Origin of the sequence: Geothrix fuzhouensis (assembly GCF_024609325.1) — a bacterium.
Lineage (GTDB): Bacteria > Acidobacteriota > Holophagae > Holophagales > Holophagaceae > Geothrix > Geothrix fuzhouensis.
Genome location: NZ_JANHMQ010000001.1, coordinates 562,620 through 618,192, shown reverse-complemented (window position 1 = coordinate 618,192; position 55,573 = coordinate 562,620). Strand labels below are relative to the sequence as shown.

Annotated in this window: 53 protein-coding genes and 1 tRNA gene (2 of these 54 only partly in view); 29 read left to right on the top strand and 25 right to left on the bottom strand. The window is 66.0% G+C overall.

Annotated features, from left to right (window positions below; genetic code table 11):
• On the top strand, positions 1-985 hold the 3' portion of the coding sequence (locus tag NOV74_RS02855) for a response regulator (RefSeq protein WP_257309079.1). The gene continues 836 nt to the left of window position 1, outside the view; 985 of the gene's 1,821 nt are visible here — the last part of the coding sequence; its start codon lies beyond the left edge, outside the window; its stop codon occupies positions 983-985.
• On the opposite strand, the gene NOV74_RS02850 is transcribed toward NOV74_RS02855, so the two are convergent.
• Positions 966-1,676, bottom strand: a complete 711-nt coding sequence (locus NOV74_RS02850; RefSeq protein WP_257309078.1) for a CoA transferase subunit A — start codon at positions 1,674-1,676, stop codon at positions 966-968. The two genes, NOV74_RS02855 and NOV74_RS02850, sit on opposite strands and share 20 nt — an antisense overlap.
• Positions 1,677-1,757: 81 nt before the next feature.
• Between NOV74_RS02850 and NOV74_RS02845 the strand changes: the two genes are divergently transcribed.
• The 9 genes from NOV74_RS02845 to NOV74_RS02805 all read left to right on the top strand — a co-directional run bounded on the left by NOV74_RS02845 (position 1,758) and on the right by NOV74_RS02805 (position 10,724).
• The gene (locus NOV74_RS02845; protein ID WP_257309075.1) at positions 1,758-2,831 is read left to right on the top strand and encodes a TolB family protein; all 1,074 of its coding nucleotides are present in this window, start codon (positions 1,758-1,760) and stop codon (positions 2,829-2,831) included.
• Entirely contained in the window at positions 2,828-3,379 is a 552-nt protein-coding gene (locus tag NOV74_RS02840; protein ID WP_257309074.1) for a D-glycero-alpha-D-manno-heptose-1,7-bisphosphate 7-phosphatase, read from the top strand. The genes NOV74_RS02845 and NOV74_RS02840 overlap by 4 nt, the downstream gene beginning before the upstream one ends.
• A complete protein-coding gene (gene sfsA, locus NOV74_RS02835) occupies positions 3,376-4,116 on the top strand; it encodes a DNA/RNA nuclease SfsA (RefSeq protein WP_257309072.1) in 741 nt (246 codons plus the stop codon). The genes NOV74_RS02840 and sfsA overlap by 4 nt, the downstream gene beginning before the upstream one ends.
• A gap of 26 nt (positions 4,117-4,142) precedes the next feature.
• The gene (gene gcvT / locus NOV74_RS02830; protein ID WP_257309071.1) at positions 4,143-5,258 is read left to right on the top strand and encodes a glycine cleavage system aminomethyltransferase GcvT; all 1,116 of its coding nucleotides are present in this window, start codon (positions 4,143-4,145) and stop codon (positions 5,256-5,258) included.
• A gap of 47 nt (positions 5,259-5,305) precedes the next feature.
• Positions 5,306-5,692, top strand: a complete 387-nt coding sequence (gcvH, locus tag NOV74_RS02825) for a glycine cleavage system protein GcvH (RefSeq protein ID WP_257309069.1) — start codon at positions 5,306-5,308, stop codon at positions 5,690-5,692.
• A 4-nt stretch (positions 5,693-5,696) separates the two neighbouring features.
• Positions 5,697-7,679, top strand: coding sequence for a LysM peptidoglycan-binding domain-containing protein (locus NOV74_RS02820; RefSeq protein WP_257309067.1), 1,983 nt, complete (start codon positions 5,697-5,699; stop codon positions 7,677-7,679).
• 50 nt (positions 7,680-7,729) lie between these two features.
• Positions 7,730-7,805: transfer RNA gene (locus tag NOV74_RS02815), tRNA-Ala, on the top strand.
• Positions 7,806-7,899: 94 nt separating this feature from the next.
• Positions 7,900-9,873: an ABC-F family ATP-binding cassette domain-containing protein gene (locus NOV74_RS02810; RefSeq protein WP_257309065.1), complete on the top strand. Its 1,974-nt coding sequence runs from the start codon at positions 7,900-7,902 to the stop codon at positions 9,871-9,873.
• A 35-nt stretch (positions 9,874-9,908) separates the two neighbouring features.
• Positions 9,909-10,724 carry an SDR family oxidoreductase gene (locus tag NOV74_RS02805; protein ID WP_257309063.1) on the top strand — a complete coding sequence of 272 codons (816 nt, stop codon included), beginning with the start codon at positions 9,909-9,911 and terminating at the stop codon, positions 10,722-10,724.
• A gap of 72 nt (positions 10,725-10,796) precedes the next feature.
• On the opposite strand, the gene pal is transcribed toward NOV74_RS02805, so the two are convergent.
• From pal to NOV74_RS02775, 6 genes are all read right to left on the bottom strand, one after another.
• A complete protein-coding gene (gene pal, locus NOV74_RS02800; protein WP_257309062.1) occupies positions 10,797-11,348 on the bottom strand; it encodes a peptidoglycan-associated lipoprotein Pal in 552 nt (183 codons plus the stop codon).
• Positions 11,349-11,407: 59 nt separating this feature from the next.
• Positions 11,408-11,845, bottom strand: a complete 438-nt coding sequence (locus NOV74_RS02795; RefSeq protein ID WP_257309060.1) for a MarR family winged helix-turn-helix transcriptional regulator — start codon at positions 11,843-11,845, stop codon at positions 11,408-11,410.
• A 151-nt stretch (positions 11,846-11,996) separates the two neighbouring features.
• Positions 11,997-12,134, bottom strand: a complete 138-nt coding sequence (locus NOV74_RS02790) for a hypothetical protein (protein WP_257309058.1) — start codon at positions 12,132-12,134, stop codon at positions 11,997-11,999.
• A complete protein-coding gene (locus NOV74_RS02785; RefSeq protein ID WP_257309057.1) occupies positions 12,125-13,393 on the bottom strand; it encodes a chloride channel protein in 1,269 nt (422 codons plus the stop codon). Before NOV74_RS02785 ends, NOV74_RS02790 begins: the two co-directional genes overlap by 10 nt.
• 55 nt (positions 13,394-13,448) lie before the next feature.
• Positions 13,449-14,849 carry an aldehyde dehydrogenase family protein gene (locus tag NOV74_RS02780; RefSeq protein ID WP_257309056.1) on the bottom strand — a complete coding sequence of 467 codons (1,401 nt, stop codon included), beginning with the start codon at positions 14,847-14,849 and terminating at the stop codon, positions 13,449-13,451.
• A 163-nt stretch (positions 14,850-15,012) separates the two neighbouring features.
• Positions 15,013-16,383 (bottom strand): tryptophanase, encoded by a 1,371-nt coding sequence (locus tag NOV74_RS02775; RefSeq protein ID WP_257309054.1) that lies wholly within the window; start codon positions 16,381-16,383, stop codon positions 15,013-15,015.
• A gap of 108 nt (positions 16,384-16,491) precedes the next feature.
• On the opposite strand from NOV74_RS02775, the gene NOV74_RS02770 reads away from it, so the two are divergent.
• Entirely contained in the window at positions 16,492-17,286 is a 795-nt protein-coding gene (locus tag NOV74_RS02770) for a type III pantothenate kinase (RefSeq protein ID WP_257309052.1), read from the top strand.
• 1 nt (position 17,287) lies between these two features.
• Positions 17,288-17,959 carry a biotin--[acetyl-CoA-carboxylase] ligase gene (locus NOV74_RS02765; RefSeq protein WP_257309050.1) on the top strand — a complete coding sequence of 224 codons (672 nt, stop codon included), beginning with the start codon at positions 17,288-17,290 and terminating at the stop codon, positions 17,957-17,959.
• A 6-nt stretch (positions 17,960-17,965) separates the two neighbouring features.
• Here NOV74_RS02765 and NOV74_RS02760 read toward each other — a convergent pair whose 3' ends face one another.
• A complete protein-coding gene (locus NOV74_RS02760; RefSeq protein ID WP_257309049.1) occupies positions 17,966-19,165 on the bottom strand; it encodes a LeuA family protein in 1,200 nt (399 codons plus the stop codon).
• A 7-nt stretch (positions 19,166-19,172) separates the two neighbouring features.
• A complete protein-coding gene (locus NOV74_RS02755) occupies positions 19,173-20,669 on the bottom strand; it encodes a Ppx/GppA phosphatase family protein (RefSeq protein WP_257309047.1) in 1,497 nt (498 codons plus the stop codon).
• A 53-nt stretch (positions 20,670-20,722) separates the two neighbouring features.
• Here NOV74_RS02755 and NOV74_RS02750 point away from each other — a divergent pair, with 53 nt between their 5' ends.
• From NOV74_RS02750 to NOV74_RS02730, 5 genes are all read left to right on the top strand, one after another.
• Complete coding sequence (locus tag NOV74_RS02750) at positions 20,723-21,664, top strand: polysaccharide deacetylase family protein (protein ID WP_257309045.1); 942 nt, start codon at positions 20,723-20,725, stop codon at positions 21,662-21,664.
• Positions 21,665-21,723: 59 nt separating this feature from the next.
• Positions 21,724-22,887 carry a vWA domain-containing protein gene (locus NOV74_RS02745; protein ID WP_257309043.1) on the top strand — a complete coding sequence of 388 codons (1,164 nt, stop codon included), beginning with the start codon at positions 21,724-21,726 and terminating at the stop codon, positions 22,885-22,887.
• 75 nt (positions 22,888-22,962) lie between these two features.
• The gene (locus NOV74_RS02740; RefSeq protein ID WP_257309041.1) at positions 22,963-23,349 is read left to right on the top strand and encodes a BlaI/MecI/CopY family transcriptional regulator; all 387 of its coding nucleotides are present in this window, start codon (positions 22,963-22,965) and stop codon (positions 23,347-23,349) included.
• On the top strand, positions 23,346-24,662 hold the full coding sequence (locus tag NOV74_RS02735) for a TonB family protein (protein ID WP_257309039.1): 1,317 nt from the start codon (positions 23,346-23,348) through the stop codon (positions 24,660-24,662). The genes NOV74_RS02740 and NOV74_RS02735 overlap by 4 nt, the downstream gene beginning before the upstream one ends.
• 109 nt (positions 24,663-24,771) lie before the next feature.
• Positions 24,772-26,016 (top strand): SCP2 sterol-binding domain-containing protein, encoded by a 1,245-nt coding sequence (locus NOV74_RS02730; protein ID WP_257309038.1) that lies wholly within the window; start codon positions 24,772-24,774, stop codon positions 26,014-26,016.
• A 291-nt stretch (positions 26,017-26,307) separates the two neighbouring features.
• On the opposite strand, the gene NOV74_RS02725 is transcribed toward NOV74_RS02730, so the two are convergent.
• The 5 genes from NOV74_RS02725 to NOV74_RS02705 all read right to left on the bottom strand — a co-directional run bounded on the left by NOV74_RS02725 (position 26,308) and on the right by NOV74_RS02705 (position 30,082).
• Positions 26,308-27,063 (bottom strand): LytR/AlgR family response regulator transcription factor, encoded by a 756-nt coding sequence (locus NOV74_RS02725; protein WP_257309036.1) that lies wholly within the window; start codon positions 27,061-27,063, stop codon positions 26,308-26,310.
• A 13-nt stretch (positions 27,064-27,076) separates the two neighbouring features.
• Positions 27,077-28,141 carry a sensor histidine kinase gene (locus tag NOV74_RS02720; protein WP_257309034.1) on the bottom strand — a complete coding sequence of 355 codons (1,065 nt, stop codon included), beginning with the start codon at positions 28,139-28,141 and terminating at the stop codon, positions 27,077-27,079.
• Complete coding sequence (locus NOV74_RS02715; protein ID WP_257309032.1) at positions 28,141-28,851, bottom strand: LiaF transmembrane domain-containing protein; 711 nt, start codon at positions 28,849-28,851, stop codon at positions 28,141-28,143. Before NOV74_RS02715 ends, NOV74_RS02720 begins: the two co-directional genes overlap by 1 nt.
• Positions 28,848-29,273, bottom strand: coding sequence for a LiaI-LiaF-like domain-containing protein (locus NOV74_RS02710; protein ID WP_257309030.1), 426 nt, complete (start codon positions 29,271-29,273; stop codon positions 28,848-28,850). Before NOV74_RS02710 ends, NOV74_RS02715 begins: the two co-directional genes overlap by 4 nt.
• A 200-nt stretch (positions 29,274-29,473) precedes the next feature.
• A complete protein-coding gene (locus NOV74_RS02705; protein ID WP_257309029.1) occupies positions 29,474-30,082 on the bottom strand; it encodes a YigZ family protein in 609 nt (202 codons plus the stop codon).
• Positions 30,083-30,189: 107 nt separating this feature from the next.
• Between NOV74_RS02705 and NOV74_RS02700 the strand changes: the two genes are divergently transcribed.
• Positions 30,190-32,097, top strand: a complete 1,908-nt coding sequence (locus NOV74_RS02700; RefSeq protein ID WP_257309027.1) for a formate--tetrahydrofolate ligase — start codon at positions 30,190-30,192, stop codon at positions 32,095-32,097.
• 205 nt (positions 32,098-32,302) lie between these two features.
• Positions 32,303-32,722 (top strand): hypothetical protein, encoded by a 420-nt coding sequence (locus NOV74_RS02695; RefSeq protein WP_257309025.1) that lies wholly within the window; start codon positions 32,303-32,305, stop codon positions 32,720-32,722.
• 1 nt (position 32,723) lies between these two features.
• Here the strand turns inward: NOV74_RS02695 and NOV74_RS02690 are convergent, their stop codons facing one another.
• The 8 genes from NOV74_RS02690 to NOV74_RS02655 all read right to left on the bottom strand — a co-directional run bounded on the left by NOV74_RS02690 (position 32,724) and on the right by NOV74_RS02655 (position 43,265).
• Positions 32,724-33,665, bottom strand: a complete 942-nt coding sequence (locus NOV74_RS02690; protein ID WP_257309023.1) for a DUF4402 domain-containing protein — start codon at positions 33,663-33,665, stop codon at positions 32,724-32,726.
• Positions 33,662-36,370, bottom strand: coding sequence for an MSCRAMM family protein (locus NOV74_RS02685; protein ID WP_257309021.1), 2,709 nt, complete (start codon positions 36,368-36,370; stop codon positions 33,662-33,664). Before NOV74_RS02685 ends, NOV74_RS02690 begins: the two co-directional genes overlap by 4 nt.
• The gene (locus NOV74_RS02680) at positions 36,371-37,216 is read right to left on the bottom strand and encodes a fimbrial biogenesis chaperone (protein ID WP_257309019.1); all 846 of its coding nucleotides are present in this window, start codon (positions 37,214-37,216) and stop codon (positions 36,371-36,373) included.
• Between the two features lie 68 nt (positions 37,217-37,284).
• Positions 37,285-37,833: a DUF4402 domain-containing protein gene (locus NOV74_RS02675; RefSeq protein ID WP_257309017.1), complete on the bottom strand. Its 549-nt coding sequence runs from the start codon at positions 37,831-37,833 to the stop codon at positions 37,285-37,287.
• 389 nt (positions 37,834-38,222) lie between these two features.
• Positions 38,223-40,445: an NADP-dependent isocitrate dehydrogenase gene (locus NOV74_RS02670; protein ID WP_257309015.1), complete on the bottom strand. Its 2,223-nt coding sequence runs from the start codon at positions 40,443-40,445 to the stop codon at positions 38,223-38,225.
• 165 nt (positions 40,446-40,610) lie between these two features.
• The gene (locus NOV74_RS02665; protein WP_257309014.1) at positions 40,611-41,543 is read right to left on the bottom strand and encodes a bifunctional metallophosphatase/5'-nucleotidase; all 933 of its coding nucleotides are present in this window, start codon (positions 41,541-41,543) and stop codon (positions 40,611-40,613) included.
• 8 nt (positions 41,544-41,551) lie between these two features.
• Positions 41,552-42,352: a 5'-nucleotidase C-terminal domain-containing protein gene (locus NOV74_RS02660; protein WP_257309013.1), complete on the bottom strand. Its 801-nt coding sequence runs from the start codon at positions 42,350-42,352 to the stop codon at positions 41,552-41,554.
• On the bottom strand, positions 42,333-43,265 hold the full coding sequence (locus NOV74_RS02655; protein ID WP_257309010.1) for a hypothetical protein: 933 nt from the start codon (positions 43,263-43,265) through the stop codon (positions 42,333-42,335). The genes NOV74_RS02660 and NOV74_RS02655 overlap by 20 nt, the downstream gene beginning before the upstream one ends.
• Before the next feature lie 235 nt (positions 43,266-43,500).
• On the opposite strand from NOV74_RS02655, the gene NOV74_RS02650 reads away from it, so the two are divergent.
• From NOV74_RS02650 to NOV74_RS02615, 8 genes are all read left to right on the top strand, one after another.
• On the top strand, positions 43,501-44,901 hold the full coding sequence (locus NOV74_RS02650; protein ID WP_257309008.1) for an anthranilate synthase component I family protein: 1,401 nt from the start codon (positions 43,501-43,503) through the stop codon (positions 44,899-44,901).
• Between the two features lie 118 nt (positions 44,902-45,019).
• Positions 45,020-45,598 carry an anthranilate synthase component II gene (locus NOV74_RS02645; RefSeq protein WP_257309007.1) on the top strand — a complete coding sequence of 193 codons (579 nt, stop codon included), beginning with the start codon at positions 45,020-45,022 and terminating at the stop codon, positions 45,596-45,598.
• On the top strand, positions 45,595-46,629 hold the full coding sequence (gene trpD / locus NOV74_RS02640; protein WP_257309005.1) for an anthranilate phosphoribosyltransferase: 1,035 nt from the start codon (positions 45,595-45,597) through the stop codon (positions 46,627-46,629). Before NOV74_RS02645 ends, trpD begins: the two co-directional genes overlap by 4 nt.
• Positions 46,626-47,462, top strand: a complete 837-nt coding sequence (locus tag NOV74_RS02635; RefSeq protein WP_257309003.1) for an indole-3-glycerol-phosphate synthase — start codon at positions 46,626-46,628, stop codon at positions 47,460-47,462. Before trpD ends, NOV74_RS02635 begins: the two co-directional genes overlap by 4 nt.
• Positions 47,459-48,097 (top strand): beta/alpha barrel domain-containing protein, encoded by a 639-nt coding sequence (locus NOV74_RS02630; protein ID WP_257309001.1) that lies wholly within the window; start codon positions 47,459-47,461, stop codon positions 48,095-48,097. The genes NOV74_RS02635 and NOV74_RS02630 overlap by 4 nt, the downstream gene beginning before the upstream one ends.
• Positions 48,090-49,274, top strand: coding sequence for a tryptophan synthase subunit beta (trpB, locus tag NOV74_RS02625; protein WP_257308999.1), 1,185 nt, complete (start codon positions 48,090-48,092; stop codon positions 49,272-49,274). Before NOV74_RS02630 ends, trpB begins: the two co-directional genes overlap by 8 nt.
• Before the next feature lies 1 nt (position 49,275).
• Positions 49,276-50,022 (top strand): tryptophan synthase subunit alpha, encoded by a 747-nt coding sequence (trpA, locus tag NOV74_RS02620; protein ID WP_257308997.1) that lies wholly within the window; start codon positions 49,276-49,278, stop codon positions 50,020-50,022.
• Positions 50,023-50,175: 153 nt separating this feature from the next.
• Positions 50,176-51,675 (top strand): OmpP1/FadL family transporter, encoded by a 1,500-nt coding sequence (locus NOV74_RS02615; protein WP_257308995.1) that lies wholly within the window; start codon positions 50,176-50,178, stop codon positions 51,673-51,675.
• A gap of 70 nt (positions 51,676-51,745) precedes the next feature.
• On the opposite strand, the gene NOV74_RS02610 is transcribed toward NOV74_RS02615, so the two are convergent.
• The 3 genes from NOV74_RS02610 to NOV74_RS02600 form a co-directional block, all read right to left on the bottom strand.
• A complete protein-coding gene (locus NOV74_RS02610; protein WP_257308994.1) occupies positions 51,746-52,918 on the bottom strand; it encodes a thiolase family protein in 1,173 nt (390 codons plus the stop codon).
• A 67-nt stretch (positions 52,919-52,985) separates the two neighbouring features.
• Entirely contained in the window at positions 52,986-53,537 is a 552-nt protein-coding gene (locus tag NOV74_RS02605) for a DivIVA domain-containing protein (protein WP_257308993.1), read from the bottom strand.
• 11 nt (positions 53,538-53,548) lie between these two features.
• A complete protein-coding gene (locus tag NOV74_RS02600) occupies positions 53,549-53,806 on the bottom strand; it encodes a YggT family protein (RefSeq protein ID WP_257308992.1) in 258 nt (85 codons plus the stop codon).
• A gap of 50 nt (positions 53,807-53,856) precedes the next feature.
• On the opposite strand from NOV74_RS02600, the gene bshA reads away from it, so the two are divergent.
• Positions 53,857-54,966, top strand: a complete 1,110-nt coding sequence (bshA, locus tag NOV74_RS02595) for an N-acetyl-alpha-D-glucosaminyl L-malate synthase BshA (RefSeq protein WP_257308990.1) — start codon at positions 53,857-53,859, stop codon at positions 54,964-54,966.
• 63 nt (positions 54,967-55,029) lie between these two features.
• A protein-coding gene (locus tag NOV74_RS02590; RefSeq protein ID WP_257308988.1) for a ligand-binding sensor domain-containing protein crosses the window boundary here: on the top strand, positions 55,030-55,573 show its start. The gene runs 2,000 nt beyond the window's last position; the window shows 544 of its 2,544 coding nt (coding positions 1-544); the start codon lies at positions 55,030-55,032; its stop codon lies off the right edge, out of view.

Genomic DNA, 55,573 nt, shown 5'->3' with positions numbered 1-55,573 from the left:
GCTGTGGGACCCTAAATTCCAGGCGCTGCTCCTGCCCATGCGCAGCCGTTCGGGCGAGGATCGCCTTTGGGGGTTTCTCGCCGCGGACCGTGCCGGACAGGTCTTTCAGCCCTTCGAGATGGAGATGGCGGCGATGTACGCAGGGCTTCTGCAGGTGAGCCTGGAGAACGCTGAACTCATCGCGCATCTGGACGAGACCAGCCGTGCCCTCGGCACCAGTTACGAAGGGCTCGAATCTACCTATGTGGCCCTCAAAGACGCCCAGCGCGCCTTGAGTGCCCAGGACAGTAAGACAGCCCTGGGTGGTCTCTTCCTGCAGATGGCCCAGCGACTCCAGTTGCCGGTCCGGACCCTGAAAGAAGAGAGCCACACACTGTCTGTTTACATGGAACAGACCGACAACCCGCCAACGGGGGACCGGGAGGCTTGCCACCAGTCCATGGAGTCGATCCGGAACGCCATCGCCGAGGTGGACGATCTGGTGGGTGCCCTGCTCCGTCGGGCGGGTCAGGCCGGGGCCAGCGCCCCCGAGTGGATCCACCTGCACGATCTCCTCAAGCAGGAACTGGAGATCCTCCAGGCGGACGGGACCCTGGCTCCGGAGTTTCCGCTGGAGCTCAACCTGCAGGCCCCCCGGGATCTGATCTTCGGCGTCTATACGGACTTCACCGAGCTTCTGGGGCACCTCGTCTCCCACGCCCAGGGGGGGAGTCCTGGCCAGATCCTTCTCCGATCCTGGGGTGGGAAGCGCCACTTCCGCCTTGAGCTGGAGGATGTTGGTGGCCCCATTCTTCCTGAGCCCATCGAGCGGGCCTTCGAACCTTTCTCCGGGTTGCGGCCCGAAGAACCGGCTCCATTGCCGGGCCGACAACCCGGTGCCGGACTGCCCTCCTGCGCCCACCTCATGAGCGCTTACGGGGGCACCGTCCAGCTTCTGACCACCCAGCAGGGTTCCATCGTCCGGCTCAGCCTTCCAATGGATTGACCCGCGTCACCACCTTCTCGATGCGCTTCTCATAGGCGGTACCCAGGACCAGCCGATGGACGAAGATGCCGGGCGTGTGGATGGTGTCGGGATCCAGTTCACCCACTTCGACGATCTCCTCCACCTCCGCGATGCACACCTTTCCACAGGTGGCCGCCACGGGGTTGAAGTTCCGGGCCGTTTTCCGATAGACCAGATTCCCCAGTCGGTCGGCCTTCCAGGCCTTCACCAGGGCGAAGTCGGCGAAGATGCCCGCCTCGAGCACGCATTCCCGCCCGTGGAACCGCCGGGTCTCCTTGCCCTCGGCGACGTTCGTACCTGCGCCGGTGGGGGTGAAGAAGGCGGGGATGCCCGCGCCCCCGGCCCGCATGCGCTCGGCCAGCGTGCCTTGGGGCACCAGCTCGACCTCCAGCTCCCCACTGAGGAACTGCCGCGCGAACTCGGCGTTCTCGCCCACATAGCTGCTGACCATCTTATGGATCTGGTGATTCCCAAGGAGGATGCCCAGCCCGAAATCATCCACCCCGGCGTTGTTGGAGTAGCAGGTGAGCCCCTTCACACCGGTTCGGGCCAGGGCCGCAATGAGGTGCTCAGGGATGCCGCAGAGGCCAAAGCCCCCCACAGCCAGGTGGGCACCGTCGGGGATGTCCTTTACGGCTTCCAGGGCGGTGCTGATGCGCTTGTCGATCATGGGTGGACCTCAGAACGGCCCAACAGTGTGCCATCTCTGGCATCCTGCTCCAGTCCCTGTTTGCACTGGAAGAAGGCGACCATGAAACGAACGGTGCTTACCTGTCTCTATCCGCTGGCCCTTTGGGCCCTGCCAGCTCCCCCGACGGCGGAAGCCCGGCCGGGGCTCGGGGTTGAATGGAGGGATTCCCGGGAGATCCACCTGCGGAACGTGAAGAAGCTTACGGACACGGGTTCCAATGCTGAGGCCTACTGGTCCAACGATGGGCAGAAGATCGTCTTCCAGAGCACCCGGGACGGCTATCCCTGTGATCAGCTCTACACCATGAACGCTGATGGCATGGATCAGAAGCGGGTCAGCACGGGCAAGGGGCGCGTCACCTGCGGCTGGTTCCTGCCGGGCGACCGGAAGATCCTCTACGCCAGTACCCATGGGGCCGGGCCGGATTGCCCGCCAGCGCCGCCTTTCACGCCCGGCAAGTACCAGTGGCCTGTCTTCCAGGGTTTCGACCTTTATGCCATTCCCGTCGAGGGCGGCGAGCCGGAACCCTTCCTCCCATCACTTGGCTATGACGCCGAGGCCACAGTCGCGCCCAACGGAAGGTGGGTCGTCTTCACCAGCGAGCGGGGCGGTGACGTGGATATCTGGCGGGCGGATCTCGACGGAAACCACCTACTGCGCCTCACCGACGGGGTGGGTTATGACGGCGGAGCCGTGTTCAGCCCCGATTCGAAGCTCATCGCCTGGCGTACGAACTACCCCAAGGGTGAGGCCGCCACAGCCAAGTACCGGGAACTCCTCAAGCAGCACCTGGTCGAACCCATGGAGATGGACATCTGGCTGATGAACTCGGATGGCACCGGGAAACGCCAGGTCACGAGATTGCCAGGCGCGGCCTTCGCGCCCATTTTCACGCCGGACGGCAAGGGTCTTGTGTTCGCCACGAACCACCATGACCACGAGGGCAAGGGGCGGGAGTTCGACTTGTTCCGAGTCAATCTGGATGGGACCGGATTGGAGCGGATTACCTGGACTGGCCTCTTCAATTCCTTCCCCCACTTCAGCCCGGACGGGAAGCAGCTGCTCTGGGTGAGTGGCCGGAGTCCCCGCGGACCCCGCCAGTTCGACGTGTGCGTCGCAGAGTGGCTCCCATGAGGCCGGCCGTCTTCCTCGATCGTGACGGCACCCTCAACGAGGAGGTGGACTACCTCAGCGACCCCGACCGCCTGGTGATGATCCCCGGAGCAGCGGCGGCCGTGGCGAGGTTGAACGCCAAGGGCATCCCAGTGGTGGTGGTCACAAACCAGAGCGGCATCGGCCGGGGCAAGTACGATTGGCAGGATTTCGCTGCCGTCATGAGCCGCATGGGCACGCTGATGGCCCTCGAAAACGCCCATATCGACGCCATCTACGCCTCGCCGCACCACGAGAAGGGGCAGGGGGACTATGCCGTGGCGGACCACCCTGAGCGCAAACCGAACCCGGGGATGCTGCTGAGGGCGGCGGAGGAACATGATCTTGACCTCCCCCGTTCCTGGATGGTGGGTGATAAGGCCATCGATCTGGATGCCGGTCGCCGCGCGGGGTGCCGGGTGGCTCTGGTCCGCACGGGCTATGGGGCAGGGGTGGACGGATCCCTGGCCGACCTGGTGGCGGCGGACCTGGCCGAGGTCGTGGACCGCATCCTGGCCCAGTGGCCATGATTCTGATCGAGAAGACCGGTCTGGTGCCAGGCACCCTGATCCAGCGGTACAAGCGGTTCCTGGCGGACGTGCGGCTGGCGGATGGTTCTCTCGTCACCGCCCACACCACCAACACGGGCTCCATGAAGACCTGCTGGGAGCCTGGCGATCGGGTGCTGCTGGAGCCCGCCGCCAACCCGGAGCGCAAGCTGAAATTCACCTGGCTGGCCGTGGAACGCCCCGGTGGCTGGGTGGGGGTGGAGACGGGCATGCCGAATCGCGTGGTGGCCGAAGCTGCCAGGCGGGATGTTCTTCCGGGCCTGCCGGGTCTGCAGAGCGTTCGAACGGAAGTGAAATATGGTGCCGAGAACAGCCGTATCGATGTGCTGGCCTTGGATGGGGAAGGGCGCCAGGTCTTCATCGAGGTGAAGAACACCACCCTGAAGGACGGGCCCTGGGCCTTGTTCCCCGATGCGGTCACCGAGCGCGGCACCAAGCACCTGCGGGAACTCCAGGCCATGGTACGCGAAGGCCACCGGGCGGCCATCGCCCTGTTCGTCCATCGGACCGATGTGGATCGCTTCGATGCGGCCCGGGAGATTGATCCCGCCTATGCGGCGGAACTCGATCGTGCGGCGGAGACCGGCGTGACGGTCCTGCCCCTGGCTGTGCGTCTTATCCCAGGACAGGAACCGGGCGGTCTGTGGAGCCTGGGTTGGGAATTGCAGGGCCTTCTGCCTTGGGTTCCCCGGCGATAGACTGGGACTTCGCACTGGAGATTCCCATGTCCACTTCCGCCACCGAGCTGATGAAGACGCCGCTGAACGCCGCCCACCGCGCCCTGAGCGCCAAGATGGTGGATTTCGGCGGGTGGGACATGCCTGTGCAGTATCCGGCGGGCATCCTCGCCGAGCATGAGGCGGTGCGCACCAAGGCGGGCCTTTTCGACGTCAGCCACATGGGCGAGATCCGCGTGAAGGGACCCGGTGCCTTGGCCCTGGTGGAGCATATGACTCCCAACGCGGTTTCGAAACTGGCCATTGGGCAGGTCCACTACACGGCCTTCCTCTATGAGAACGGGACCTTCGTGGATGACCTGCTGGTCTACCGTGAGGGTGAGCAGGAGTTCCTGCTGGTGGTGAACGCCGGCAACTCCGACAAGGATTTCGCCTGGGTACAGCAGCAGGCCAAGGGCTACGACTGCACCGTGGTGAACGAAAGCCCCGCCACAGGCCAGATCGCCCTGCAGGGCCCACTGTCCGTGAGCATCCTCCAGCCCCTGACGAAGACCCCTCTGGAGCCCATCGGTTATTACTTCTTCACCCATGGTGAAGTGGCCGGGATCAAATGCCTCATCAGCCGCACGGGCTACACCGGTGAGGACGGCTTCGAGCTCTACTGCGCCGCGGGCGACACCGAGAAGCTGTGGAACGCAGTGCTGGCGGCCGGGAAGCCCATCGGCCTGATCCCAGCGGGCCTGGGTTGCCGCAACACCCTGCGCCTGGAGTGCAAGATGGCCCTCTACGGCCACGAGATCGACGACACCATCCATGCCCTGGAAGCCGGCCTCGGCTGGATCGTGAAGCTTGACAAGGGCGACTTCGTCGGCCGCGATGCCCTGCTGGCCGCCAAAGCCGCGCCTGCCCCCCGCAAGCTGGTGGGCTTCAAGACTCTGGAGAAGCGCGACATTGCCCGGGACCACATGCCCGTGGTCCAGGGGGGCAAGCAGATCGGTTTCGTCACCAGCGCCGCGCCCTCGCCCACCTGTGGCATCAACCTCGGCCTGGCCTATGTCCCTACAGACCTTGCCAAAATCGGCGGGCGCATCCAGATCGAGATCCGCGGCCGGGCCGTGGACGCGGAAATCATCCCCACACCGTTCTACAAGCGGACGAAATAGCCATCAGCTCTCAGCCATCCGTCAACAAAGACCCCACTGGAGGATCCATGTTCCCTGCCGACCTGAAGTACACCAAGGACCACGAATGGCTGAAGCCCGCGGGTGACGGTACCGCGTTGGTGGGGATCACCCACTACGCCCAGGACGCGCTGGGCGACGTGGTCTTCGTGGACCTGCCAGAAGCCGGCGCTGCCTTCGGCCAGGGCGAGGAATTCGGCACGGTGGAATCCGTGAAGACCGTCTCCGAGCTGAACATGCCTTCGGCCGGCGAAGTCCTTGAGGTGAACGCGACCTTGGCGGACCATCCGGAAGCTGTGAATGAGGATCCCTACGGCAAGGGCTGGATGGTCAAGATCAAGCTGACCGGTGCCTTGGCTGGCGATCTACTCGACGCCACCGCCTATCAAGCTCTGGTGAGTGCGGAAAGCCACTAGGCCCATGCCGCTGCCGCTTCTGACAACCCTGCTCTGGGGGATGGCGCCGGTCCTGGGACCGCCGCCGTCACCCCAGCCGCAGGTGGCACCCCAGGTGGCGGTTGCTCCACCCAGGGCACCGGAATCGGATGCGGCTCGCCTCGCCCGCCTGCGGTCCCTCGTGGGGTCGGCGGAAAAGGCCCTGGAAGCGGAGGACGAAGATTCGGCTCAGGCTCGCGCCGACGAAGCTGATGTCCTCACGGCGGATTGGTCGCCGGAACTGCTCCGGAGCCTCACGGTGCAGGATCTTCTCCAACGGTTGAAGGAGGTCCAGGACCAGATGTCTGCAGCGGAACCCGAGGCACCAGGGGAGGCGGAGCCGGGTCTCAAGGCCCCTGAGGAGGTGATCTCCATCAGTGGTGAGGAACTTCGGAATGAGCTGGAAAAGGTCCGGGCGGCCGAGCATGGCGCGACCTACGATTTCCCCATCGACCTGAATGACAAGGTACTCACCTGGGTGAGTCTCTTCACCACCACCAAGCGCGGCTTCATGGAAAATGCGCTGGGTCGTGCCTCGGTGTTCATGCCGATGATCCGCCAAGTCTTCGCTGAAGAAGGCGTGCCGCAGGATCTGGCCTACCTAGCCGTCATCGAATCCGGCTTCCGGAACGAAGCCAAGAGCCGGGCCAAGGCCGTGGGCATGTGGCAGTTCATCCGTTCCACGGGGCGCATCTACGGTCTGACCGCCAACGCCTGGATCGAAGAGCGTCGGGATCCAGTCAAATCCGCCCGGGCTGCCGCCCGCTACCTGAAGCGGCTCTATGAGATCTCCGGTGATTGGTATCTGGCGGCTTCGGGCTACAACGCAGGCCCTCTGACCCTGGAACGCGCCATCCAGAACATCGGCACCAGGAACTTCTGGGACCTGGCTCGTTCCCGCTGGCTGCGCACCGAGACCAAGAACTACGTGCCCGAGCTTTGCGCGGCGATCCTGGTCGGGCGCAACCCCGGGCAGTACGGGTTGAATATCGTGCCGCTGGCACCGTACGTCTACGAGACGGTGACCGTCTCTGCCATGACCAGCCTCGCCGTGCTGGCCCGCTGCGCCGGCACGGATTCCGCCACGCTGAAGGCGTTGAACCCCGAATTGCTGCGCGGTTCTACACCCCCCGGGAGCTACACGCTGCGCGTGCCCCCGGGCAAGGCCCTGGAGTGCATGCGCCAACTCGCCCGCATGCCGGCCGGCAAGCGACTCAATTTTCAGCACTACACCATCCGCAGAGGGGACACGCTCGCCAAGGTCGCCAAGCGCTTCAAGCTGGCGCCGGACGATTTGTTGGATGCGAACGACATCACAGTACGGCAGTTCAGACCCGGAAAGCGCCTGCTGGTTCCGCCCGCGCCCAGTCTCGCCTTGGATAGCCGTGATCTCGCACCCAAGATCGAGCGCGTGAAGCTGCTTGGGGATCGACCGTTGGAGCCTCTCCCCGTGGTTCCCGCTGATCCCGGCCCAGTTGGCCCTTCAACAACCGCAGCGGGCGCTGCCGGGACGGCCGTCGCCATGGACGCTCTTCCGCCCGCCGCTTCGAATGTCGGTTCCCCTTCACCTGTGACTCGCGAGCCTCTGCCCCAGGAGAAGGTGGATCCGCCTGTCCTCACGGCCGCCGGGTCCGATCCTGCACACGCAACGTACCGGGCGAAACCAGGCGATACCCTCGCCAAGATTGCCCGAGCACAGCGGATCCCTCTTGGCCAGCTGATGGGGCTGAATCCGGAGGCCGTGAAGGCACTGCACCCTGGCGACACGGTCCGGTTGCCTGGTTCTGCGCCTTCCAGTCCCTCGAAGCGCGCTGAGGCCGCACCGCGGATTCATGTGGTGCAGCGGGGCGAGACCCTTGCCAGCATCGGCAGGAAGTACGGTCTGGAGCCCAAGGAGCTCAAGGTCTGGAACAGGATGAAGGGTGACCACCTTCGGGCTGGCCAGCGCCTCCGCCTGGTTCCTCGATGATCTGTGCTTGCAGAAGCTGAAAAGGAGTGTGATACTGGGTCTTCCCGATTGGGGCCATAGCTCAGCTGGGAGAGCGCTTGCATGGCATGCAAGAGGTCGTCGGTTCGATCCCGATTGGCTCCACCAAAACCGAAGGCCACCGGAAGGTGGCCTTCGCGCTGTCAGCCTTCAGCTATCAGCTGCCAGACGCCTCTCCAACCGATAGCTGACAGGCATCCCGATGCTCGCCTCTCTCAATCACGTTGATCTCGGCTTCGGCCCCCAGGAGGTGCTGAAGGATGTCACCTGGGCCATCCAGGAAGGCGAGTGCTGGGGCGTCATCGGTCGCAACGGCGCGGGGAAGAGCACGGTCTTCAAGCTGCTGCTGGGCCAACTGGAGGCCGACAGCGGCACCGTCGTGCGACCCACGAAGGAACGCGGCATCCGCATGGGCCACTACGCCCAGGATCTGGTGCCGGACACGCAAGGAAGCGTGCTCGAGGAGGCCCTGGCGGCCTTCGGCGACGTGGAAAAGCTGCAGCACGAGATGCGGGAACTGGAGCACCGCATGGGCGAGGCCGGCGGGGATCTGGATGAAGTCATGGAACGCTATCAAAAGGTGACGGAGACTTTCGAGCACCTGGATGGCTTCACCATTCGTGCCCGGGCCGAAAGCATCCTTCAATCACTGGGTTTCGGCCCTGCTGATTTCGATCGCCCAGTGGAGACGCTGTCTGGCGGCCAGAAGAGCCGTGTGATGCTGGCCAAGGCCATTCTTCAGGGCCAGGATCTGCTGTTGCTGGATGAGCCCACCAACCACCTGGACCTGCCGAGCCTGCGCTGGCTCGAAGGCTTCATCCAGGACACGGATGCAACGGTGGCGGTCATCAGCCACGACCGTTACTTCCTGGACAAGATCGCCACCGAGATCCTCGAACTGGAACTGGGCCGCTCCCGGGCCTACGAAGGCAACTACTCCGAGTTCATGGAGAAGAAGGAACAGGAGCTGGCGCTGCTGGAAAGGCACTACGAGCAACAGCAGGCCTATATCAAGAACCAGGAAGAGTACATCCGTCGCAATATCGCCGGCCAGAACACCAAGCAGGCCCGCGGTCGCCGCACCCATCTTTCAAAGCTGGACCGGATCCAGAAGCCCTTGAAGGACCGGCGCAAGGTCAAGTTCACCTTCCCCGAGACCCAGCGCAGTGGCGATGTCGCGCTGGTGCTGGAGAACGCCAGCGTGGGCTGGGATGGGAAGCCCCTCTACGCGCCACTGGAGCAGCTCCAGATCAAGCGTGGCCAGAAGATGGGCATCGTCGGCCTCAACGGCACCGGCAAGTCCACCCTGCTGAAGGCCATCTCCGAGGAGATCCCCTTCATCACAGGCCGCGCTCGTCTGGGTAGCCAGGTGAAGCTGGGCTACTTCGACCAGCACCACCGGAACCTGGATCCTCGGAACACGGTGTTCCAGCAGATCCATGGGGTGACGCCCCAGGCCATGAAACAGGACGTGCTGGGGTTCCTGGCCAAGTTCCAGTTTCGCGGCGACGACGTGGACAAGCCTGTGACGGCGCTTTCCGGCGGCGAGCGGGCTCGCCTCAGCATCGCCACCTTGATTCGCCACGGCGTGAACCTGCTGCTGCTGGATGAGCCCACCAACCACATGGACATCCCCAGCATGGAAGCCATGGAAGACACCATCCTGAGCTTCACAGGTGCGGCCATCGTCGTGACCCACGACCGCTACCTGCTGGGCCGCGTGGCGGACTCGCTGTTGCGCATCCACGAGGGCAAGGCCGAGTTCCGCGAAGGCGGCTACGAGGACCACCAAGCCTGGGTGGATCTGGATCTGAGCGCCGAGACGGAATCCGGCAGCCCCGAGCCCGAAACCACCAGGAAGCTCCCTTCATCACAGGCGAAGTCGCAGGGCCCTGCCACCGCGCCGATCCAGCCTCCCAAACCCGCCGCCATCGACAAGGACAAGCAGCGGGCCGTGAAACGTTTCGAGAAGCAGGTGGCTGAGGCCGAGGCCAAGGTGGCGGACCTGGAGGCGAAACTCACCGATATCCAAAAGGAGATGGCCGCCATGGATCCTGCCGACTGGCAGGCCTTCACTGCGAAACTGGACGCCCAGAAGACATTGGAAGCGGACCTGGCCTACGCCATGAGTGACTGGGAAGCCGCCCAGGGCGCCCTGGAGGATGCACAGCATTGAGGGGCTGGTAGCATCGGGGAAACCCCGAGGTTCCCATGACCGATTTCCGTGGCGCCCATGTCCTCATTACCGGTGCGGCCAGTGGCCTGGGCCGCCTCATGGCCCTGGACGCGGTGCGTCGTGGAGCCCGCGTGAGCCTGCTGGATCGCGACGCGCAGGGCTTGACTGAGGTCTGTGCGGCCATCCAGGCCGAGCAAGGCGACGGCCAGGGTTTCGTGGTGGATCTCTCGGCCCGGGCGGCGCTCCAGGCTACCTGTGCCGAGGTGCAAAATGCCCGGGGCGGGGTGGACATTCTCATCAACAACGCGGGCATCGTCTCCGGGAAGACCTTGCTGGAATGCAGTGACGAGGCCATCGAGCGCACCTTCCAGGTGAACGTCCTGGCAGGCTTCTGGACCGTGCGGGCCTTCCTGCCGGGCATGCTGGCCGCAGGGAAAGGGCACATCGTCACCGTGGCCTCCGCCGCCGGCCTTGTAGGCACCTCGCGATTGGTGGACTACTCAGCCTCTAAATTCGCGGCGGTGGGCTTCGACGAATCACTGCGCATGGAACTGAAACGCCTGGGCAGTCCCGTGCGGACCACCGTGGTCTGCCCCTTCTTCATCGACACCGGCATGTTCGAGGGCGTGAAGACCCGCTTCGCATGGCTGCTGCCCATCCTCAAACCGGACTACGTGGTGCGCCGCATCCTGGGTGCCATCGAAAGCAACCGCTCACGCCTGGTCATGCCCCGCTTTGTGATGACTGTGCCGGTCATCCGCGTGCTGCCGCCCTTCCTCTTCGACGCAGTACTCGGCTTCTTCGGCGTGAATCGCAGCATGGATGATTTCGTGGGACGGCAGGGGCATTGAGCTGGCGCGAATCGGCACCAGGGCGGGACGCCGAGAGCGCCGCCCTGGTGCCGTGGGTCCCGCAGCGCTGCGTCAGTGCTTGACCACGAAGTGGTCGCGGCGGTTCTGGCGCCAGCAGCCCTCGTTGGATTCCGAGCAAACCGGCTTCTCTTTGCCGTAGCTGAGGGTGGTGATCCTGGACTCGGGAACGCCGAGGCCCGCCAGGAAATGCAAGGCTGCGGCAGCCCGGCGATTGCCGAGCGCCAGGTTGTACTCGTTGGTGCCGCGCTCGTCGCAGTTCCCTTCGACCTGGACCTTGAACCCCGGGTGGGCCTTCATCCAGTCCGCGGTCGCCTGCAGAAGCGGTCGGTCTTCCTGGCGGATGTCGGACCTGTCGAAGTCGAAGTGGATGTCCCGGCAGACATCCTGGGCATTCCAGTAGGCCGCATCCTGCACGGGAGCGGGGGCTTGTTCGAGAGCCGGGGCCGGGGCAGGGGCCGGTGCAGGGACGGGAGCTGGTGCCGGCGCCGGAGCAGGGGCCTCGACCGGGACTGGCGCGGGAGCCGGCGCGGGCTTCTTGCAGGCGGACAGGCACAGCAAAACCACTCCCGTGGCCAGGGCAGGAAGGATCAGGGTGGGTCTCATGGGCATTCCTCTCGAGATGAGGTGGAAGAGGGCGGGTCGTCGAGCAGCTTGGCCCGGCGTCATCCGTCGGCGAAGAAGAACGTGGCATCAAGGTTCTCGGCCTCCATGACCTTCACGAGGGTGGCGGTGGAGGCATGCAGGTCCTGGACTTCCTTCAGGCTCATGCCCTGGAGGCCGTGCAGAAGCTGGCCCTGGGCGGGATGGGGGGAATCCTTCAGGAGCTCGGATCCGCGGGGGGTAAGGTCCAGCGACACCCGGCGCCGGTCAGAAGGATCCGGGTCCCTCGCGACCAGGCCCTTCTCCACCAGGCGGTCGACCACCCCCACGACCGTGCTCGGATTGAGGTACATGCGCTCGGCGAGATCCTTCAGTCCCATGGGCCCGCTCCGGCTCAGCTCCCAGAGCGCCCAGAGCTGCGGTCCGGTCAGGCCGTACCGCTTTTCCACGGCCATGGAGTAGGCCTCCAGGGCTTTTACCATGCGTCGGAGGTTCCGCATGACCTCCTCGATCAATCGAGTCTTCTCGAGAGGCGCCTTTTTCATTTGACTTCACATTGTTTGAACACGAATCAATTTGCAGACAGGAATCTGGCCCTGTCAAGGCCTACCTGCGGACCTCGGGTGGTTTCCAGCCCTCGGACCAGGCGGCTCAGAAGTCGTCCACCGTCAAATCGATCATCCGCCGCACGAAGCCCGTCTGGGGCGCCTGCATGAGCTGGATGACCGAGCGCCCGGTGCGCTGGCGGAAAGGGCCAAGGCTCAGGATGGGTGGCGGTTTCAGTCCCATTCCCGGGCCACCAGATAGGCCACCGTCGTGGCCACCAGGGCCGGTACCACCAGGGCGGCCTGGGCGGTCGTCTCTGCCAGGAACACCACTGGGACCAGCATCGTCTCGTTGAAGGCTCCAGCGAAGGCTGTGGCTCCGAGCATCGTGAGCAGTCCGGGATAGCCCGGCAGGAACCACGCATCGAAGGCAGAGCCGAGGCAGGCGCCCATGGCCACAGCCGGCAGCCAGGTGCCTCCGATGCCCCCGGATCCTAGGGTCAGGGCCGTGGCCAGGATCTTCACGCCCAGGAAGATGAGGGCCAGGCGCAGGTCGGGTGGGGTCATCAGGAGGTGGTTCACGAGTTCCACGCCCCCGCCGCGCGCCACAGGGATGCCGGGCAGCAAGAGGTGCCCTGGCAGCATGAGGACCACCAGTCCCACTCCGCCCGCCAAGCCGCGCAGGGGAAGGGGGATCCAGGCGAGCCGTCTGCGGAAGGTGGCCTGGGCCGCGCTGAAGAAGCTGGAGCCCAGGCCGCAGGCCAAGCCAAGCGGAAGGGCCATCCAGATCTCGTGCCAGGCCAAGGTGTAGGGGCGGGTGAGGATGAGCAGGGGCTGATGCCCCATCATCGCGGCAAAGACCAGGTAACCGGAGGCCGAGGCCACCAGGGTGGGCACTAGGTTGAGCGAACGGATGGTGCCGTCATGCTCGGCTGCGAACAGGGCCGCGCTCAGCGGCGCCCGGAAGACCGAGGCCAGGGCCCCCGCCGCGCCACAGGCCACCATGGTGTGCGCGTCCATCAGGAGCCTGCGGAAGAACTGGAGCCGGCGGGAGAGGGAGCGGACCAGCCGGTGGCACTGGAGTCCGACGGCGGCGCCGAACCACTTTCCCGGCCCCTCCAGGCCCGCGCTCCCCCCGAGGAAGATAGTGGCGAAGCAGGCCAGCACCTTGATGAACGACTTCCGGAAGGGGAAGGCGCTGTAGGGATCTTTGTGGGAGATCTCGATGTCCTCGGCCAGGGTCACCTCGCCGACCCCGCCCAGCGCCAGGATCGTGGTGGCGAGGGGCAGGCCGATCAGGGGAAGCAGGAGGACGAGATGGTTCTGGGTGAGGCTCTGCCGGAACCATTCGAAGAGGGCGAGGTAGGCGGCCACGGCCAGCCCCATCATCCACCCTGTGAAAGCGCCCAGGGGGAGCATGAGGAAGAGGATCCGGCGGCCGTGCGCCAGGACCCGGAGGTTCCTGCGCTTGGCTCGCGACTGGAGGAGGTGCCTGAGTTGCATGGAAAATCTCTATGGGCCCGCGGGGCCTCGCGAAAAGGTTGGCGCCCGGGTCAATTCAGAAATACTTCAGCGTCAGGTCGATCATACGCCGCACGAAATGAGTGTAGGGCGGGTACATGAGCTGGATGGCCGAGAATCGCGTGGGCTGGCGCAGGATGCCCCGGGCATTGGAGAAGGCCTCGAAGCCGTGACGGCCGTGGGCCTTGCCGAAGCCGGAAGTGTTCACGCCGCCCGTAGGCAGGCCCGTGTGGGCGAAGTGCAGCACCGTGTCGTTGATGCAGCCACCGCCAGCCGTGGTGCGGGCCACAAGGGCTTCCGCATTCCGTCTGCTGCGGCTGAAGACGTAGAGGGCCAGCGGCTTGGGCCGGGCATTCACGAAGGCCACGGCCTCGTCCAGGTCCTTCACGCCCAGCACCGGCAGCAAGGGGCCGAAGATCTCTTCCTGCATGACGGGCGAGGCGGGATCGACCCTCGCCAGGATCGTGGGCGCGACGTAACGCGAGGCTTCGTCCGTTTCGCCGCCGAAGACGATCTGGGCGCTGGACCCGCTCAACAGAGCCTGGAGCCGCGTGAAGTGCCGGTCGTTGATGATCCGCGCCAGGTCCGGGCTGGCCCTGCGGGCTTCGGGCGTGGCGCCGTAGAAGGCCTGGAAGGCGCCCTTCAGCTCGTCCATGAAGGCGTCTTGCACCTGCGTGTGCACCAGCACATAATCCGGGGCCACGCAGGTCTGGCCGCCGTTGAGACCTTTGCCCCAGGCGATCTTGCGGGCGGCCTCGCGCAGGTTGGCGTCCGCGTCCACGAGCACGGGAGATTTGCCGCCCAGTTCCAGGGTTACGGACGCCAGGTGCTCGGCGGCGGCTTTCATCACGACCTTGCCCACAGCGGGGCTCCCCGTGAAGAAGACATGGTCGAAGGGCAGGGCGAGCAGGGCCTTCGCGGCTTCGGCGTCCCCTTCCACCAGGGCCACTTCCTCGTCGGGAAACAGGCCTCCCAGGAGCTTCTGCAAGAAGGCCGTGGTGTGGGGCGTGAATTCCGAAGGCTTCAGAATGGCGCAGTTGCCCGCCGCGATGGCCGAGACCAGGGGGCCGAGCGTGAGGTAGATGGGGTAGTTCCAGGGGCTGATGATGAGAACCACGCCCCTGGGCTCGTGGACGATGGTTCCCGCGCTGCCGAAGAGGCCGATGGGTGTTGGCACGCGCCGGGGCTTCATCCAGCGGGGCAGGCGGCGCAGGGCCTCCTTGATCTCAGAGATGACGGGGTACAGCTCCGTGAGGTCCACCTCCTCGGGGGATTTACGGAAGTCAGCCGCCAAGGCCGCATGGGCCTCCTCCCGGTGGGCCATGAGGGCCTCCAGCAGGGCCCGGAGCTTGGCCTTGCGCTGGTCGGCGGAAGTGGCCGCCACCCGCCAACGGGCGGCTTGCTGGCGGGCGAAGAGGGCTTCCAGCTCGGAGGTCACGGGCGCTCCAGGTACGGGGGTTCCGCTCATCCTACAAAGGATTCACCACGAATGGACCGAATCGTCTTTCAAGGAAGGAGGATTAACCGCAGATATCGCAGATAGCCTTTCTTGAGCTTTCATCTGCGTGAATCTGCGACATCTGCGGTTGACTGTTTCCTTTTCAAACCCAGGCCATCTCGGCGGTGAAGTGCCGCAGATACTTGCTCTGCTTCACGATCTTCACGCCGCGGATCTCCTTGGCCTTAGCCTTCACGTCGGCGATCACCTCGGCCGCGAAGTCGAAGTGGCTCTGGGTGTACATGCGGCGGGGGAAGGCCAGGCGCACCAGCTCCATGCTGTGGTAGGTCTCGGTGCCGTCGTCCAGGTGCTTGCCAAACATGACGGAGCCGATCTCCACGCCGCGGATGCCACCTTCCAGGTAGAGGGCGTTGCAGAGGGCCCAGGCGGGATACTGCGACACGGGCATGTCTGGCAGCACGGTCTTGGCGTCGATGTAGACGGCGTGGCCGCCGGTGGGTTTCACAAAGCCCACGCCCGCGGCCTCCAGCTTCTCGCCCAGGTACTCGGCCGTGCGCAGGCGGTAGCGGAGGTAATCCTCGTGCATCCCCTCCTCCAGGCCCACGGCCATGGCCTCCAGATCCCGCCCGGCCAGACCACCGTAGGTGGGGAAGCCCTCGGTGAGGATCAGCATGTTGCGGACCGGGTCCAGCCACTCGTCGCTGCGCAGCATGATGAAGCCGCCCATGTTCACCAGGGCATCCTTCTTGGCGCTCATGGTGCAGCCATCGGCATAGCTGAACATCTCCTGGCAGATGGCCTTGATGGACGTGTCCTGGTAGCCGTCCTCACGGAGCTTGATGAACATGGCGTTCTCAGCGAAGCGGCAGACATCCATGATCAGCGGTTTGCCGTACTGCTTGAGCAGGGCCGCGTAAGCCCGGAGGTTGGCCATGGAAACGGGCTGACCCCCGCCGGTGTTGTTCGTCACGGTGATCATGCCGAAGGGGATGCGGTGACCTTCCTTCTTGAGCACCTCCTCCACACGAGCCAGATCGATATTGCCCTTGAAGGGGTGGATGAGGCTGGGCTGGAGGCCCTCGGGGATCACCAGATCCACGGCCTCGACGCCGTTGTACTCCAAGTTGGCGCGGGTGGTGTCGAAGTGGCAGTTGTTGGGCACCAGATCGCCCTGCTTGCACACGGCCGTGAAGAGCACCTTCTCAGCGGCGCGGCCCTGGTGGGTGGGGATGAAGTGGGCCATGCCCGTGATGTCCTGGAGCACCGCCTCCAGGCGGAAGAAGCTCCGGGCGCCGGCGTAGCTTTCGTCGCCCACCATGATGGCGCCCCACTGGGCCGAGCTCATGGCGCCGGTGCCGGAATCCGTCAGCCAGTCCAGCAGTACGTCCTCGGCCCGCAGTTTGAAGACGTTCAGCTTGGCGGCCTCCAGCATCTCCAGGCGCTCCTGGTGGCTGGTCATTCGGATGGGCTCCACGGACTTGATGCGGAAGGGTTCGATCATGGTACGAGGCATGGCGGCTCCAGGCGGAACCCCCAGGGTAATGGACGGTCGACGAATCGGCATCACAAGGGGGTGGCGGGCCGGGCCCCGTCAGGCGATCCTGGAACGCTCGGAGTGCGCATGAGTCTTCTGTTGGCTGTCGATGTGGGCAACACCAACGTGGTGCTGGGAATCTACGATCTGTCAAAAGGTCCGGACTCGCCCCTCGTCTGTTCCTGGCGCCTGGCCACCAGCCGCGAGCGCACCGTGGACGAGTACGGTGTCTCCGCCCTGGCCCTCATGCGCCATCAGGGCATCGAGGCCAGCCAGATCAAGCACGTCGCCATCTCCTGCGTGGTGCCGCCTCTGCACCCCATCCTCATGAGCCTGGCCTCGATCTACTTCGGTGTGGAGGCCTTCTATGTCGAACCCGGCGTCAAGACCGGCGTGAAGGTGCTCATCGACAACCCCGCAGAACTGGGCGCAGACCGGCTGGTGAACGCGGTGGCGGCCATCGAAGCCTACGGGGCGCCCGTCATCGTCGTGGATTTCGGCACGGCCACCACGTTCGATGTGGTCAATGCCAAGCGGGAGTACCTGGGGGGTCTCATCTGCCCCGGCCTGAAGATCAGCGCGGACGCTCTCTTCCAGCGGGCCAGCCGCCTGCCGCGGGTGGAGGTGGCCGAACCCGACCGCCTGGTGGGGCGCAACACCGTCCAGGCCATGCAGGCCGGCATCTTTTACGGCTACGTCGGCATGGTGGACGGCATCCTGGAGCGCCTGCTGGCCGAGTGCCCCGAAGCGAAGGTGGTGTCCACCGGTGGTCTGGCGAAGGTGATCGGGCCCCACACCCGGGCCATCCGCCTGGAGGCGCCGGATCTCACCCTGGATGGCTTGCGTATCCTCTGGCTCCGCAACCAGGGCAGCCGGAAATAGCGTGGATTGGCCCCTGATCCGGCTGGCCGAGGTGGATTCCACTCAGGCCTTTCTGCGCCGAAACCCCCACCTGGGCTGCTGTGCCGTGCTGGCGGACCGCCAGACCGAGGGCCGTGGGCGCCAGGGCAACCGCTGGGAAAGCGCCGCTGGCGCGGGGCTCTGGATGTCCGCCGTGCTGCCGGCGCCCTCGGGTGTGGCCCCGGGCCTGGTGCTCCAGCGCGCCATGACCGCCGCCTCGCGGGTGCTGGATCCCAAAGGCCGGACCCTGGGCCTGAAGTGGCCGAATGATCTCGTGGCCTGGAAAGACGACCGCCTGGTGAAGCTGGGGGGCATCCTGGGCGAGCAGATCGGGGGTCGTCTCATCCTGGGTTTGGGCGTGAACCTGACTTCGGCCCCGGCTATCCCCGGTCGAGCCATCCCGCCGGCTTGCTTGCTTGATCTGGGCTTGGCGGCTCCAGCAACGTCCACATTAGCAGTTCGCATCACCAAAGAATGGAATAACTTGGCGCTGGATCTTCAACCTCTTTTCCGCTGGCCCGAGGCTGGAATGCCCCTGCGTTGGGAAGACGGCCAGGGCACCTGCCTGGGCTGGGAACCGGATGGCCGGCTGAAGGTGGCCACTTCGGAGGGAGTCCGGCGGCTCAGCGCCGGTGACGTGACGGGATTGGGCTGATCGGGCTCAGACCACCGCCCGAATCTCTGCCTCACTCAGGATCCTGGGGCTGTTCTTGGCGGTCTGGAGGATCCGGTCCACGCGGTCGGGACTCGGGTCGTAGCCATTCATCTCCAGCCAGTAGATGACATTGCTGTGGCCGGCCAGGGGGCCGATCTCGATCTCCTGTCGTCGGCCCACCAGGGCGGCGGGAACGCCGGAGTAGACAGCGTCCGCCAGCTCGACGTCGCCGCGGTGCAGGGCCTTGACGATGGCCGCGGCATGGACGCCGGTGCCCGTTCGGAAGGCGTCGCGACCCAACACCGGATAGTTGGCAGGGATTTCCACGTCGCACAGCTCTGCCACGCGTTCCGCCAGAGCCGGCAAGTCCGAGAGATCGCCCTTGGGGAAGCCCATGAGATGCAGATTGATCATGAGCTGGTCCAGGGCCACGTTGCCGCAGCGCTCCCCGATCCCCAGGATGGTGCCGTGGAGCCGGTCCGCGCCGGCCTCGAAGGCGGCGATGGCGTTGGCCACGCCCAGGCCCCGGTCATTGTGCCCATGCCAGTCGATGAGCACTGAGCGGTCCCGAATCACCTCGTCCTTGATGAAACGCACCAACCGCCGCACGCCGTCGGGGGTGGCATGGCCGCAGGTGTCCGAGAGGCAGATGGTTTGCGCACCCTCGTCCAGAGCCGCACTGTAGATGGCCTTCAGCACGTCCGGCCGGGCCCGGGTGCTGTCTTCCGTCACCATCATCACGGGAACCTCGTGGCGGCGGCAGAAGGCTACGGCCTTGCGTGCCGTGTCCACAAGGAAGGCGAGGTCCCAGCCTTCCACATCCATGCGGATGGGGCTGGAGCCCAGGAACGCGCCGGCTTCCAAAGGGAATCCCACCCGCTGCTGGATTTCCGCCACCTGGACCAGGTCGGCCTCCAAGGTCCGCACGGCCACGTTGGGCTGGAGGGGCAGGCGATGATCCCGGATCTCCACCATGAGCGCTCGCACGGCCGCAAGGGCCTTGGGACCCGCGCCAGGCATGCCCAGGTCCACCGCGTCCACACCCAGGCTCGCCAGACGGTGGATGAGATCGCGCTTGGCGGCGATGTCCGGGTCTCTCACCGAGGGGCTCTGGAGCCCATCGCGCAGGGTCTCATCGAGAAGCGCCGGGATGCGGCCTTCCGTCAGCGGGCCATTCCAGTCGTTGATCAGTTCGTCCAGAGTCATGGAGGAATCAGATTACGGTGACTTCGATGCTGCGGTCCAGCAGGGTGCCCAGAAGGCTGGCCTTGTCGCGGAAGGCCGCGATTTCCGCATCCACGTTTTCCTCAGCCTCCAGTCGCACCCGCAGGGTCTGGTCATCGATCTCCACTGACAGGTCCCGCACCGTCTGGTGGCGATGACGGTCGAGCGCATCTGCGCCCCTCAGGAGTGCGGCCAGCTTGCGCACCACCTGGCGGTGCCAGGGCGCCAGGGAGCGGAAGGCTTCGTGCTTGGCGTGATGCGGGGGCTTGCCCCGATGGAAGCGCACCACCTGGGCCAGCACTTCTACCTCCTCAGGCCAGAATCCGGGCAGAGAGGCGTTGCGCACCAGATACTCGCCATGCTTGTGATGGTCTTTCTCGGAAAGGGAAAAACCGATGTCATGCAGCCGCGCGGCGAAGGCCAGCCACTGGCGTTCCGTGTCACCGAGTTCGAAGTGCGGCTGGAGGGCCAGGAAAAGCTGGTCCGCCAGCCGCGCCACGTGGCGGCTGTGGTCGGGATCGGGATCCAGACGGGAGGCCAACTGTTCAATGGAGGCTCGGCGGCGGTCGGCCAGAGGTGGGATGGCCGCGCCACCGTGCTTGAGGGCTTCCCAAATCATGCCTTCGCGCAAGCCTACGGGGAGATGGCGCAAGGGCGGCGTGCCCAGCCACTCCATGAGGGACAGGGCCCAGATGGCACCTACGTGGAGGACCTCGGCGCGCTTGGGCTCCACACCCAACCGGTCGATACGCTGCTGGGCATCCAACCGCCATAGTTTCAGGGCGTAGGCTCGGAGTTCCTCTGCCGTGAAGGCGCGCCCGTCGCTGGAGCCCTTCGCCAGGTCCTCCAACGTACCCGAGGTGCCGAGGATCAGCGTAGGTTCCGGTAGCTGCGTGGGCAGGTTCTTGCGGGCCTGCTTCAGGATGCGGCGGATCATCTTCCGCACTCGCTTGAGGTCGGGTGCCGAGGGCGGGTCGGCCGTGTGGGCTGCGTCCGCCAGCCGCTGGAGGCCCCAGGGCAGGGAGATGCTGGCCGCCACACGCCCGGCCTGCACCCAGGTCAGCTCAGTGCTGCCGCCGCCGATATCCACCAAGGTCACGGGTTCCAGAGGGAAGGGGATGGCGTGGGACACGGCCAGGTGGATGAGCCGGGCCTCCTCCTCGCCCGAGATCACCTGGATGGAGATGCCGAGCGCCTCAGCCGCCATGACAAAGGCTTGGGCATTCTTCGCGTCACGCAGGGCGGCCGTACCGCAGGCCATGACGGTCTCGCAGGCGAAGCCCTGGATGACCTTCGCCATCTGGGCCAGGGCGTCAAGGCCTGCCTGGAACGCCTCCGGGCCGATCTCGCCGGAGTTTGCCTCACCGCGGGCCAGGCGCACCATGGCCTTCTCCCGGGCCAGGACCTGCTGCCCGCCCATGGGATCCGCATCTACCACCACCAGATGAATGGAGTTCGATCCAACGTCCACAGCCGCAATCCGCATGGGACGATTGTGGCCAGTGCAGCCACCCCGGCGAAACAATTCTTGGAGGATCCATGCGGAGACGCGTCCTGGGCCTGCTGCTCGCCATTCCCCTTTCCCTTTCGTTGGCGGCGCAGAAGGTGGCCCTGAGCCTGGACGATGCGCCCTTTCTGCGGCCTTCGCCTCGTCTGGAGGCCCCGGCCCAACACCGGGCCATGCTGGCGATCCTGCAGGACCGGAAGGTTCGGGCCATCCTCTTCGCCAACGGCGTGAACGGCGGCGATACCCCCGAAGGGAAGGCCATCCTGAGGACCTGGGGCCAGGCCGGGCATCTCATCGCCAACCACAGCTACAGCCACTGGGATCTCAACCGAGACGACGTGACACTGGCGGCCTACGAGGCCGATCTACTGAAAGGCGAAGCCGTGATTCGCGACCTGCCGGGTTTCACGCGCCTCTATCGTTACCCCTTCCTGCGGGCTGGGAACACCGTGGCCAAGCGGGATGGGTTCTACGCTTTCCTGAAAGTTCACGGCTACGCCATCGGCCATGTGAGCATCGATACGGCCGACTACCTGCTGGACGAGCGGTTGCGGAAGCGGCTGGAGCAAGAGCCGAAGGCCGACCTGGGGCCTTACCGCGACCTCTACCTGCAACACCTCTGGGCTTGTGCCCGGTTCTACGAGGCCTGGAGCCGCGTGACCTTCGGTCGGGAGATTCCCCACGTGATCCTCATGCACAGCCGCCTCCTGAACGCGCTGTTTCTGGGTGATGTCATCGACTTTTTTCGGGCCAAGGGCTGGCGATGGATCGATCCTGCGGAAGCCTTCAAGGATCCCGCCTACGCCCTCATGCCGAAGAACCTGCCGGGCGGCGAAGCCCTGGCTGATGCCGTGGCCGCCGAGCGCGGTCAGCAGGGCTTCGTCAAAGCCTGGCGAGAGCAGGCCAAGGATCCCGACGACCTCCTGTTCTCCGAAGGGCGCCTCAGGGCACGGATGGACCAACTGGGGCTGTGAGCCGGATTCGCACCTGTGCTTCAATGGGGATCGACCCATCCACAAAACAGGAGCCTCGCATGTTCCATCGGTGGTGCATCGGATTGACCCTTGGAGTCGCCCTGGCAGCTGGCCAGCCCGCCTCGCCTCGGACCCAGGCCTGGGTGCTGGCCCTCGACGAGCGCGGAGCCTTGGTGAGCGACCTCACGGCCGGGGAGTTCAAAGTCCAGGTGGACGGGAAGCTGCGTCCCGTCATCCAGTTGAAGAACCCGGCCCAGACTGCGGATGCTCCTCAGTCATGGGTGCTTGTGTTCGAACCCATCCGAGATACGGGGCACCGGGCCATGGCCTTTCTGGCTGCGGCGGATTTCCTCACCAAGGTTCCCGGTGGGGATCGGGTGCTGATCGTGGCCCGGGGCAAGGACTCCCTGGAGTCTCTGATGCCAGGCTTCTCGGTCCGTCGGACCTTGTGGGCCGAGGCCTTGGCCAAAGTTCCCAGCCTTCTTCCCGAGAGCCTGGTGGGCTCACCGAAGGAGAGTCTGCAGGGCGCAGGTTTCCGCGCGGACTTCACGGATGTTCCAGACGGGGATGCCGGCCAGGACGCCCTGAACGCATTGCTGGCAAGCTTCAGGGCTGGGGCTTCGGGCTGGGCCAAGGGTACGATCGAGCAGAGGGGAGTCAATGCCTTGGACCGATTGAACTTCAGCAGCACCTCCTTTGTCACGGGCCTGCTGGCCACGGTCAGCCGGGAGGCGAAGGCGCTGGAATCCATCCTCGATCTGGTGGCTGGGACGCCCGGACAGAAGCACTTGATCGTCTTCTCACGATGCGAGGCCGATGACATGACCCACCCCACGGTGAAGCGGGCCATGTCCCAGAATTTCAAGCGCGAGCGGGGTGATGCGGGTGGGCCTGCCGAGGCGGCAACCCTCGCCACACGGGACATGACCCTTCTGCAGGCTTCACTCAAGGCCAAGGCAGCCACCACGGGTGTCACCCTCTACTCGGTGGCGGGTGCGGGCCAGAACGTCATGGGACATGTGGGCACCGTTGCGCCGGCCACTGGAGGGTTCGCCTTCCCTCTCACCGCTGGGGTCGAAGCCAGATTCGGCCAAGGCATCCAGATGTTCGGTTCCCGGTACCTCGTGCAGTGGTCCGAGGATTCCGCCCCGGCCAAGCCCATGCCGTTCGACGTTGCCACGACCCGGAAGGGCGTCAAGCTGTTCGTCCAATCATCCAGGTAAGCAAAAAGTACGAACCAATTCGTTGACAACTTACGAATCGATTCGTATGTTGTCTCCAGACCCCCTGGAGGCTTCATGTCCACCGCGCCCATCCGCCCGTCCGATGGCGAGCTCGCCATCCTGCGGGTCCTCTGGTCGCAGGGCCCCTCGACGGTTCGGGATGTGCACACCGAGCTGTCGAAGGACCGGGAGATGGGCTACACCACCGTGTTGAAGCTCATGCAGATCATGGTGGAGAAGGGGCTGGTGGCCCGGGACGAACGCGCGCGTTCCCACACCTACCGGCCCCTCCAGGGGGAGGCTGAAACCCAGCGTTGCCTGTTGAAGGAACTTCTGCAGAAGGCCTTCGCCGGCAATCGTCGGGAACTGGTTCTCCAGGCCCTCGAAACCGAGCCCGCCTCGGCCGAGGAACTGGAGGACATCCGGAAGCTGCTGAAGGACGCTAAAGGGAGGGCTCGATGATCGACCTTGCCACCTCACCTTTGCTGCAGGCCATCGGCTGGGCCCTGCTTCACAGCCTTTGGCAGGGCGCGCTGCTGGCCCTGCTGGCGGCGGCGGCCCTCTGGCTGGCGCGAGGCCGTTCCGCGGAACTTCGCTATGCCCTCGCGTTCGTGACCCTCGGCCTGCTGGTCCTCGTCTTCGCGGGAACTTTGGTCTGGATCTCGCTCAGCGGTGATCCGCTGCCCGTGTCTGGAACCCTGGCCGTCGTCCCCATGGCTGAAGGCCAGGGCACCTTGACCTGGATGGTTCGGCTTCACTGGGTATTCGGCCCCTGGATACCCTGGCTGTTCCTGGCCTGGATTCTGGGTTTCAGCCTGCGACTCGTGCAGGTGGGACGAGGCATGGTCTGGCTCTATGGGCCCTGCCTGGGAAACCTCCAGCCCCCGCCCGCCGAGTGGCTGGCACGGTTCGAATGCTTGCGAATCCGCAGCCGCGTGCAAGCACCCGTCCGCCTGGGGCTGTCCGACCAGGTGGATTCACTCGCGGTCTTGGGCTGGCTGAAGCCCGTGGTGCTGGTCCCGGCTGCGGCTTTCCTGGCCTTGAACCCCGAGGCTTTGGAGGCCCTGCTGGCCCACGAACTGGCCCATGTCCGCCGCGGGGACTTCCTTGCGAATGTCCTCCAGACCTTCGCGGAAGCCTTGCTGTTCTATCACCCCGCCGTCTGGTGGCTCTCCCGGCGCATCCGCCAGGAGCGCGAGCACTGCTGCGATGACGCAGCCGTGCGTGCCTGCGGTGATCCGCTCCTCTATGCCTCCGCCCTCGTCGGGCTGGAGGAACTCCGCACCCAACCGAACCTGATTCCCGATCTGGCCCCCGCGGCCAGTGGAGGCCACCTCATGTCCCGCATTCAACGACTGTTGCGCCCACAATCCACGCATGTTCCAGCCGCGCCCCTGGCCGCTTTCATGTCTGCCCTCCTGCTGGCAATTGTTCTGGGTGTCACCACGCTCTCGGCCACCGATGCGCCCAAGCCTGCACCAGCGGCATCTGACCCCGTGGAGATGGACTTCAAGCAGATCCGCGTCAAGCATCAGCCCGAGGCGCCTGCTTATCCTCCCGACGCCAAGGCCGCCCGCATTCAGGGCATCGTGGTGGTGGTCCTGGTCATCGACACCAAAGGCAAGGTCACCAGCGCCAAGGCCATCTCCGGTCCCCCTGAACTGTACGCCTGCGCTGTCGATTACGCGAAGGCCTGGGAGTTCGAACCCGCCAAAGTGAAGGGCAAGCCTGTGCCTGCGAGGTTCAAGCTCACCATGCCGTTCCGGCTGAGATGAGGTTGTCACTCTGACGCAGAAGGGGCCAGCTGGCCCCTTCTGCGTCATGAGAAAAGCAGGCAGGAGCTTGACCTGTGGTAACCGTTGCGCGGAGTCCGGCCGCCCGGCCATGCTCGATCCCACATTCCGAGGTGATCAAATGGCTTTGACGGTGGATGGCATCTTCTCGCTCATGCCCGAGCTCTTCCTGCCCGAGAAGGCGCAGGGCCTCACGGTCTCCGTCTACTACCAGGTGACGGGCGAAGGCGGTGGCGACTACACCTGCCTGATCGAGAACGGGGCCTTCTCGATGAAGCGGGAAGCCAAGCCGGACGCCACTTCCGTGGTGGTGATCGGCGCCGAGGACTGGATCGCCCTGAACGAGGGCAAGCTCGATCCCATGCAGGCCTTCATGACGGGCAAGCTCAAGGGCACCGGGGATCTCGGCCTGCTCCAGAAATTCCCGAAGTTCTTCAAGAAGCCCCAGAAGGAAAGCGGCCCGGTGAAGCCACTGAAGGACCTGGTGCCGGCGCGGCTCGCGCTGGCCGGGACGGGGATCAAGGTGACGGTCGGAGCTGAAAGCTGGGGTGACGGCGCGGAAGTGTCCGGCGAGGAGGCCGCCCTTCGCGGGCTGGTCTGCGGCATTTCCGATCCAGGCCCGGCCCTGCTGGGCGGCCAGATCCGTTACACAGGCGACATGAGTCTCCTTCGAAAGGCCTGGAAGACCTGGTCCGCTGAGCCCGAGATCACCTTCCCCGACACGCCCGGCGGCAAGGCCCTGGCGACGCTGCGCAAGCGCTACAAAGGCGGCGCCAGCGGCACCCTGGAAGTGAAGGTGGACGGCGTGCCCTACCGCCTGGACTTCAGCCCCGAAGGCCTGTCGGTGCGCCCCGGAGAAGTGGAGGGCGGTGCCGCGCTGGGTATCTCGGATGCGGACTTTGCGGCCCTCAACGCGGGCAAGCTGAATCTGGTGGCGGCCCTGCTGGGCGGCGCCATCACCGTGAAGGGCGACATGAGCCAGGTAGCGGCCTACACGGCCCACTTCGATGCGGATGTGAACCCCGCCCAGGGACTCCTGGAGTCCATGCCTGAGCGTTTCAACGCCGAAAAAGCCGGAGATCTTGAAGCTGCCGTGGGTTATCAGATTGATGATCTGGGCTACACGCTTTTCATCAGGAATGGCGCCTGCTTGGTCTTCCCCCGCCTGATGAAACCCTGTGATACGCTGCTCAAAGCCAAGGCCGACGATTTCATTGCCATGAGTACCGGAACGCTGAATGCCCAGGAGGCCTTCATGACCGGCAAGATCCAGATCGAAGGCGACCCGCTGCTGATGCAGAAGGTCGCGAAGAGCTTCAAGCGACCTGAGGCCTGAGTCTGCCGTGACGCCTCCCGCCGCCCCCTCCCGCAAGAGGACCCCGGGCCCGAAGCCAGGGAAGGCGGCCGCAGGTACGATCCGCGTGGCCAAGTGCATCGTCCCGATGACTGCCCCAAAAGTTGAGAACAAGGTCATGCACGACCCCGAGGAGGATCTTGCCCCCGGGGTGCCGTGTGAAGGGCGCTGCGGACACTGCCATCATCACCCCTGCCGTCTCCACGGCGGGATCTGAACCAGAGCGCCCAACAAAAACCCACGAGGCCGTGTGCGGGGTTTGGTTGGGTGCTCTCAGATTCCTTCCCAAAGTTCCCGTAGCCGCTGGTAGCCGGCCCGGCTGACAGGCAGGCGTGTACCGTCGCGAAGGATGGCGTCGCGATGTTCCTTGGAGTCTTGCTCAACACGAACAAGGCGGTCGAGGTTCAGAATGTAACTGCGGTGGATGCGGATGAAACGACTTGCATCAAGCTGAGATTCCAGATTGGCCAGGGTCTGCTGCTTGAGCAGGTTCCGGCCCTCGGTCCGCAGCAGCACGTAGTCGTCCTGGGCCTGCACCCAGTCCAGGCGGTCGAGGTGGATCACCGTCACCTTGGGACCATCCTTCACCACGATGCGCTCCAGGGGCTTTCCCTGGCGGGCCGCAGCGGCGAGTTCAGTGGCCGGAGGCGGAAGCACCGCAGGCTGGGTCGCGTGCAGGGCCCGGGCCTTGGCCAGGGCGGCGTCGAAGCGCTCCTTGGAGAAGGGCTTCAGCAGGTAGTCCACGGCATGGGCCTCGAAAGCCCGCAAGGCGTGCTGGTCGTAGGCCGTAACGAAGACCACGGCAGGACGCTTCCCTTCGGCCTCCAGCAGCTCCAGGACCTCGAACCCGTCCAGCTTGGGCATCTGGATGTCCAGGAAGATGAGATCGGGTTGGTGCTGGGCGACGGCTTTCAGGGCCTCGAATCCATTGGCGCACTCGCCAACGACCTCCACGTCCGGGTGGGCGCCCAGGTGCTCGCGCACCACGGCGCGGGCCAGATCCTCGTCGTCGATGATGAGGGCTTTCATGGGATCAGGCCTTTCATGGTTCCGTCTCCAGGGGGAAGACCAAGGTCACACGATGGACGCCATTCTGCACCCCAGCCTCGAAACGGGCCCGGTTGCCGAAGCGGCCCAGCAGGCGCTGGCGGACCTGCCGCAACCCGAGCCCCAGGCCCTGTGGGGCTGGCGCATCCGTATCCGCAGGGTTCTCCACCCGAAGGGTCACATGACCTTCCGCGGTCTCCGCGGCGAGAAGGAGGGTGCCACCTTCGGCCAGGGCAGCGATGCCGTGCTTGATGGCGTTCTCCACCAGGGGCTGCAGGAGCAGCGTGGGCAGGAGGGCCGATTCGGCGGCTGGCTCGATGCGCCAGTCCAGCTTCAGCCGGGAGCCGAAGCGGATCTGCTCGATGGCCAGATAGGCGCGGGCCAGGTCCAATTCCTCCCGCAAGGCCACCAGGCGACGCTCACCCAGCCCCAGGCTGCGGCGGAGGAAGTCGGACAGGAGCACACACATCTCCCGGGCTCGGGCCGGATCCACGGCTGTGAGCGCCGACAGCGAGTTCAGGCTGTTGAAGAGGAAGTGGGGGTTGAGCTGTGCGCGCAGGGCCTTCAGCTCGGATTCCTGGGCCAGCAGCTGCAGCTCCGCACCTCGGCGCTCGGCCTCCAGGGCCCGGTCCTGGGCCAGCATGAGGTAGCTGAGGGCTACGGAGGCCAGGTAGAGCAGGATGCCCAGGCCCGTGAGCACGGGCAGGGCGATGTCCACCCGCCGGGGCAGGCCGCTTAGACCGGGAAGCCAGACCAGGGCCCGGGACAGGAGCCAGGCCAGTCCCGCCCAGATGCCACCCATGAGCACGGCCGCCAGGCCCCAGGCGGCGCCATGGGAGCCGAGGGTCTCCACTCTCCGGCCCAGCGGCAGGGCACGACAAAGGAACCACGCAGAAAGGAACAGGAAGGCCGCCAGCAGGCAGAGGGGCAGGGCGAGGATGCCGGCCTCGACCCAGCTCCAGCCCTGGCTTCTCGCGATGCCGGTGAGCAATAGGGCGATGGGGACCCACCCGAGGAGGTAGGCCCCCAGTCGTGCCCGGCTGGCCAGTAACGGATGCATCAGCTCTTGACCTCGGTGCCACCGAAGAGGATGAGACCCGTGACCACCAGCCGAGGCCGGCTGTCCGGGGAGGCCGGGCCGTGGTGGGTGCTGTCGTTGAGGGCACCGGCGATGGCGGTGGCACGGTTGGAGATCTCCCAGCCTTCGGGCACACGAATCTCGCCGCCCCCGAAGAGCACGAACACATCAATGCGGGCCTGGCCGTTTTCGAGGACTGCCTGGCGGAGATCCACCTCGTAGCCGCCAAAGATGGCCGTCAGTTCACCGCCCTTGAAGGTCTGGGTGGAGACCCGCCGCTTGAAGCCGCCGAAGATGGCCGTGCCCTGGAGAAAGTCTTCAGAGCGGGCCAGTTCCGGGGGCACGCCCCGGTTCTGCTTGAGCGCCTTGGTCACGATGAGGATGCCCACGGCGACCACCAGCATGGGCCCCAGGGCGTCGGCCAGATGGCCGTGGCCGAAGGTGAAGAGCAGAAGGAAGGCACCGCCCAGCACCAGGAACCAGCCACCCAGGTTGCTGCCACCTCGGTCCTGACGGATCTTCGCCACACCCATGGCCACCAAGACCAGGGGCCAGAGCTTGAAGATGGTGTGGGCTTCGATGAGCCCGAGGTTGTCGAGGGTGAGCACCAGGCCCGCTACGATGATGGCCACGCCCACCACCAGCTTGGGGCTGAAGGGGCTCGGGGCCTTGGCGTCATTGGGGGCGTTCATGACTTCACCTGCGTGGATTCGTTGTCAGGATCACAGGAAACTGCGGGTTCCGGCGACGGGGGATTCCGTCGCCCCCTGCGGGCCAGCTTGGGTTGGGGGAAGATGGCCCGAAGGGTCACCACCGTGCCGCCCCAGACGAGGAAGGCCGGCCACCAGCGCTCCAGCAGACCCCAGGGCCCGAACTGGGAGATGAACCCGGCGACGGCGAAACCTAGCCAGATGTGGCCACGCAGCCTGAGGGGACCGTCCTGGATCAGGCGGGCAAGCCCGAAGGCGGCCAGAGCCAGCGGCCACCAGGCCAGCAGGTACCAGGCGTCGTACCAGTGGAGGCTGTCAGCCAGGAGGATGAGACCGGTGGCGATGACCACCAGACCGAGGACCAGCTTCACCGAAAAGACCGGGGGGTGTTCCTGGGCGTTCATGAGCGGTGTTCCTTTCTTTCCGAACCGAAGGGGATGACGAACGCGAGGGAGGGCAGCCACAACGCCAACCACCACCAGGGGCTGTCGAGGAACCATCCCGCCTGGATCATGTCCGTCTCCTTCCACATGACCAAGCTACGGGCGTCTCGACAGGAATCCTTGGGAGGATCGGCGAACGGGTGGCGGGGACCGGCGAGCGGTCAGTCCCAGGCGATCACCCCGCCTCGGCTGCGTTCCTGCCAGGCGTGGTCGAGGGCTGGGCAGATCACAGGAGGGCATTCGAAGCGCAGGATGGCCCATTCGCCGTCGAAGGTCTGGTCCACCATGGCCGCCCCCGGGAAGGCTCCCAGCAGGGTGAAAGGCAGGTGAGCCTGGGCCGCGGGCACGCGGATCTCGCCTCTGCGGAGGATCCGGACCTCCTCCCACACGCCTTGGGCATCCGCCTCGGCCAGCGCACCCTGCACGCCTTCGGTATAGGCCCGCACCAGGCCTCCCGTGCCGAGCTTGGTGCCGCCGTACCAACGGATGCAAATGGCGATGAGATCCGTGGCCTGGGCACCTTCCAGCACGGCCAGCATGGGCCGCCCGGCCGTGCCCGCTGGCTCGCCATCATCGTCGGCCCCGAACGCGGTGACCGGCACACCTTCACGCCAGGCACTGCAATGGTGCGTGGCGTCGAAGTCGCGCTTGCGCAGAGAAGCCAGCACGGCCGTGCGTTCCGCCGCGTCGCGGGCGGGATGCAACTCAGTGAGGAAGACGGAGGCCTTCTCCCGGAAACGGTGGACCGCGACTTCTTTCAACCGACGCATGAATCCAGCATGGATGCCGCTGTGACGGGAATCAACAGACATGGACCAATGTCGACCATGCGGTGGTGTTTACCTATACTTGAAGTGGATCTTTTCGAGGAGACGGCATGGGTACCGTCACGCGGCCCTTCACTCCCACGGCCCTGCGTCGCAGGGATCCCGTACCGTCGGACCTGGAGATCGCCCAAGCCGCCACCCTCAAGCCCATCAGTCTGCTGGCAGCGGAACTGGGTCTTGAGGAGGGGGAACTGGAACTCTACGGACCCACCAAGGCCAAGGTGCGGCTAGAGGTGCTGGAGCGCCTGCGGGCGCGCCCCAATGGCAAGTACATCGACGTGACCGCCATGACCCCCACGCCCATGGGCGAGGGCAAAACCACCACCACCGTGGGCCTCAGCCAAGCCTTGGGCGCGCATCTCAATCAGCGCGTCATCACCTGCATCCGCCAACCCAGCCAGGGCCCCACCTTCGGCATCAAGGGCGGCGCTGCGGGGGGCGGCTACAGCCAGGTGATCCCCATGGAGGACTTCAACCTCCACCTCACCGGGGATATTCACGCCATCACCGCGGCCCACAACCTCTGCGCGGCCGCCATTGACGCCCGCATCCTCCACGAGGCCGGTGCTACGGATGAGCAGCTGTTCGAGCGCATCTTCCCGAAGACGAAGACCGGGCGGAAGTTCCCCCGGTCGCTCCAGCTGCGCTGCGCGAAGCTGGCCATCACCAAGGGGAATCCCGAATCCTTCACTTCCGAGGAGCGGAGCCGGATCTGTCGCCTGGACCTCGATCCCACCGCCGTCACCTGGCGTCGTGTCCTGGATACCAGCGACCGCTTCCTGCGCGGCATCACCGTGGGCCGGGGCGAGGAAGAACAGGGCTTCGCCCGGGAGACGGGCTTCGATATCGCCGTGGCCAGCGAAATCATGGCGGTGCTGGCCCTCACGACGGGCCTCCAGGACATGCGCCGGCGCCTGGGCGACATGGTGGTGGGCCTGGACTGCCGGGGTGAGGCCGTGACAGCCGAAGACCTCGGCGTGGCAGGCGCCATGACCGTCCTCATGAAGGACGCCATCAAACCGAACCTCATGCAAACGCTCGAAGGCACACCGGTTTTCGTCCACGCGGGGCCCTTCGCCAACATTGCCCACGGCAACAGCTCCATCCTGGCCGACCAGATCGCCCTCAAGCTCGCGGACTACGTGATCACCGAATCGGGCTTCGGCGCTGACATGGGCATGGAGAAGTTCTTCGACATCAAGTGCCGCGTGTCGGGTCTGGTGCCCGATGCGGTTGTGCTGGTGGCGACAGTGCGTGCCCTCAAGATGCATGGCGGCGGCCCCAAGGTGGTGGCCGGAAAGCCACTGGATCCGGTGTATGTCGAGGAGAACCTGGACCTCCTGCCTAAGGGCTTGCCCAACCTCCTGCATCACATCCACATCGCCCGGAAGTTCGGCGTGCCGGTGGTGGTGGCCGTGAACGGCTTTGCGACGGACAGCCCCGCCGAGCTGGAGCTGGTGCGCCGAACCTCGCTGGAAAGCGGCGCCGAGGATGCCGTGGTCTGCCACAACTGGGCCCTGGGCGGGGAAGGGGCCCTGGACCTGGCCCGCGCCGTCATGCGTGTCTGCGAGCGCCCCTCGGGATTCCGTTTCCTCTACGGTGTGGACGAGCCCATCAAGCAGAAGATCGAGACCATCGCGCGGGAGATCTATGGTGCCGACGGCGTGGACTACACGCCCGAGGTCGAGGCGAAAATCGCCACCTACACGCGGCTGGGCTATGACCGCCTGCCCATCTGCATGGCCAAGACGCACTTGAGTCTGAGCCACGATCCGGCACTGAAGGGCGTGCCCACGGGGTTCCGCATCCCCGTCCGGGATATCCGCATCAGCGCCGGGGCCGGCTTCCTTTATCCGCTGCTCGGTAAGATGGCCACCATGCCGGGACTGCCGACCCGACCCGGTTTCTACGATGTGGACATCGATCCGGAAACAGGTCGCGTGGTCGGTTTGTTCTGATCACATGAAATCCTGACCGGCAAAAGCAGGCCTGAAACAGCCTGTCGAGTCGTCAAATAATTGTTAAAGTATTCACTAACAACAATTGAAACAAATGCGATAACAGGATCACCTGCCTCGATTGATTCAATTTTTTAATTCGAAGGTGTTATCACGGGCTTCCGCGGGGTCGAAAAGAAGGTTGACCACCTGCGAGGAGCGCCCGATGGGCCGCCTTGGAACCTTCCGATCGACCTGCCGCCTGGGGCTCCTGCTGGTCCTGGCCGGTGGTTCGGGGGTCGTGGCCGTGGCCCAGAGCACGACCAGCGCCACTTGCGCCGTCCGGATCCGGCCCCGCGAAGCGGCAGACTATGACCTTTCAACGGAAGTGACCGTCCGCGGCGTGGTCGAAGGCTGGGAGGGCCGGTCGCTCCGGATCCGTCTGGCTGCCGGGGTGCTGCGGGTGGATACCGGCGCGTGGAACACCTCCGGCCTGTTCGAAGCGGGAACCCCCCTAGAGGTGCTCGCGTCCAGGAGCATGGCCGATGGCCGGCAGCGATTCCTCGCCCGCGAAATCCGCCATGCCGGCGGTGTCCTGAGGCTCCGGGACGCCTCGGGGGCGCCGATCCAGGCCGTCTCTCTCTAGATCAGTTGTAGGCCACGGTCACGCTGAAGGTGCCGGCGTAGTCCCCATCAGGTTGATTGGCGGGCACGTTCAATGTGCCGCCCACGCTAAGTGTCTGCCGCCCGGCCAGGTCCAGGCGTCCGGTCAGGTCTGGAGAACTCGTGAAGGCGGTGACCGTGAGCGTCCCATCGGGAGAGCTGAGGACGACGCTACCGGGGAGGGTGATGGCATAGGTGGCGTTGGCGGCTCCGGTCACGGAGAAGGTGGCAGGTCCGGCGGGGATCTGGGTGCCCAGGCTCACGCCACCGGTGGTGCTGAGCGTGCCGGCGGGGCTGAGGACGACCGTTCCCGGGGCCGGGCTCGTGAAGATCGCCCCGAACCGCAACCCCGTGAGCTCGGTGAGGCTGATGACCGGCGCGACCTGGATCTGCACCGAGAAGGTCATGGCGGTGACGGCTCCTTTGAAGGGGTCCATCACATTCAGGGTGTAGCTGCCGGAGTAGGTTCCTGCAGGCGTGGCGGCGTTCGAGCCGACCGAGATGGTGGCGCCCAGGTAGTAGTAGCCCGTGGTACCCGTGGAAGGGAAGGTGCCGCTGGTGGCGGGCTGGCAGTCCAAGGCCGTGACGACCACCGTTGCACCGCCCGGCCCCACGAGGGGGAAGGGAACAGGGCTGCCCGCCGAGGCGAACCAGTTGTCGCCCACCTTGCCGGACAAGGTGAAGCTGCCCAGGCTGACGCCAGCGGAGGAACCCAAGGCGGTGCCGCCCGAGGCGCTCCGGTTCCCGGAGGGCGAACTGAGTACCACCGTTCCCCCGAAGGGGCTGGGGATGACATAGCCCAGCGAGATGTCCGAGTACTTGTTGATGATCGGCACCCAGGCCTGGCTGAGGGCGGGAAGTGTCGCGACCGCCAGGGCCGCCAGGAAGAACCGTCGGGAGAGCGCTGAGAGGGCGGAGAAGCTCATGGTTGATCTTCTTTCCGGCCGTCCTGCCCCGGAAGGAGCGGGTTGGAGCGGTCTGAGGTGAGCAGGAGGTCGAGGCCGTCCACGACCGTGCCTTCGGCGGTCACGATTACGGGAACGGGCGGCACTTTCGAGAGCCCGAAACGCTGGATCTCGGCGTCTGAAACCCGGAGGTGGTAGGCGCCGGGCGGGAGATCGGACAGGGTGTAGAAACCGTCGAAGGCCGTCCGGGTGGTCTTGATGGGTTTGCCCTGGCTGTCCACGAGTTCCAGGAGCAGGCCGGGAAGCTCCACGGAGCTGCCGTCACGCTTCAGGTAGGCCGTCCCCGTAACCTCGCCGAACAGCACCAGAGGGACCTCGATCTGGGCCACATGGCCCTGGCGCGGGGTGACGCGCAGGCCCGGGCTCTGGGGCCGCATGAACGGATCTTCAAGGGTGGTGGAGTTGGCGGACAGGTTGGCGTCGAGATCGCCGGAGAGGTTGGTGAGGAAGGCCACGCCCTTCGTGTCGGTGCTGGCTGGCTGCGAGGCACCGTTCGCCAGGAAGCCGACTCCCTGAAGGGGCTTCTCCTCGGCGTCCATCAAGCCATTCCCGTTGGCATCCAGGAAGGCGCGGGCGGAGACGGCGCCATGGCTGGCGATGCTCTGGGCTTGCGTGTGGATCCGGCCGCTCCGGGGCTCCCTGGCCAGGCCCACCCGGAAGGTGAGGTCCAGGGACAGGCGGCTGCGGGTGGAGTAGCCCAATTCCACGCTGAGGGCATAGGCGCCTTGGGTCTTGTAGGCCCCGAGCTGCACCAGGGTGTCATTGGATGCCACCGAGTGCGTGAGCCCGGCCCGGAGGTTGAAGGGGACGAAAACCGGCGTCTCCACGAAGGTGGACAAGGCGTTCAGGCGCCGGGCGCCACCGCTCAGTTGGTAGTTTGCCTGCGCCCGCAGGGAGAAGGTCCGGAAGAACTTGCTGGCGAGAAAGTCCCCGATGGTGGTGGCGGGAAACGGCGTCGCGGTGCCCTGGCCCTCGGTGAGGGTGACCTGGTTGGAAAGGAAGTACCCCTGGAAGGAGGTGGAGAGGCGGTTGTAGAGGCGGTCGATGCTGCCCCCCGCCTTGAGCCGGTCCCTCGAAGCGCCGAAGTCCAGCGTGACGAGGCTGCGCTCCAGGCTGGGCAGCAGGGAGGATGTCTCCAGGCCGCTGCGGCTCTGGATCGGGCCGTAGATGGGCCGGAACACTTCACTGGAGAAGCCACCCTGTAGTTCCGCATGCTTGACCGTGAGGCTGGTGGAGCCCAGGCGGCTCCGGAGTCCGAGCTGGGCGACGCTGCCTCCGAGCTGGTCGCTGACGGCGCTGAACGCGGCAGACAGAGGCTTCCAGAACCCCTGGAGATCGACCCCGCGATAGGCGTGATGCCGCCCGTCCAGGTCCAGACTCGACAGGGAGAAACCGGCTGTGACCTGCCGAGAGATCCCGTAGCGACCCTCGACCTGCCCACGCCTTCCGGCCAGCCTGGGGTCCACTCCCACGAGCCGGTACTGGAACTCGCCCTCCGGTGTCTGGTTCTCGCTCACATCGAAGCGCACCACCTCTTCGCGGCGCTGCCCCTGGGGACCATAGAACACGAGGCGGAAATCGTTCCAGCCGAAGTTGAGCGGCACATTCAGGAATTCATAGCGGCCATCGGGGCGGGACGCCTGGAAGCCCAGCAGCGCCTGGTTCCGGTAGAGCTCCACCTGCCATCCGGGTGACAGATTCCCCTGGAAGGAATGCCGGTCGAAGGCATTCTCGCGCTGAAGCGGGTAGTTGGTGAGCAGGGCTCCCGTGCCGGCCATGGGCATGGTGAGCAGATTCAGCCCCGGGTCGAGCACCTCCCCGAAGGCGAACTCCGTCGCCTTGAGCGGGCCGAGCAGGCCCGCGTGAGGGTCGCGGCGGCCCAGGGCCATCCGGAACTCTGAGAGGCCGCTCTCCGTATCGAGGATCGCGTAGAGATTGGAGGACAGCCCGAGGAAATCCCCCGCGACGAACGTGGTGCTCTGGGCCCGGATGTGCCGATCCGCATCGGGCGACGTCTGGGCCGTCAGGCGCAGGGTCTCGTCCACCATGGGCGCTTCGAGGATGCGGTAGGGGTCCGGCGATCGCGGGAAGGCCTTCGGGCCTTCCGAGGGACGGAACCGGCCGATCATGCGCTCCCGTTTCCAGCGTTCCTGGATGGGCAGGGGTTCCCGGGGCGTTACGACGATGGATGAGCTGCGGAGGACGACCTGGAAATCCAGGGGCAGCCACTTGGCGAGGAGGCGCGTATCCACGTAGATGTCATCCGCGTGGAGTTCCATCAACGACCGGTCGAGCGGCAGGCTGCGGCCCTCCACCATCACCGTTCCGGCCATGACATCAAGGTTGAAGCGGCGCTTCTCGCTGATGAAGAAGCCTGAGGCCTGTCCACGGTTGGGGTCGACCTCAATGGCCAGGTCCAGCAGGCGGCACAGCTCCCCCAGGGGCACCAGCACGCCGTCCTTCGCGGGAAATCCCGGGAAGGTGCTGCTGACCGTCGCCTGATCCAGGCGCAGGGCAAAGAGGAAGACCTCCTCCTCGGAACGGTTCACAACCATCCCTGATAGAGCCGAGGCCTCCGCGGGAGCCAAGCCTCCGGCCTGCAGCATCGCCGCCACCCCCACGAGGGCCGGGCCCAGGAGGGCCTTGCGGAGGGCGAGGCGGCCCATTCAGGGGGTCGTCATGACGGTTTCCGCGAACAGGCGGCCGCCTTCCAGGACGGGCTGGGAGTAGGCGATGCGGATCCTGCTGCCCGGGGGAATGGACCGGCCTTTCCGGATGGGCAGAGAAACGACCCGGTTGGAATTTGGGGTGTACACGGCCAGGCCCGAGGCCTCAACCAGGACTTCCGCCGGTCCGACGGCTGGGAGGAGGGTGGCTTTGAGATCGCCGTAGACCGACTGGTTGCCGCTGCGCTCCAAGCGGAAGCGCAGCACGCCGTTCTTGACATCAAAGGTGGGCGCGGTGATGGACACGCTGGCAGAGGTCTTGCCGTGCCGCACGATGAGGGGGATGGCGATGCCATAGACGGGCGTGAGCTTGATGGCGATTCCCTTGGGCGCTTCCGTCACGGCTTGCGACACGGGCGCCTCGGAAGGCACCGCGCGAAAGGTCATGTGCAGGCGGTATTCCCCCTCGGGCAGCTGGGCCGGCTTGCGCACCTGGAGACGCACGGTCTGGGATTCCCGGGGGTCGAGGGTCACCTGCCGGGGGGAGAAGCGGAACAGTGAACGGAGGTTCTCGGTTCCCGCGTCGAACGGCAGTTCCTTGATGCCGCCCATCTCGTCCATCTCCATGCGGACGAGGGAAATCCGGAAGGTGGCGCGGGCCTGCCCGATGTTCGAGAGGTTCAATTCCGCACTCCGCTTGTGGCCCTCGAACACCACCCGGGTCGGGGCCACCAGGAGATCGCCAACGCCCCCGTCAGCGGGAGTGGGTGGCGCCTGGGCCGGAAGGGCCAGCGCGAGCAGGCCGAGGAACAGGCTGGAGATGGCCCGGGAGCGAAGACGAAGCATGAGACCTCGAGTACGGAGAAAACCCAGGGCGCGGGTACGCCCTGGGTGGACCAGCGGATCAGCGGGCCTCAGTTATAGGCAACCGTGACATTGAAGGTGCCGGTGTAGTCGCCGTCCGTCTGGTTGGCACCGACGGTCAGGGTGGCGCCCACGGTGAAGGTTTCCTTGGCGCTCGCCGAGTTGGGGAGCTGGCCCGTGGCACTTCCGGTGGCGGCGGTGTTGTTGACCGAGGCGGTGAACTTGCTCAGGGGCATTGGAGTGCCCCCGTTGCCGGTCAGCGTGACGGCGCCGTCGGTCGGAAGGGTGATGGCATAGGTGGCGTTGCGCTTCCCGCTCACCTCGAAGGCCGCGGCCCGGGCGGTGCCGGTTCCGGCCAGGGTCGCATCACCGGTGGCCGAGCGGTTGTTGGACTGCGGGTCCAGGGTCACGTCGCTGCTGGCGGTTCCGGTGAAGATGTCACCGAAGCTCATCCCGCCGTTGGTGAGGCTCACCGTGATCGGCACGTAGATGCGTGCCGAGGCGGGGACGTTGGAGGCCGTGGCGGTGGCGGACTGTGCGAAAGCAGCCGGCGCCGCCAGAAGAAGGGCGCCCGCGAAGATACGGGAGAGCGTGTGCATGTGTGGCTCCTTGAGGTTTCCAGAGGGGCGGACATGAGCGAGGACGCCTCGTGGCTCCCTCGTCTCAGACCTGAGGCATTTCAGTTAGGGTTGCATAAATTATTTGTGAATATTCATGGGAAATTTATACCAGGTGCGTTAATTGCCTAAGACATTCGATGCCCGGCAAATTTATTCTCGGGAGGGCGCCGGGTTGGCTCGGGGATGGGCAAGCACGCCATAACAACTTGACGGCCAGCTCCGCCCCGCGCCTGAGTTTTGGTCGAAAAAGCCAGCGGCTGCCTTCGGTTGTTCCGGAAGGGATCAGGCAGAAGGCTGGAAATCATAGAAAGCGGCCCGCCTTCGCGGGCCGCTTTCATGCTCTGGAGCGCAGCTCCGGAGCCAGGGCACTACATCGCGTCGATGATCCCGTTCAGCGTGGCGCTGGGCCGCATGGCGGCGCCGGTCTTGGCCTTGTCGGGGTGGTAGTAGCCGCCCATGTCCACGGGCTTGCCCTGGGCCGCGATCAGCTCCTCGTTGATCTTCGCCTCGTTGTCGCCAAGCTGCTTGGCCACCTTGGCAAACCGGGCCTGAAGCTCGGCATCCTTGGTCTGGGCGGCCAGAGCCTGCGCCCAGTAGAGGGCCAGATAGAAGTGGCTGCCCCGGTTGTCGATCTGGCCCACTTTGCGGGCAGGGGATTTGTCATTGTCGAGGAACTTGGCGACGGCCTGGTCGAGGGTCTCGGCCAGCACCCCGGCCTTGGCGTTCTTGAAGGCGTTGGCCACGTGCTCGAGCGAAGCCGTGAAGGCCGAGAACTCGCCAAGGGAATCCCAGCGCAGGTAGCCCTCCTTCTGGAACTGCTGGACGTGCTTGGGGGCAGAGCCGCCCGCGCCGGTCTCGAAGAGGCCGCCGCCGCCCAGCAGGGGCACGATGGAGAGCATCTTCGCGCTGGTGCCCAGCTCGATGATGGGGAACAGGTCTGTGAGGTAGTCGCGCAGCACATTGCCGGTGACGGAGATGGTGTCGAGGCCCTTCCGGATGCGCTCGCAGGAGACCTTCATGGCCTCGTCCGGAGGCAGGATACGGATGTCCAGGCCCTTGGTGTCGTGGTTCTTGAGGTAGGTCTCCACCTTGGCGATCATCTGCGCGTCGTGGGCACGGGTCTTGTCCAGCCAGAAGATGGCGGGGGCGCTGGTCAGGCGGGCGCGGGTGACCGCCAGCTTGACCCAGTCCTGGATGGGGGCGTCCTTGGCCTGGCAGCCGCGGAAGATGTCGCCTTCCTCAACCTTCTGGGAGAGCAGGGTGGCGCCGGACTCGTCCACAATGCGGATGGTCCCGGCGGCCGGGGCGAAGAAGGTCTTGTCGTGGGAGCCGTATTCCTCGGCCTTCTGCGCCATGAGGCCCACGTTGGGCACGCTGCCGATGGTGGCGGGATCGAAGGCGCCGTGCTTCTGGCAGTCCTCGATGACAGTCTTGTACATCGTGGCGTAGCAGCGGTCCGGGATCATGGCCAGGGTGTCGTGGAGCTTGCCGTCGGCGCCCCACATCTTGCCCGCGTCGCGCACCACCACAGGCATGGAGGCGTCCACGATGATGTCGTTGGGCACGTGCAGGTTCGTGATGCCCTTGTCCGAGTCCACCATGGCCAGGGCCGGGTGGGTGGCATAGACCGCCTGGATGTCGGCCTCGATCTCCGTACGGCGGGCCTCGGGCAGGGCCTTGATCTTGGCGTAGACATCGCCCAGCCCGTTGGCGGTGTTCACACCCAGCTCCCGCAGGGTGGCGTTGTGCTTCTCGAAGACCGGCTGGTAGAAGACGGACACGGCGTGGCCGAACATGACGGGATCGGAGATCTTCATCATGGTGGCCTTCAGGTGCAGGGAGAGCAGGAGGCCGTCCCGCTTGGCCGCGTCGATCTGCTCGGCGTAGAAGGCGCGGAGGGATTTGACGTTCATGACGGAGGCGTCGATCACCTCACCGGCCAGAAGCGGCAGCTTCTCCTTAAGCACCTTCACGGCGCCATCCGCGCCCACGAACTCGATGCGGGCCGTCGTGGCCTTGGCGAGGGTGGTCGAGGTCTCGCTGCCGAAGAAGTCGCCCGCGGTCATGTGGGCCACGCGGGCCTTGGAGTCGGGGCTCCAGGGCGCCATCTTGTGCGGGTGCTTCTTCGCAAAGTTCTTCACCGAAAGGGGAGCGCGGCGGTCAGAGTTGCCTTCGCGGAGCACGGGGTTCACCGCGCTGCCCAGCACCTTGGCGTAGCGGGCCTGGATGGCCTTCTCCACTTCCTCCGTGGGCTGCTCGGGGTAGTCGGGGACGGCAAAGCCCTGGGACTGCAGTTCCTTGATCGCCGCGATCAGCTGGGGGATGGAGGCGCTGATGTTCGGGAGCTTGATGATGTTCGCCTCGGGCTTCAGAGCCAGGGCGCCCAGTTGGGCCAGGTTGTCAGGGACGCGCTGGGCCGGGGTCAGGTTCTCGGGAAAGTTCGCGAGGATGCGACCCGCCAGGGAGATGTCGGAAGTCTCGATGGCGATGCCGGTGCCCTTGGTGAAGGCCCGGATGATCGGCAGCAGGGAATAGGTCGCCAGCGCGGGCGCCTCATCGATATCGGTCCAGATGATTTTCTGCGTGGTCATGGGCTCTCCTTTGGGCTTTTTTCGGCACCGCCGGGGCCTGGATGACACACCACCCCCGCTGGTCCGGCACAGGGCATTTCAGGCAGGCTCCCACGGGGAATGCCAGCCTTCAAGCAGCTTTCCCTGTGGGGACGGGGATTTGGGACTTCGGTCACGCCCCTCGAGCTATCCCACCACCGGCATGGCAGCTCCCGAGGCGGCCTTCACCTCGCCGCGGGCCAAGGCGAAGTCCATGCGGCCCAGGTTCACGCCACCGAAGCCCACCTGGAAGACCAGAGTCTCGCCCTGGGCTTGCTTAACCTTCACAGGCGCGTCCAGAAACGTGTGGCTGTGGCCGCCGATGATGGCGTCGATGCCCGCCACCTGACCGGGCATCCGCAGGTCATCGGGAGCCCCATCCTTGTTGTCGTAGCCAAGGTGGGAGAGGACCACCACCAGATCCACCTTCTCGACCTCGCGAAGACGCTTCACCACCGGCTTCAGGCTCTCGTAGGGATCGTTCCAGCTGATGCCTTCGTGGTTTTTCGAAGCCACCAGCCCCGCGAAGGCCACGCCCACGCCGGTGATGCCCACCCGGACACCGGGGAAATCGCGGACCAGGTAGGGACGGACCCGCTTGGCCAGTGCCGGGGCGCCCTTGCAATCAAAGTTGCAATTCAGGAAGGCGAAGGGCGGATTCCGATGCTTGAGCTGTTCCATGGATTCGATGGCTTCGACCAGCATCCCCACGCCGTTGTCGAAATCGTGGTTCCCCAGGGTGGTGGCGTCGTAGCCGATCATCCGCATGAGCTGGTAGTCGAGCCGGCCCTTGTAGCGGTTGAAGTAGGGCGTGCCCTGAAAGGTATCGCCCGCGTCGAGCAGCAGGATGGAGCCCAGCTGGCCCCGGAGCTGTTTCACCAGCGTCGCCCGGCGGGCCATGCCGCCCTTGCCACTGATGGCGCCATTGCCGGGGCCAAAGGGCTCAATGCGGGAATGGGTATCGTTGGTGTGCAGCAGGGTGATGCGGCCCGAGTCCGGCCCCTCGGTGGCCTTCAGGGGCACGCGCGAGGCAACGGCGGCAGCAGCGCTGAGGGAGGCGAGAAAAGTGCGGCGTTCCATGGACTCCCCTACAGCTTGAACGTCTTGTCGCGGATGGCTTCCTGGATCGAGGCCGGCACCACGTAGCGCCCTGGCGCCGGGGGTAGGAGCTCCTTGCCAGCCTTGCCTATGGCGGTGCACTGGTCCAACAGCATCTGCCGGAGGGTGACGCCCGTGGTAAAGGGCTTGCGACCCTTCTTCAGGGTGGGAATGGAATCGCCGCCGGCATAGAGGTAGTCGGTGGTGGCGACCTTCACCACGGCTGAGGGATCGATGGCGCTGCCGTCCTCCCAGGTGACGGTGAGGGTGGCCTGCTGCGGCGTCCCTTCGACCTTCACCTTCACGCCAGAGCAGGGCTCGCCACCGCGACGCAGCAGGCCCTCCTTCACCACCTGAATGACCTCGGCTCCGGTGAGTTCAACAACCACCAGTTCGTTCTCGAAGGGCATCAGCTCGAAGATATCCCCCACCTTGATCTGGCCCGGGCGCAGGTTGGCCCGCAGCCCGCCGGCATTGGTAATGGCGAAGCGGACTGGAACGCCGACCAGAGGCTGGGCGGCATGGCGCATGACATCCGAGACCCAGTACCCGAGCAGGTTCTCCTCGCCCCGTCGCCCGCGAAACACGCCCTGGGGCGCCTGCACCAGCGGCTGGCCGAAGGTGGCCTTGATCTCCGCGGCCAAGGGTTCGATGACCTTCTGGACCTCGGGATCGTCGGCGATGGCCTCGGTGATGGGGATGACTTCGGCCTTCGTGACTGGTGGCTGCGCCACCAGGTGAAGGGAAAGCAGCGAAGCGAAGAAGAATGCGTTACAGGGCTTGAGCTTCACGGAAGGCTTCCTTCACTTCGGCGCGGGCGTTCCGCACGGCGGCATCATGGGTCCAGAACAGGGCGGCGAGGCGCAGGAGCCATCCCATCAGCCAACCGTTGAGCAAGGTGACGGTCAACTGCAGGGCGAGGAACAGCCAGACGCGAGCCGCGGTGCCTCCTCCCATCCGCCAGGCCAGGAGCAGTACCAGGAAGGGCAGGAGTGCTCGCAGCGCAGCCCCGCCGAGGGAGACCAGACCCCACTGGACGGGGTGTGTCCACAGCCGCAGGAAACAATCGACCAGGTGCGCCCGGTAGCCTCGGGACAGGCCCGCCGCTCGCCCCAGGCGGCAGAACCACCACTGAAGGTTCAGGGCAGCCACCGCCGCCATCCAGAACAGAGGGCGCCCGAAGAAGGCCATCCAGCCAAGCCCGTCGATGCCGAGCCTGCCCAGCCAAGTCAGCGTCACATCCCCCAGCCAGGCCGCAGCGCCAATGGGAAGGAACCCGACCAGCACGGTGTCCAGGGCCCCCAGCAGCCAGGAACCCAGGCGGGCCGTCTGGCCCACCCGTTCCGCCTGCATGCGCCAGCCGCACCAGAGCAGGATCACGAGGCCCAGGCCGAAGAGATGCACGGTCGGGGAATTCGCCAGGCGGTGCTGGAGCCCGCCGTTTTCCCACAGCTCCCAGATGTCCCGGGCGCTGATGCGCTCGCCCCAGTGGCTGGGCAGGGCGCTCCAGCCCGCGGCCCGGCGCAGATGGCCGGCCCAGCCCAGGACCGGGCCGAGCAGCACGAGCATCCAGCCCGCCATGAGACCCCAGCCCCAGCGGCTGAAGCCGCCGGGCAGGGCACGCCGGAAGAAGCTCCAGGGATCCCTGGGCGCCAGGGCATCCTCGGTATGGATGGTGGTGGGGCGTTCCTCAGCGAATTCCATGGCCGTCCGCAAGCAATCCTTCATCAAACCACACTTGACAGGGCCCGCGCCGATGGGGTTTCATCGGTCTTATGCCGCTGTCCTTTCCGACCCTTCGCCAGGGCCTCCTTCATGGGGCTTGGTGGTGGCGTACGGGCTCGGATGGCTCCTCGCGCGAGGCCTAGCGGCCAACGCCACCCCGGACCCTCCGAGCCCGACCCCATGGTCGGGCTTTTTTGTATGTGGACGAATCGCCATGTCACCTGAATCCAGGCTCCTGCTCCGCCATCCCTTTCCTGCGGACCTGTTGACCCCCTTGGCCGCCTACCTGGCTCTACGCCCAGTGGGCGCCAGCCTGCTGCTGGAGTCGTGTGACCAGGGCGAGCGCGTAGGCCGCCACAGCTTCGTGCTGCTGGAGGGCCCGGCGGAATGTCGCCTGGACCCGCCCGCCAGCGGCTGGATCGAGGCCCTGCGTGCCTTGGCGGGATCTTCGCCCAGCGGAGCGATGAGTGATCCTGCCGCGGAACTGCCGGCCCCGAGGGAACCATTGCCGGTGGGTGTGGGCTGCGCCGGGTATCTCGGCTTTGAGGCCGTGGGCGCCTTGGAGCCCACCCTGCCGCTGCCCGCCCGGGACAGCCTGGGCCTGCCGGGCCTGTGGGTGCGCCGCTTCGATGTGGCCCTGGTCTTCGATCACCTGCATCAGGTGGCGGAGCTACAAACCGTGGATGTGGATGCCGAAGCCGGCTTCCGCCGCCTGCGCGACCTCCGGGCACGACTCCTTGGGGGAGTGGCCGATCCCGGCCCCAGCGCCTCGACACCTCGGGCCACCGCCCAGATCACCCGCGAAACCTACGAAGGAGCCGTACGGACCGCCCAGGAACTGATCCTGGATGGTGACATCTACCAGCTGGTGCCCAGCCAGCGGTTCCGCATCGGGGACCCGCCGCCGCCGCTGGAGGCCTATCGCCGCCTCCGTCGCCTGAACCCGAGTCCTTATGGATTCCTGCTGGAATGGGAGGACTTCGCACTGGTGGGTGCGTCGCCGGAGATGCTGGTGCGGGTGCAGGATGACGAGGCCGAGACCTTGCCCATCGCCGGCACCGTGCCCCGGGGTGGCAGTGCCGAGGAAGACACTGCCCGCTTCGAGGCGCTCAAGCGTGATCCCAAGGAATTGGCCGAACACCAAATGTTGGTGGACCTGGCCCGCAACGACCTGGGCCGCGTGGCCGTTCCCGGTGGTGTGCGGGTGGAACTGCCGCTGGCACTCCAGCGTACAAGCCACGTCCTGCACCTCACCACGACCGTGAAGGCGAAGCTCCGAGACGGCGTGGATGCCCTGGACGTGCTGGCGGCGGCCTTCCCGGCCGGCACGGTCAGCGGCGCTCCCAAGCTGCGCGCCTGTCAGCGGATCGCTGAACTGGAAGGCGAGATGCGCGGGCCTTACGGCGGCGTCCTGCTGCGGCTGGGCACCGATGGCGCCCTAGACACGGCCCTCATCCTGCGCACGGCGGTCTACACCGGTGGCGCCGCCTACATCCAGGCCGGGGCCGGCGTGGTGCGGGCCTCGAAACCCGAGTCCGAGTACTTCGAAACCCTGCACAAGCTGGGCGCCATCGCCCAGGCCCTTGGGGTCCAATTGCCCGGAGCCGACCGATGATCCTCCTGATCGATGTCCCGACTCTGCGCGAGCAGGGCGCAGCCCAAGCGCACAGGAGCGGCGTGGAGGAGCGCCGCGATAGGAGGGAGAGGGCATCGGCTCCCGAGCGGAGGTTGGCATGATCCTCCTTATCGATGCCCTGGATTCCTTCACCTACAACCTGGTGCAGGCCTTCGAGACGCTGGGCGCTCCCGTGAAGGTCGTCCGCCACGACACCATCACCCTCGACGAGGCCAAGGCCCTCCGGCCCGAAGCCGTGGTGCTCTCGCCCGGCCCCGGTCACCCCACGGAAAGCCCGGCGCACATGGCCCTCGCGGGTTCCGACTGGACCATCCCGCTGCTGGGCGTCTGCCTGGGTCACCAGGCCCTGGCCGCGGCCACCGGGGGCCGGGTCATCCGGGCCCTCGAGCCTCTGCATGGCGAGGCCACAGCCCTGGAACACGACGGGACGGGACTCTTCCAGGGGTTGCCTCCTGGCCTTCTCGTGGGTCGCTACCACAGCCTCATCGCGGATCCGGCCACGCTGCCCGCCTGTTGGCGCATCACGGGCCGCAGTTCCGGTGGCGAGATCATGGCCATGGCCCACCGCGACCTGCCCCGCTGGGGGGTGCAGTTCCACCCCGAAAGCATCCTCACGCCGGACGGTCCGGCGATGCTCGCGAACTTCCTCCACCTCGCCAAGGAAACTCGACGATGACCCTGCTGACCACCCACAACCCCATCCGCCCGCTGCCGGAGGCCACCGCCTCGGAGCTCATGCATATCTTCATCGACCAGGACACGGACGCGCTGCTGGTGGGTGCCTGCCTGGCCCTCTTGGCCCAGCGGGTGCCCGAGGCCCACGAGCTGGCGGCCTTTGCGGATTCGCTGTTCGAGGTCGCGGTGCCGTTCCCGCAAGCGCCCGACGGCGCCATCGATGTGGTGGGGACGGGTGGCGATGGGGCTTCCACCGCCAACCTCAGCACCCTCACGGCGCTATTTCTCCCGACCCTCGGCGTACCCGTGGTGAAGCACGGGAACCGCGCCGCCACGGGTGTCTGCGGCAGCGCCGACCTGATGGAGGCCCTGGGCTACGACCTCTCCAGAGCGGTCTCGGACCTGGAGACGGACCTCCGGGAGCACCGGTTCGTCTTCCTCTTCGCGCCGGCCTACCACCCGCTGATGGGCCGACTCCGGGAGATCCGCCGCCGGTTGGGCATCCCCACGATCTTCAACCTGCTGGGACCGCTCTTGAATCCGGGGCATCCGCCCCTGCAGGTGCTCGGCGTGGCGCGCGAAGAGCTGCTGGCTCCCATGGCAGGGGCCCTGGCCCGGCGTGCCAACCTGGAGCGGGCCTTCGTCATCCACGGCAAGGACGCGGAAGGGAAGGGGCTCGATGAAGCCTCCATTGAAGGCCCCACGACGGTGGTGGCGGTGAGAGAGGGACGGGTCCTGGCGCCCCAGGTGATCGTTCCCCGGGAACTGGGCATCACCCAGCCCAGCCGTCACGCCTTGCGGGTGGCCGACCGGGGCGAGGCCCTGGCCGTGGCCCGCGGCATCTTCGGTGGGGCCGGCCACGCGGAGTTCCGCCCGGCCGTGGCAGATGCCGTGGCCTTGCAAGCAGGGTTGGGACTGATCTTGCATCAGGGCGGTTCGCTGGACGGCTTGGCCCAAACCTTCCGCGAGCTGCGGGCCATCCTGGATCACGGCTTTACCTTGCCGTTTCCCATGGCGGGGGTGCAGCCGTGAGTCGCCTGCCTGATCCCGCATCGCTGGTCCGGGGCACCGGACTGCCCAAAAGTTCGCATCTCCAGCGTGTACTGGTCTCTGAACTTGCCCGCCTCGCCCAGGCATCGCCAACGGCACCGCCGGTTCGCGCGCCCCTGGAGGGCTCAGGTCCCTTCGAGCTGGCCCTGAGACGGGAAGCCGCGGCCCGGGGCGGAGCTGTGATCGCCGAGTACAAGCAGGCTTCGCCCTCGCTCGGCCCCTTCGCTGCCGGCACGCCCCTTCAGACCCAGCTCCAGGCCTACAAGGACGGCGGCGCGACGGCTTTCTCGATCCTGGCGGAACCGGCCTATTTCCGCGGAGCCGCAGCTCACCTCGCCGCCGCAGCAGAGTTCGGTCTGCCGAGGCTCTACAAGGGTTTCGTCATCTCCGAGGCCCAACTCGCGGAGGCCGAGGCCTGCGGCGCCGAGGCGGTCCTGCTCATCGTCCGGGTGCTGAAAGGGCATACGGCCACCTTTGCCGAAGCCGCCCGGCAGCGGGGCATGGAGGCACTCGTGGAACTGCACGACCTCACGGAAGTCCCCTTCGCCCAGGAGTCTGGGGCCCGCCTGGTGGGCATCAACGCCCGGGATCTCTCCACGTTCACCCTGGGTGAACCCACCGCCGCGCCCTTGCGCCAAGCCTTTCCCGATGCGGTGCTGGTCCGCGAATCCGGCCTCGCCACCCCTGAGGATGCCCAGGCCTCCCTGCGGGCGGGTTTCGAGGCCGTACTCATCGGCGAGGCCCTCATGCGCAGCCCGGATCCCAAAGGGTTCCTGGAGCGCGTTTTCGCAGACCTCCGCCAGGAGGCGCAATGAGCCTGGTGGCCAAGGTCTGCGGCCTCACCACTGCGGCAGACGCGACCTTCGCCGCGGAGCAGGGCGCGGACCTGCTGGGCTTTGTGTTCCATCCTCCCAGCCCGCGGCACTGCGCGAATCTGGCGGTGGCGGAGGCCTTCGCCGACCGCGCGGTCTTGGTGATGGTGACTGAAATCGCGGAGGCAGTCTTCGAAACAGCCCGACGCCATAATGTCCGGCGCGTTCAACCCTATCTGCCGAAGGCGGAATGCGAACGCGGCATCGCGTTGTTGCGAGCGGCAGGCCTCTTCGTCCTGCTGCCCTGGGCGGACGAACCGGGCCAGACCGCGGTGCCCGCAGACCTCTACCTGTGGGAATCCAGCCCGGCCCAAACTGGGGTGCCCGGGGGCTCGGGGCAGGGCCATCCCATGGCCTTTCCGCCCCCCGGGCCCTTCCTGCTCGCCGGTGGCCTGGATGGCGCCAACCTGGCGGACAGGGTCGCCGCACTCCCACTCGAAACTCGCCCGTACTTGCGCGGCTTCGACGCGGCGAGCCGTCTGGAGGCGGGCCCAGGCGTGAAGGATCCAGCAAAGGTGGCAGCGTTCGTCGCGGCCGCGAGACAGGCAGCCTTGGCAGGAAAGGGAACCCATGACTGATTCGTTCGCGCTTCCCACGCGGTTCGGCCCGCAGCAGCTTGGCGGCTGCTACGCCCCGGAAACGCTCATGCAACCGCTGCTTGATCTGGAAGCGGCCTTCTGCGCCGCCTGGGCTGATCCCGCGTTCCTGATCGAACTGAAGGCTGAACTGCGGCACTTCGTGGGTCGCCCCACGCCCCTCACGCCCGCGCCACGCCTGGCGGCGAAGGTGGGGCTCAAGGCCCTCTTCCTCAAGCGGGAGGACCTGACCCACACCGGCGCCCACAAGATCAACAACGCCCTCGCCCAGGCCCTGCTGGCCCGGCGCATGGGCAAGACGGAAATCATCGCGGAGACTGGCGCCGGGCAGCATGGCGTGGCCACCGCCGCGGCCTGTGCGCGCCTGGGCCTGACCTGCACCGTCTACATGGGCGTCACGGATATGGCCCGGCAGGCGCCCAACGTGGCCCGTATGCGACTCTTCGGCACCAAGGTCGAGCCCGTGGCGGCGGGGCAGGGCACCCTCAAGGAGGCCGTCAATGAGGCCCTGCGGGCCTGGGCTGGCCGCTGCGATCGGGCCCACTACATCCTTGGCTCGGCCCTCGGGCCGCATCCCTTCCCGACCATGGTGCGGACCTTCCAGACCGTCATTGGCGAGGAGGCCCGCGCCCAGGTGTTGGAGCAGTCCGGTGGCCTGCCTGAGATCGTCCTCGCCTGCGCTGGCGGGGGCAGCAACGGCCTGGGCTTGCTGCTGCCTTTCCTGGACGATGACCTACGCCGCATCGCCGTGGAGGCTGGCGGCCACGGGAAAGCCCTCGGCGAGCACGCTGCGCGCCTCGATGGGGGGCGCATGGGTGTGCTGCACGGCTGCAAGACCCTCCTGCTCCAGGATGAGCACGGTCACACGGCCGAGACCGCCAGCATCAGCGCCGGATTGGATTACCCCGCGCTGGGTCCCGAACTCGCGGCGCTTGCGCTCGACGGCCGAGTGGAGGTGCGCCGTGCCTCCGATGATGAAGCACTCGAAGGTGCCCGCCTGCTCTGTGAAACCGAAGGCATCCTCCCTGCGCTGGAAAGCAGCCATGCGCTGGCTGCGCTGCCCGCACTGGCCAGGGAAGGCGCCGCCACGGTCCTGCTGGGTCTCAGCGGCCGGGGCGACAAGGATCTGTCCACCTATCAGTCGCGTCTGGGGATCTGACATGAACCCGTTGCTTCCCTTCCTCATGGCAGGCGATCCCTCGCTGGAAGCACTGCCACAGCTGCTGGCTGACGCCAAGGCCCTGGGCCTCGAGGCCGTCGAACTGGGACTGCCCCACTCGGACCCCATCGCGGATGGGCCGGTGCTTCAGGCGGCCGCGCACCGGGCGATCGCACGGGGTGCCACCCCAGTCCGAGTCTTGGAAGCCCTCGCCGGGATCACCGACAGTCCCGACCTCATCCTCTTCACCTACCTGAATCCGCTGCTCCAGATCGGGGCATCGAGGCTGAAGGATCTGCTTGCTCCCACACCGGTGAAGGCCCTGCTGGTGGTGGATCTGCCCTTCGGAGAAGAGGCGGTCTTCGAGGCTGAGTTGCGGGCCGCAGGCTATCCCATGGTGCCGTTGCTGGCCCCCACGACCACGTTGGAGCGGGCCCGGCAGATCCTGTCGGAACGCCCGGACGCAGGAGCTTCGGCACCCTTCGCCCAGCGCTTCGCCTACATCGTGGCTCGCCTTGGCGTCACGGGGGTTGGTTCCGGCACCGATCTCGCACCTGTGTGGGAGCGCGTGTTGGACCTGCAGGCCCTCACCGCCCGCCCCCTCGCCGTTGGCTTCGGATTGGCCGACGCCGCCAGCCTCGCCGTCGTGCGGAGCATGGGCGCCACGCCCGTGGTGGGTTCCGCACTGGTGCAGGCCCTGGCAAATGGAAGGGGCCTGGTGGAAGTGCTTTCTAGGGGGCTGGGATGACGATCAAAAGGTAGTGAATAATGAGGGCGGTTCATCCTACCCTGAGGAAAGTTGCAAGGGCGAGGCGATTTGGTATCGTGATCCATCTTGCCCTTCAGAAACGGCTGCCAACAGCCATCCACCCCGGGATTCGGGATTAGGAGCCATGCGCCCATGATCCACCGTTCACGTCTCACCCTCACGGCCTTGACCCTCATCGCCGCCGGTGCCTTCGCTCCCCAGGCCCAGGCCTCCGGTTTCCAGTTGCGCGAGCAGAGCCCCAGTTCCCAGGGCAACGCCTTCGCCGGCGTCAGCGCGGGCGGCGCCGACATCAGCGCCCTCTTCTTCAATCCCGCGGTGATGACGCAGTACGATGGCTGGCAGTTCTCTTTCGGCGGCACCTACGTCGGTCTGGACGTGAAGCTCCAGGACATGACCGCCAGCCGTACGCCGGCCCTGACCGCGCTCGGCTTCAATGTGGTTCCCAATACCACGACTAGCTTGAGCACCATCTCGGGCGACCCCAGCCACAAAAATTCCGGGGTTTCCGCCGTCCTGCCTGAATTCAACATCATGTACAGCGTCAACAAGGACCTGAAGCTCGGGCTCTCCCTGAACGTGCCCTTTGGTCTCACCACCGAGTACGACGCCAACTGGATCGGCCGCTACCACGGCCTGAAGTCCGACCTGAAGACCATCGACATCACGCCCAGCCTGGCCTACCGGGTGAGCGACCAGTTCTCTTTCGGCGTGGCATTCATTGCCCGCAAGGCTGATGCCGAGCTGACCAATGCTGTGGATTACGGCACGGCGCTGGCCCTGAAGGTGGGTTCCGGCCTTGCCGCAGCAGGCCTGTCCACCACAGCGCCCAGTCCCACGCAGAACAGCCCCGTGGCCACCATCGCCATGGGTGCGCCCAACGCCACCTTCGGCACGCCCGGCTACGCCATCCCCGGCGCATGGGACGGCAAGGCCGGCCTGAAGGGCGACGGCTGGGGCTACGGCTGGAAGGCGGGCTTCACCTGGCAGCCCAGCCCTGACTTCCGCTTGGGTGGCGCCTATTCCGCCGCCATGACCATGACCTTGAAGGGCGACGCCACCTTCGAGTATCCCACCACCATGCCTGCCACGGATCTGGCGGCCCTGCAGGGTGCTGGTCTCCGCAACGGCAAAGGACAGGCTGATCTCGCGCTGCCGGCCACGGCTTCGTTGGGCTTCGACTGGAAGGTGAACCCCACGTTCTCGCTGCAGGGCGAGGTAGCCCAGAGCACCTGGTCCCGCTTCAAGGAACTCCGCGTGAAGTTCGATACGGGGCTGGCGGATTCTGTCACCGATGAGAGCTGGAAGGACACCTGGTTCTACTCCGTGGGCGGCACCTGGAAGGTGAACCAGGACTGGACGATTCGGGGCGGTCTGGCCTATGACCAGAGCGCCGTGGATGAGAACCACCGCACCCCGCGCATCCCTGACAATGATCGCAAGTGGGTCTCCCTCGGCGTGACCTACAACCTCTCCAAGAAGACGGCTGTTGACGTTGGCTACAGCCACCTGTTCATCAGTGACAGCAAGATCAACCTGACCTCTGCGGGCGACAACCTCACCCGGGGTAGCCTCAACGCCACGATGAAGGCCACCATCGACATCCTGGGTGTCTCGCTGCGCTACAGCTTCTAGTTCCAGGTTCCAAAAAGAGGAAGGGCCCGGCATGCCGGGCCCTTCCTCTTTCAAGTGGCCTCGCTTCGGATTACACGCGCTCGACCGCCATGGCGATGGCGTTCCCGCCTCCAAGGCACAGCGCAGCCACGCCGCGCTGCTTCCCGTGCAGTTCAAGGGCATGGAGCAAGGTGGCCATCACGCGGGCGCCTGAGGCACCGATGGGGTGGCCCAGTGCGACGGCCCCGCCATGGACGTTGATGCGATCCGCAGGCAGCTTCAGCTCGTTCATGGTGGCCACCAGCTGCACGGCGAAGGCCTCATTGATCTCCCAGAGGTCCACGTCACTCGTGGCCCAGCCGATCTGGGCGAGGAGCTTGCGGATGGCCTCCACGGGCGCCATGAGCACCCATTCGGGATCCAGGCCGGCGGTGGCCGTGCCGAGGATGCGCGCCTGGATGGGCAGGCCGTGGGCCTTGGCATAGGCTTCGGTCGTCACCAAGGCGGCCGCGGCGCCGTCATTCACGCTGGGCGCATTGCCGGCGGTGACGGTGCCGTCCTTCTTGAAGGCGGGGCGCAGCTTCGACAACGTTTCCGGCGTCGTGTCGGAACGGGGACCTTCATCCTCACTGATAATCACATCGCCCTTCCGCCCGGGCACGGCGATGGGCACGATCTCGGCATTGAAGGCACCGGACTGCATCGCGGCCACAGCCTTGCGATGGCTCTCGGCGGCCCACGCGTCCTGGACTTCGCGGCTGATGCCGTATTTGGCGGCTACCAGCTCACCGGTGAGGCCCATGTGCTGATCCGTCATGGCGCACCAAAGGCCGTCGAGGATCATGGCGTCCTTGGCCTCGGTATGCCCCATACGCGCTCCGGCTCGCAACTTGGGCATGAGATAGGGCGCGTTCGACATGGATTCCATGCCGCCGGCCAGCGCGATCTCATGATCCCCCAGGCGCACAGCGTTGGCTGCCAGTTGGATGGCCTTGAGCCCGCTACCGCAGACCTTGTTGATGGTGAGCGCCGAGACGCTGGCGGGCAGCCCGCCCCGCAGCGCGGCCTGCCGGGCCGGAGCCTGGCCCACGCCGGCGCTCACCACGTTGCCGAAGATGGCTTCCGTGGGTGCGGCTCCAGGGACAGCTGCCAGCACCGCCTTGATTACCTGGGCCGCCAGGTCCGGCGCGGCCAGGGCCGCCAGGCCCCCCTGGAACTTGCCAATGGGGCTGCGAAGGGATTTCAGGATCACGGCGTGGGACATGGGGACTCCAATAAATGGCTATCAGCTCTCAGCCGTCAGGGTTCGTCTATCAGGTGAGATCCGACAGCTAATTAGTGCCTTTCGGCCGGCGCACAGACGGGATGGGCGGCTCATCGAGCGTGCTGAGATCCAGTCCTTCCAGGTTCAGGGTCGGTGGCGGGGCCAGATAAATATCGGGCACCTCATCCTGGATGTGGCGGCGAGTGCGTTCCATGAGGGATTCCACCTCCCGGACGAACCGGGTGCGCTCCATCTTGAGGTTGCGGATCTGGACTTCCAGCTCTACCACGTGCTGCTGGGCATCCCGGATGACCTCATCGGCCTTGAACTGGGCTTCGCGCAGGATGAGTTCTTTCTCGCGGTTGGCGCCGTCCAGCACGTCCTCGCGAGTGCGCTGGGCCTGCAGGAGCGTTTCCCGGAAGATGCGGTCCTGGTCCTGGTATTGGCGGAGGCGTTCCCGGTTATCCAGGATCTCCTCCTTCAGCTTCTGGTTCTCGGCCAGGAGTTCCTCCCACTCAGCGGCCACCTCGTGGAGGAAGGTCCGCACTTCGGATTCCTCAATGCCGCGGAAGGCTTTCTCGAATTCCCGGCGCTGGATGTCGAGGGGCGTGTACTTCATGGCACCTCCGTTCAGGAATGGATGGCCTTTGCCAGGACACTTTGCACCAGCCAAAGCAGCATCAAGGCGATGAGGATGTCGAAGCTGAAGCCGCCGATGGGCGGAATGAGTGTCCGGATGGGGTGGAGGATGGGGTCGGTGATGGCATGGAGGAACCGGATCCATTTGTTTCCCGGATCGATGGGGAACCAGGACAGCAGAGCTGTGGCGATCAGCAGCCAGCTCAGGGCCGTCAGCAGGTAGTAGGCAATGAGGAAGAGAAGGGGCATGGTCAGGATCCCGGGAACCCGTTCATCATAGCGGGTAGTGAGGCTTCTCCATGCGCATCGGCATCTCCTGTTATGGCACCTTCGGCGGTTCGGGCGTCGTGGCCACCGAAGTTGGCAAAGCCCTAGCGGCCCGGGGCCACGAAGTGCATATCCTCAGCCCCAGCGTGCCGCCGCGCCTGGTGGGCTTCGAGGACCGCATCAGCTTCCATGAGGTGCGAGCCACGACCTATCCGCTCTTCGAGGATGCCCCGTATTCCATCGCCCTCGGTTCCAAGATAGCGGACGTGGCCGAGCACCATGGGCTTGAGATCATCCACGCCCACTACGCCATCCCGCATGCCATGGCGGCCCTGCTGGCTCGCATGGCCATCCCGTCCCTGAAGGTCGTGACCACCCTGCATGGCACGGACATCACCGTAGTGGGTAGCGATCCGAGCTACCTGACCATGGTGAAGATGGCCATCCGGGAGAGCGATGGCGTGACCGCGGTTTCAGAGTATCTGCGAGACGAGACCTACCGCACCTTTGGCGTGGACCGCACCATTGATGTCATCAGCAACTTCGTCGAACCGCCGGGCCAGGAACGCCCGGACTGCCGGGCCTGGCTGGCGCCCAGAGGCACCTCAGTGCTGACCCACATTTCCAACTTCAGGCCTGTGAAACGTGTGATGGACGTGCTGAAGGTCTTCGAACTCGTCCGCAAGGAGGTTCCCACCCGCCTGGTGATGGTGGGCGATGGGCCGGATCGGGTCGAGGCCGAAGCCTACTGCCGTGACCGCGGGTTCGCCTCGGAAGTCCGCTTCACCGGCAAGCAGCTGGATATCGGCACCGTGCTGGCCTGTTCCGACCTCTTCCTGCTGCCCAGCGCCACCGAGAGCTTTGGCCTGGCGGCCCTGGAAGCCATGGGCCACCGGGTGCCGGTGATCGCCAGCCGTGTGGGCGGGTTGCCGGAGGTCGTACGCCACGGTGTGGACGGTTTCCTGGAGCCTGTGGGCGACGTGGAGGCCATGGCGGCTGACGCTTTGAGGCTCCTCCGCGACGAGCAACTCCGTCGCACCATGGGCGAGGCCGCCCGCGAACGTGCCCTTGGCACCTTCGCGGAAGGGCCCATCGTGGATCGGTACGAAGCGCTCTACCGGCGAGTGCTGCACCAGGCCTGACCTCCCCGAATTCAGGCAGAGTGATGGCGTCTCCGATAGAGCTGGAACTGGGTGGGAGTGGGAATGCCGTGGATTCGGGTCATCTTGGCGGGGCTGCTGGGGGTCTTCTGCCTGGCCTCCGAGGGCTGGCATCGGCCCTTTGCCATCCTGGGCCCAGCCCAAGGCCTGCCCTCTGGGGCCATCACCACCCTCACCCAGGATGCGGATGGGTTCATTTGGGTGGGGACGGAAAGCGGCCTGCTGCGCTACGAGGGCGGTCACTCACGCCGGTGGACCCGCGAAGACGGGCTCCCCTCCGGCTTCATCCACCGGGTGTTTCCGGCGCGGGAAGGGGGCGTGTGGGCAGCCACCCTCCGGGGCCTGGTGCGGCTTCGGGCGGGACGGATCGAGCCGGCCCGCTTCGACAATCTGCCGGGGACCCCGCCCGCTGAAGCCATCGCCCTTGACCCTAAGGGCCGGCTTTGGGTTGTGACCCGCGAGGGATTGTTCGTCCAGGAGGAGGGGCTGCAGTTCCGGTTCCGTGCCCCCAGGCCGGCCGGTCTGAACCTCACTTTGGCCGCAGGATCCAGTGGGGTGATGTACCTGGGTACGAAGGCGGGTATCACCA

Bases quoted from the DNA above. Each gene is read 5' to 3' on its own strand.
- NOV74_RS02650 (WP_257309008.1), top strand. From the start codon at position 43,501: ATGTCACCTGAATCCAGGCTCCTGCTCCGCCATCCCTTTCCTGCGGAC.
- NOV74_RS02725 (WP_257309036.1), bottom strand. From the start codon at position 27,063: ATGAAAGCCCTCATCATCGACGACGAGGATCTGGCCCGCGCCGTGGTG.
- NOV74_RS02775 (WP_257309054.1), bottom strand. From the start codon at position 16,383: ATGCCTCGTACCATGATCGAACCCTTCCGCATCAAGTCCGTGGAGCCC.
- NOV74_RS02735 (WP_257309039.1), top strand. From the start codon at position 23,346: ATGATCGACCTTGCCACCTCACCTTTGCTGCAGGCCATCGGCTGGGCC.
- NOV74_RS02785 (WP_257309057.1), bottom strand. From the start codon at position 13,393: ATGCAACTCAGGCACCTCCTCCAGTCGCGAGCCAAGCGCAGGAACCTC.
- bshA (WP_257308990.1), top strand. From the start codon at position 53,857: ATGCGCATCGGCATCTCCTGTTATGGCACCTTCGGCGGTTCGGGCGTC.
- NOV74_RS02760 (WP_257309049.1), bottom strand. From the start codon at position 19,165: ATGACTCTGGACGAACTGATCAACGACTGGAATGGCCCGCTGACGGAA.
- NOV74_RS02845 (WP_257309075.1), top strand. From the start codon at position 1,758: ATGAAACGAACGGTGCTTACCTGTCTCTATCCGCTGGCCCTTTGGGCC.
- NOV74_RS02805 (WP_257309063.1), top strand. From the start codon at position 9,909: ATGACCGATTTCCGTGGCGCCCATGTCCTCATTACCGGTGCGGCCAGT.
- trpA (WP_257308997.1), top strand. From the start codon at position 49,276: ATGAACCCGTTGCTTCCCTTCCTCATGGCAGGCGATCCCTCGCTGGAA.
- NOV74_RS02685 (WP_257309021.1), bottom strand. From the start codon at position 36,370: ATGGGCCGCCTCGCCCTCCGCAAGGCCCTCCTGGGCCCGGCCCTCGTG.
- NOV74_RS02755 (WP_257309047.1), bottom strand. From the start codon at position 20,669: ATGCGGATTGCGGCTGTGGACGTTGGATCGAACTCCATTCATCTGGTG.
- NOV74_RS02770 (WP_257309052.1), top strand. From the start codon at position 16,492: ATGAGTCTTCTGTTGGCTGTCGATGTGGGCAACACCAACGTGGTGCTG.
- NOV74_RS02695 (WP_257309025.1), top strand. From the start codon at position 32,303: ATGGGCCGCCTTGGAACCTTCCGATCGACCTGCCGCCTGGGGCTCCTG.
- sfsA (WP_257309072.1), top strand. From the start codon at position 3,376: ATGATTCTGATCGAGAAGACCGGTCTGGTGCCAGGCACCCTGATCCAG.
- pal (WP_257309062.1), bottom strand. From the start codon at position 11,348: ATGAGACCCACCCTGATCCTTCCTGCCCTGGCCACGGGAGTGGTTTTG.
- NOV74_RS02820 (WP_257309067.1), top strand. From the start codon at position 5,697: ATGCCGCTGCCGCTTCTGACAACCCTGCTCTGGGGGATGGCGCCGGTC.
- NOV74_RS02665 (WP_257309014.1), bottom strand. From the start codon at position 41,543: ATGGAACGCCGCACTTTTCTCGCCTCCCTCAGCGCTGCTGCCGCCGTT.
- NOV74_RS02740 (WP_257309041.1), top strand. From the start codon at position 22,963: ATGTCCACCGCGCCCATCCGCCCGTCCGATGGCGAGCTCGCCATCCTG.
- NOV74_RS02715 (WP_257309032.1), bottom strand. From the start codon at position 28,851: ATGAACGCCCCCAATGACGCCAAGGCCCCGAGCCCCTTCAGCCCCAAG.
- NOV74_RS02675 (WP_257309017.1), bottom strand. From the start codon at position 37,833: ATGCACACGCTCTCCCGTATCTTCGCGGGCGCCCTTCTTCTGGCGGCG.
- NOV74_RS02720 (WP_257309034.1), bottom strand. From the start codon at position 28,141: ATGCATCCGTTACTGGCCAGCCGGGCACGACTGGGGGCCTACCTCCTC.
- NOV74_RS02810 (WP_257309065.1), top strand. From the start codon at position 7,900: ATGCTCGCCTCTCTCAATCACGTTGATCTCGGCTTCGGCCCCCAGGAG.
- NOV74_RS02690 (WP_257309023.1), bottom strand. From the start codon at position 33,665: ATGAGCTTCTCCGCCCTCTCAGCGCTCTCCCGACGGTTCTTCCTGGCG.
- gcvT (WP_257309071.1), top strand. From the start codon at position 4,143: ATGTCCACTTCCGCCACCGAGCTGATGAAGACGCCGCTGAACGCCGCC.
- NOV74_RS02790 (WP_257309058.1), bottom strand. From the start codon at position 12,134: ATGGGACTGAAACCGCCACCCATCCTGAGCCTTGGCCCTTTCCGCCAG.
- NOV74_RS02750 (WP_257309045.1), top strand. From the start codon at position 20,723: ATGCGGAGACGCGTCCTGGGCCTGCTGCTCGCCATTCCCCTTTCCCTT.
- NOV74_RS02645 (WP_257309007.1), top strand. From the start codon at position 45,020: ATGATCCTCCTTATCGATGCCCTGGATTCCTTCACCTACAACCTGGTG.
- trpD (WP_257309005.1), top strand. From the start codon at position 45,595: ATGACCCTGCTGACCACCCACAACCCCATCCGCCCGCTGCCGGAGGCC.
- NOV74_RS02745 (WP_257309043.1), top strand. From the start codon at position 21,724: ATGTTCCATCGGTGGTGCATCGGATTGACCCTTGGAGTCGCCCTGGCA.
- NOV74_RS02670 (WP_257309015.1), bottom strand. From the start codon at position 40,445: ATGACCACGCAGAAAATCATCTGGACCGATATCGATGAGGCGCCCGCG.
- NOV74_RS02615 (WP_257308995.1), top strand. From the start codon at position 50,176: ATGATCCACCGTTCACGTCTCACCCTCACGGCCTTGACCCTCATCGCC.
- NOV74_RS02700 (WP_257309027.1), top strand. From the start codon at position 30,190: ATGGGTACCGTCACGCGGCCCTTCACTCCCACGGCCCTGCGTCGCAGG.
- NOV74_RS02600 (WP_257308992.1), bottom strand. From the start codon at position 53,806: ATGCCCCTTCTCTTCCTCATTGCCTACTACCTGCTGACGGCCCTGAGC.
- NOV74_RS02605 (WP_257308993.1), bottom strand. From the start codon at position 53,537: ATGAAGTACACGCCCCTCGACATCCAGCGCCGGGAATTCGAGAAAGCC.
- NOV74_RS02705 (WP_257309029.1), bottom strand. From the start codon at position 30,082: ATGCGTCGGTTGAAAGAAGTCGCGGTCCACCGTTTCCGGGAGAAGGCC.
- trpB (WP_257308999.1), top strand. From the start codon at position 48,090: ATGACTGATTCGTTCGCGCTTCCCACGCGGTTCGGCCCGCAGCAGCTT.
- gcvH (WP_257309069.1), top strand. From the start codon at position 5,306: ATGTTCCCTGCCGACCTGAAGTACACCAAGGACCACGAATGGCTGAAG.
- NOV74_RS02630 (WP_257309001.1), top strand. From the start codon at position 47,459: ATGAGCCTGGTGGCCAAGGTCTGCGGCCTCACCACTGCGGCAGACGCG.
- NOV74_RS02655 (WP_257309010.1), bottom strand. From the start codon at position 43,265: ATGGAATTCGCTGAGGAACGCCCCACCACCATCCATACCGAGGATGCC.
- NOV74_RS02840 (WP_257309074.1), top strand. From the start codon at position 2,828: ATGAGGCCGGCCGTCTTCCTCGATCGTGACGGCACCCTCAACGAGGAG.
- NOV74_RS02730 (WP_257309038.1), top strand. From the start codon at position 24,772: ATGCTCGATCCCACATTCCGAGGTGATCAAATGGCTTTGACGGTGGAT.
- NOV74_RS02610 (WP_257308994.1), bottom strand. From the start codon at position 52,918: ATGTCCCACGCCGTGATCCTGAAATCCCTTCGCAGCCCCATTGGCAAG.
- NOV74_RS02850 (WP_257309078.1), bottom strand. From the start codon at position 1,676: ATGATCGACAAGCGCATCAGCACCGCCCTGGAAGCCGTAAAGGACATC.
- NOV74_RS02710 (WP_257309030.1), bottom strand. From the start codon at position 29,273: ATGAACGCCCAGGAACACCCCCCGGTCTTTTCGGTGAAGCTGGTCCTC.
- NOV74_RS02680 (WP_257309019.1), bottom strand. From the start codon at position 37,216: ATGCTTCGTCTTCGCTCCCGGGCCATCTCCAGCCTGTTCCTCGGCCTG.
- NOV74_RS02795 (WP_257309060.1), bottom strand. From the start codon at position 11,845: ATGCGGAACCTCCGACGCATGGTAAAAGCCCTGGAGGCCTACTCCATG.